The organism is Nesterenkonia salmonea, from assembly GCF_005771525.1.
Classification (GTDB): Bacteria; Actinomycetota; Actinomycetes; order Actinomycetales; family Micrococcaceae; genus Nesterenkonia; species Nesterenkonia salmonea.
In genome coordinates this window covers 1-56,267 of sequence record NZ_VAVZ01000018.1, presented here as the reverse complement: position 1 = coordinate 56,267, position 56,267 = coordinate 1, and the positions used below count along the sequence as shown (strand labels likewise).

Below are 56,267 nucleotides of genomic sequence, written 5' to 3'. Positions count from 1 at the left end.
CAGGCCTCGTAGTGGCGGCGAGTCTTGCGTGGTGACTGGGTGAACCCAAGCGCTGCAGCTCCGACAATGTAGAGCTCGTCGACGAAGCGTCCGACGGTATCGTTCTCAGCGGCGTATTCCTTGTTGGCGACCTCCACCACCTCAGGTGTCTCTCCGAGACCATGTTCGAGGTATTCGAGCGTGCCCTCGATGATCCAAGCCAGCACCGCGGGGAGGTGCTCGCGGATGAGAGTGCTCTTCAGCTGGGGGACCTTCTTGCCATCGGGAATCTCCTCATCGAAGGGGAGGATGCGCATACGGCGGGTCATTCCGATGTCGGTGCCGTCGAAGGCGGGGCGGTCATTGCCGACCATGCACAGGGTGTGGGTCGGCAAAAAGGTCTGGTAGTCCTGACGCATATAACGGCCGGTGAGCTCCTCATTTCCGGTGAGCTCCTTGACCCGCTGCTCATTCAGGCGGGCGGAGGCCTTGACCTCGGAGGCGACGGCGAAACGCGCGCCCTTCAATGCCATGATTTCTGTGGGGTGGTCATCGTGGGTCTTGTCCATCAGGTAATTCGCCGGCGCCTTGACCGCGTAGCCGCCCAGTGCCGCCTTGACGGTCTCGATGAAAACTGTCTTTCCGCTTCCGCCGCGTCCCCAGAAGAAGACCAGGATTTCATTGAGGACCTCTCCGATGGCGGCCATGCCGATCAGGCGCTTGAGGTAGCGCTGCAGCTCCTGATCCGGGACGCTGATGTCGAGGAACTGCTGCCAGAGGCCGCGATCGGCCTCAGGGCCGGGTGTGGTTCCAGCGATGGTGGTGTGGAGCTTGTCGGGATCGTGAGGAAGAACCTCCCCAGTGCGGAGGTCGACGATCCCTCCAGGGGTGTTGAGCTCGTAGGCCTGCTGGTCCAGCTGATCCCCGGAGATGCGCAGCTCCGGCAGGATGCGTGCGACCTTCAGGGCCGCCTCCAGGGATGAGGCCGAGAGTGACCTCTTCTGCCAGCCGGCCAGGTCTTCGTCGAAAGCCCTTTCGTCAGGATCGACCATCGCCAGAATGGCATCTGACATCAGCTCCATAGCCATGCCCCCGGTCTTGTCCTGGACGGACCAGTGAGTCCCGGTGAAATACATCCACTTGCCGGATTCGACGTAGTAGCGCAGCTTATCGCGGTGGTGCTCAGCCAGCAGGAGCGCGTTGCCACGGTCGGTCATGGCCAGAGGCCCCTCGAGTTCTCCGCCCTTGTTGGACTGTTTGGATGAGACCTTGCGGCCGTAGCCGCGCTTGCTCAGCGCCTTGGCTGCTGCGGCCCAGTCGATCGCACCCTCGACGGAGTGGTTCAGGGTCGCGTAGGCGCCGAACTTCGAGTAGGCCACCTCGGGTTCGAAGTCGGTGGAGGTGGAGAAAACGTAGAGCTTGTCTCCGTCGGCGTAGTTCAACGTAGCGTCGTGCTTGCGCTGGTCGCGCGACTGAGCACCGGGGCGGCGCAGGTAGAGTTCATCGCCCTCAGTCTTGACCACCTCCCAGCCGGCGGGCTCGAGGACATCGGTCATCCAGTCGGCACGCGCGTTGAAATCATCACCGGGGCGAAGCTCCCCCTCCGACGATGAAGTGCGCGCCGGCGCCCCGGCCGTCACAGGTGCCGGAGACGGACGTTCATCGAGCGTACGGAAGAGATCATGGAGCGTCTCGCGCTCAGTCATGGTGATGATGGCGATCTCCGCAGGACCGCCGTGGAGGCGGACGTAGGGTTTGCCGGTGGGGTGGGTCGGCCCATAGGAGGGCGCCATGACACAGAATCCACCGCGCCCGCGGGTCTCAGCGATGACCTTCAAGTCGTGAGTGCGAGCGAGGGTCGTGTTGCTGGGCATCTGCTCGCCGTCGAGGTCCAGGCGGTAGAGGATGTGGATGCCGCCGGAGGGGCTGCGCTCAGAGAATCCGTGGCGAACCTGCTCCAGGAGATGGCCGACTCCGCGCTCCTCTGCGAGCTCTTCGACCTGGGTGAGCTTATCGACGTGGTCACCCTCGATTTCAAGGAGTTCGACATCTCCGGAGGACTCGCCAGTGATGATTCCCATGCCGACGCGGGAGCGCTTGCCCCCATACCATTTCTCGATGTCCGCGGCCGAGGTCTGGTAGTTGGGCCAGCCAGTACCGACCGCGGGGCGCTTGGTCCCGTCCTTCTTCACAGGAAGGACCTGGAACCCGCAGTCGAAGAGCTCCTCAGCAGTCTCGAGGATGGAGAGGGGCTGGTGGTTTTCAGTGTTATGGATCATGCTGCTCCCAGTGTCCGGCTGCTTCCCGGGGACTCTGGCGAGCCCCTGGGAGTGCCCTTGCCGGACGGGTCGTTCGGGCATTCGGGCGAGGCTGTTGAGCGCCTCGGGGGCCGCAGTGTCCGGCTGCCGTATCTCGACCCTTCCTGGAGTCGGTCTGGGCGTGCCTGTGAGCTCCTCGGATCCGCTTATTCACGGGGATCTAGGCGGGAACACCTGTGAGAGCAGGTAGGAGTTCAGGGCCGTGATGTGCCTAGGCGGCAGAAGTCATCTGGGAGGACAGGATGCACGTCAGCGCGGCTGATGATATGGCCCGCGTTGTTAGAACCCGGGTTGCCAGCATCCTCCGAAGTCAGGCCCGAGCTTGTAGTCCAGGAAGGGGCCGCCTCGTTTCCGTAGGGAAGCCTCGAAGCCCTGGGCGGCAGACTCGATCATCCCGAGCTCGAGTTCAGAGAGGCGAAGGGCCAAGTAAGTCAGAGCACCTCCACCGATTCCGATCCGCAGCAGGACCGGCATGCGAGCCCCTGGCAAGCGCGCTCCGGGGCCTGGCGGAAGATCCTCGGGGATGTGTATCTCATCTGATTGGTCCTCGTTGAGGATGTATTCCAGCACCGCCCCGTCAGGGAGCCGTGCGGCCTCAACCTCACGGATGAGCCAGTCTAAGAACACGCGCTCGGCCGGTAGAAGATTGAACTCAGCCCAGGCGTATCGCATTTTCCTGCCCTGGCTGGCACCGATGGTGACCAGCACAGTCTGCAGTTCTGGCTCCACCCTGATCACTCTCCTTTCGTGCTCAGGGTTCCACGAACCACTGACACGCAACGGTGACGTCATGGCGGCACGAAGTTCGCGAATTCCGGACACTCTCTGGTCATGACAAACGACCGACGGCTGCACCTCAATCGGCATGTGCGAGCCCAACTTCTGAGCGCGACCACCGCTGGGCTCTATGACGTGGACGATGAAACGGCGCATATGTACCTCGATACGGCCAACGCTCTGCTCTTGGAGACATTGGCTGATGCTGACCCTTGGCGAGACCTGTATGGGCCAGAGGACCGAACCTTAGATGGTGACCGCTTCGGACATCCTGAGGCGTTCCATGACGTTCTCCATCCAGGACCGGTATTGCGGGCCGCACGGGACTTCGGGGAAGTCAGGCGGGACCCGATCACTCTCGATGAGAAGAACCGCCTCTTCGCCTGGCTGGCGCTGCGACACCGGGTCATCGCCACCTGGTGCGGACGTTTCCACGAGGTGTATGCGATCGCTGATCAGGCCGCCCGCATTGCCTCCGGGATGAACTCGGACTTCACGCGAAAACGCATGATCGCGGTGCACCGCATCGAGGATGACGAGTACTTTCACGCCAGAAATCTCGTGCACGCTCCGTGAACACCAAGAGTGCGCAGTCAGACCCTCCATCTGTGCATAGGTCGTATGCTGAGAGCGTGAACGAAGAGCTTATGCGACTGAACCCCGAGGAGCTAGGCCTCGACGTCGAGAACCCGACGTGGGAGCAGCAGCTCGTGGCAGCAGTCAGAACCTCCTTGCGCCAAGGACAGCAAGTCTCCTTGGTTCAGGAGGAGGGTCAGTTCAGCCCTCAGCAGGTGGCCGAACTGTTGGGGGTCCACCGGGCTACGATCAGCCGGAAGATCGCGGCAGGAGAGATCCGTGCAACGAAGGCGGGCGCCCACCATCGCATTCCGGTCTCCGAGGTGCACCGCCTCCAGCAAAAAGCAGCCCCAGCAAAGGCCTATCTCGAGGACAGGGGCAGAGGCCCCGCACAGCCGACCGTCCTCAAAGAACATAGCTCCGCGCAGAGCCGCGGTCGGCACATTACCTACTGCGGTGACAACGCCGAGATCATGCCGCGCCTGACCCCCGGCTTCGACGCCGCCTTCTTCGATCCGCCGTACAACACGAAACGCGGGTCTGAGAGGCACTCCTATCGGAACAGGTTCACCGCCGATGAATGGACCGCTCAGACCAAGCACCGCCTGGAGCTCACCTGGAGCCTATTGGCCGAAGACGCGGTGCTCATCGTCACCATTGATGAGCGGTCACTGGGTCAGATGCTGGCCATCGTCGCAGAAGTCACCAACATCCCGCCGCAGATCGTCTCGGTACGCACCCTGCGTTCAGGGACCTACCGGCCCGGTTTCCGTCGTACCGGTGAGTTCTACCTGTTCATCCACAAGGGCGCGATGAGCCCAACCCCACAGCCGCTCGGGCCGGAATGGGGGCTGACCGGAAGAACCCCCACCGGACTGGCCTCCACTGCAGGTGCGGTGCGCTGGAACCCGCTGTTCCGTTCAGGGGCTGACAACGCCCCAGAGTCGGCACCCGGCTGCGTCTATCCCGTTTGGATAGCCCAGGGTCGCATTGTTCAGGTCGACGGTCCTCGACCCCATCCGGAGGCGGAGGGGATCTGGCCGACCAATGGGCAGGGCCGGCCGGGCCGGTGGCGCCTTCGCCCCGAGAAAGCAACAGCCCTGCATGCCCGGGGTCTGATGAAGCTGGGCAGAACTTCTCCCCGGGGACGCACGCCGATCTATTATCTGCCTGCCGGGCAGGTGGCCGCTTTCGATGCTGGGTTCATCGTCTCTGAGGGTCTCGATGACCAAGGCGCTCACCAGTTGCGGCTGACCAAAGACCGGGCCGTGCTGCCCGGCACGGTCTGGGATGTCTGGACCCATGACTACGGCATCTTCGGCTCACAGCTGTTGCGAAAACTCGTCCCCGATACTGGCTTCACTCACGCAAAGTCGGTCTATGCCGTTGCTGATGTCCTCCGGATGGTCCCGGCGCGAAGAGTCCTTGACGTCTATGCCGGTTCTGGCACCACTGCACATGCGGTGATGATGCTGAATCAGGCTGATGGTGGCAGCCGCGAATCTGTCTCCATCTCACTGGATGAGGGAGGCGAATATCACCGGACTCTGGTGCCGCGTCTGAAGGCAGCGACGACAGTGCCGTTGGCCTATCGAGGCATCCTCGAAGGCTACACCGGAGTCCTGCCCGGAACTGTGGTCCCGGACCCACCGCTGTAAGAGCCCAGAGGCTGAATATCGGGGCAGGTTCCTGCGGCGAATTACAGGGGCCACGCCGCCCTGCGCCGGCAGGCGCGCCACCCCGCGACAGCGGGGATACACCGGCAACCCCCAGGGGGAGTGTGAGGGGACGAAGCCCCTCACAAAAGAAACCAACGAGGACCATTGTGCCCGCGCTCAAAAAGCAGCCACTCGCCGTGATCTCTCAGCGGCGTTGTGACCTCCGGGTCTCTTCACGCAGCCACAGGATGCTGATGACGCAGTGCCCCAGCAGCGCGGCAACGGTGAGGCCGGTCAGCAGCAGCACTCCGAAGGTGCTGGCCGGGGTGTAGTCGCTGCCGTACAGGTCGCCCAGCACGGTGAACAGCGCCGCATTCAGGAACCCGCCGGCAAAGATGATCAGCAGGAACCCCACCAGTGCGCCGGCGGTGCCCAGGCTCACTCCCCACCGGCGACGCATGTTCAGCCCAATGGCCACCACGCCGTAGGCCAAGGCAGCGGCTGCACCGAGGATCACTCCGTAGACCGTCACGATCGCTGCTGCCAGACCTGCACCTTCACCATGGTGAGTGATCTGCGGGTCTGCGTGATACATCTCATCCAGGGCACCGATGCCGGCATGCATTCCGATAAGACCCAGCACGATCGCACCCAGAAAGCACAGCAGACTGAGCCCCAGCAGCTTTCCGTACCGGCCGTAGTCAATCGCCCCGTCGGTCATGTCCCCACTGTAGCGACGCACACTATGACCGACCTGAGGCCGGTTCTGCGCGCGCGAATCCGACTCAACTTCCAGCCGACGCGCACCGTCAGGCACTCACAAACCTGGCCACGGATCTTCCTCGGTGAGCGACAAGAACCCCTGCCCCATGGCACCTCCCCATGTACACGAGGTAAGCGATCAGATCAGCCCGCAATGTAAGGCAGGAGTTCCCCTGGAGAAGGAGCCCGTCGAGGAGGCATGACGGGCACGAATCGCTCCGTAAAGGTGGCAGTCTGAAGCACCTTGCCCGGACGGCCGCAGTGAACCTCGCCGTGGAGACCGGAGCGCTTCAATATTTGGTTCTTAAGTGGAGCTGGGGGAAGTCGTGGTCTGGAGGTTTTATGCCATGGAGGCTCTGCGGGGTACTTCTGCCGGGATTGGGGGTCTATACGGGCACCTCGAGACGCCGTCAGATGAACCGTAGCTGACACGCGGCCGGCGGGGACTTCTCTCGAGGGGCGAGGGTCCCGGCTCGTGGTCGCGTCGAGGGGTCTCGGCTGAGAGTGTGATCGCAAGTGGCAAGCTGTGGAAGTAGGGGGTTAGGAGGCTATAGGAGATGGGGGTCTGGCAGGGTACTTCTGCGGGGAAATAAGGGGCAGGTACGGCACTCGAGCCGCCCGGGGATCAGTCATCCAACGTTGAGAGCACACAACCGATCGTGACGCACCCTGTGAGCGACTGCAAACGCAGGATCGTGGGCACATAAGTGGGGCGAATAATCTGGCCTTCAGGTCACAGGGTAGCGCGGTGGCGCAGTAGTTTCTGCAGCTGAATCTTGCCCTGTTCGTAGAGCCAGGAGCGGTCGGCTCACTGGTCTTCGGTCTGGTCGAATCGTTGGTGAAGTCGTGTGCGAATCCTGCGCCGCTCTTGGCGGTTCTCCCGCTTCTTGTACTGGCGTCTCTTGCCCGGGCGTTCCATGCCCGCGATCCACTTTCGTTCGGAGGTGAACGCGACGTCGTCACCGAGGGCTTTGCGTCGATATAACCCTGCGAAAGATGGAAGGTTCTCTGGTTCGTTCTGAGCCATCGGGGGAGCCTCCTCCTCATCGAATGTGGTCGATGTTCGGTCCGCCTCAACATCAGTGCTGAGGCGGACCGAACAGCCGAATCAGACGAAGACGACGTCTGCGTCAGTGAGGTTGTTCAATGTCTGTCCGCTGGCGAATCGCACCGTGTAATAGTCGGTGCCCAAGCCCTCGTCGAAGCCGACCACAGTGCCCAATGTTCCGGCCTTGATCTCTTGTGGTGACAGCGGATGCAGCTCGCGGCGAGCAGCGACCCGTTGCCCCAGTTTGGTGGAACCCGGGCCGGGCTCTGCACCGGCACCGACGGTGGGGGATGGTTCGTGGGTGACGATGTCGAAGAACCCTGCTTTGGTGAGCACCTTGTCGAAGAGGTTATAGCCCTTGAGTATCAGCAGCAGAAGTCCGACGAATATCAGCAGTGCCACCACGACGATGACCAGAGCTGCCGAGGCAAGGAAGGGACTGAGGATGAGCTCGAAGATGTACTCCGGCCACCCTCCCATGGACCGGTTCTCCATCCTGTCGGGAGTCAGACCGAAGAGCAGCATCAGCACCCATCCGGCCGCATAGACGACCGCGATGAATATGAGCAGGAAACGGAAGAACTTCCGTGCGTTGAAGCGACGAGTTCGGGCCATCATCAACCCCCGACTGTGATGCTGCTGATAGGGACGAATACCGGTGCGGTGTGGTGATCAGGCATCCTCGAACTCCTGCTCCACTTCGTCGCGGATTTCCTCCCATTCGTCGCGGTCAACCCAGATCTCTCCCCAGCCTCCGACGAAGCGAATACTATGGGCACCTTCCTCGTCTTCGTAGCTGGCATCCAACGAGACTCCGTTATCGACAGTGCATGAGGTAGTTTCGCCCTCCTGGTGACTGAGACCGTCTTCACAGTTGACGTCGTCGGTGTGGAGACCCTCTTCCCAGGCGAGCATCATCTCCAGGTCTTCCCGGGGGACGTCGTCGCCTCCGCAGGCGGTCAGCAGCAGTGCCGCCGCAGGGATAACGGTCGCAGCTTTCACGCGCTGATTCATGGTCGTTGTTCCTCTCTGTACGTAGTGGCAGTGGAAGGGGGGTCGATGACTGGTTTTACCAGCCGGTGTTCTCGTCCTCATCGAGGGGGCCGTCTTCATCGACCTCACCCTCGCCTTCGCCCTCGGAGTCATGGGTTTCGTCGAAGGGCAGTTCGGCGCCTTCGTGCTCGACGGTGACCGGCTGTTCATCCCAATGGCTGGTGATCTCTGCATCCAGGGAGATGGTCTCGAAGTCAGCCGGAATAGCGATCACGCTGACCTCTCCGAAGCTGTTGCCGCCGTTGCGTCCTGCGTCGGTGGATTCGTAGCGCTCCTCGATGGTGGTGTCATCGACGGTGATGCTCCAGTCCACGACGCTGGGCTGGTCATCGTTGGCCCGGTAGTAGCCGGCACGGGCATCACCGTCACGGCTGACCGAGGCTTCCCAGTTCAGTTCCAGCCAGGCCTCGCCCTCGCTCGCCCAGCCCATCATCGGGTTCCAGGCAGTGATGGTGTAGGACTCGACGACTGCTTCGGTGGAGATGGTCAGGTCTCCGGCCTGGCTGGGAGAGCCGACTTCTTCTTCGGTGATGGTGTCTTCGAAGTCCGGGAAGTCCAGAGTGATGTCCGCCTCGGGCTGGTGGCGGTTCTCGACATAGAACCCGTCGGTGATGGGGTCGCTGTCGCGCTGGCCGGTGAGAAGGTCATAGCGCTGCTCGGTGTCCTCCCCGGTGGTCACCACCAGCTCAGCACCACTATCAGGCACCGAGACCAAGGCGCCGCCCTCGAGGGAGCTGAGCTCGATCTGCTCATCTCCCAGGTCCAGATAGGCGTTGTTCTCCGGGGCTTCGGGGAGCTCGTTGGCTGCAAACGATGCCCAGAGATAGCGGAAGGTTTCGCCTTCAGCCGGGGCGTGGGGGACTGCGGACTGATCATCATCGACGCCGCGCTGGCCAGGGACGCCCTCGACGGTGACCGTCTCTGCAGCCCCGAGTTCCTCGATCGTGACGATCCCGGCGGGGGTGACGATCTCAGAATCCTGTGGGTCTGTCTCCTCGCTGACGGTATAAGCACCACCGGAGACCTCCTCGCCCTCGACGAGACTGCCACCAGAGGTATCGACAGCGTCATCCTCCTGGTCCTGTGGGCTGGGAGCCACGATCAGACCCGAGTCAGCTTCGGGGCGAGGCGGAGCTTCGATTTCATCCAATGCCTCCGGGGCATCGTCACCGCCAGCGTCGACCACGTCTCCTTCAGGGCGGGAGATTTCCATCTCCGCCTCGGCGAGGATGGACTCGTCGAACTCGGTGGTTATCTCGCCGTCGGAGTCCTCGGAGTAGTCAAAGGTTGTGAGGTCCCAAACTTCACCGTCGTCGGCGAACAGGGTCCGGGCGCCGCCGCAGGCCAGCTCACCTGTGACCTCGCCCTCGCCGTCGACGAGGAAGAAGCACCCGGCATCCTCGTGGACCGCGACGTTGTCGCTGGGCAGCGAATCCAGCCATGCATTGGTGGCCTCTTCGAGAAACTCTTCGGCGTTGTCGAGGCCGACGTCGCTGCCTCCGCAGCTGGTCAACAATAGGGCGGCAGCGCCCATCACAGATACCTCGTAGAGCCTTCGTTGTCCTTGGTTACGCATGTTTCTCCCGTCGTTGAGGTCTGAGTCCCGATCATTGTTGCACTGTTATAACTCTGTCGCTTTTGTGTGACACTCCGCGCAAGCTGGAATGTTGTGGCGATTGGCGAACTTCATCGGCGGGTTGGTGCGAACCTGCGGCGGCTCCGCAAGCAGCGTGGGGTCTCTCAGGCGCGGTTTGCCGAAGAAGAACTCGAGGGACTACACCGGGTCTACTACGGCGGCATCGAGCGCGGGGAACAAAACTTGAGTCTCTCCGCGATCGAGGACTATGCGAGCCGACTCGGCATTGACCCCCTGGAGCTGTTCCGCGATCCCGAGGGCGCAGAATAAGCACCGTCTGCCGCGGATAGGGGCGGCTTACTCGCCTTGGCAGCGGGTGATACTCAGCAGATCCTCCAGCGCCTGGTGCACTCGTTTGGCGCTTTCCAGTGATAGGTCCATGCCCCGGCCATCGACTCCGAGGCCGACCCATACATCTGGCTCCCCCAGTTGCTGGTGGATCACCAAAAAGACTTCTGCTGAGTCCGGTCGTCTATGCGCCGCGCCATCGCCAGCTCGCGCGGATGTCCGCGCGTTTTCCGCCACTGGCACCACCACGATCTCGCTCTCGTGGCGGCGGTCATCAGGATGAATCTCGTCACCATGCTGGGCACGGCACCACTGGGGGCAATCTGGGCCCGCCAGTCCGTTGCTCTGGTCACTCATGAGGGGTCCTTCCGAGGTTGTCGCTTCGCTGGTGACCAGTGAGTGTCCGGAAGCGACACCTGCCTGCGCAGCCCTCCCCTCAGCACCCAGAGATCCTGGTCTGCTGCGTGCCCCTTGCCGGGCTCCGGACACTCAGGGGCTGTAACCATGCAGCCAATGTGGAGGATGAGTCCGTCCTCGTGCCGTGGCTCAGCAGCCTGAGATATACGCAATTACTGCTGATAGACACACCATAGGAAAATGTGGACAAGCGCCGGTCGCAATGACAGCTATGACAGACATGACATCTCTGCGCTCAAAACGAGCCAGCACAAAAACTTTATGCAGGGCTAGCTGCTCCAGTGGCCATTAGTTGCCTACTTTTTCTCAGAACGTGTCATAGGTGTCATCGAGCATTTGGAACCCGCTTCCTTGACTGATTTTTCGGGGCTCCATAGCATGACACCGAGACATGACACGTCCGGAGGAAGGTGTCATGACAAAGTCGTGCCACCTGATGCAATGGCCAGATGGTGCGCTGGTCTACTATTGGCCCAACCAGCGGAACCGACCTCCGTAAAATCGGCACTGTGGAACGGCGCTATCAAGTCTTTATCAGCTCAACGTTCGTTGATCTCATCGACGAACGTCGTGAGGTCATGCAGGCGCTACTTGAAATGGACTGCTTGCCTGCTGGGATGGAGCTCTTCCCCGCCGGGAACTCCGATCAGTGGACATTAATCAAGGGGGTAATCGAGCAAAGTGACTACTATCTGGTGATCCTCGGTGGCCGCTACGGCTCGGTAACGGAAGAGGGCGTCAGCTACACCGAGAAGGAGTACGACTACGCGGTAGAGCTCGGGATACCGGTGATGGGCTTCGTCCCCGCAGAGCCCGACGAGATCCCAGTCGGCAAGACGGACAAAGACGAAGCCGCCGCGAAGAAGCTCGCCGAGTTCCGTAAGAAAGTCCAGCAGAAAATGACAAGGGACTGGAAGAACGCCGAAGACCTCGGCTCGAAGGTGACGCGCGGGCTCATGCACCTCATCAAGAACAATGCCCGACCAGGTTGGGTACGCGGCGACCAGGCGATGACGCCTGAAACTCGCACAGAGATCGCCGAACTCAAAGCCAAACTCGCAGAGCTCGAGAAAGAAGAGATCGAAAGCGCCGCTTCAACCACGGGATCGATTGACGCGAGCTTCGCCCACGGCACTGAAACAGTCAAACTCGAGGTCACACACACCGGCTGGGAGACGTACAGGCAACTCGCCGAGGACGGAATTTTCGAGTACAGCTGGGACAAGGTTATTCAAGTGTTAGGCCCGTTCATGATTGACGAAGCACCGGAGCCGAAACTCCGATCGACACTCGAGAGTCACATGCTCCGCGACCTCTTCGAGAATGAACCCGAAGGGTGGGCGCTCAACTGGTCCAGAGACGCCATCGAAATCTCCGATGCTTCCTGGGGCTCGATCATCGTGCAACTTCGCGCGCTCGGCATGATCACTACTGGTATGAAGAAGCGGGCTGTCAGCGACAAGGCCGTCTACTGGAAGCTGACCCCGGCGGGCGATGACTACCTCGTGAAGCTGCGCGCAGTGCCCAGCGCCTCAACGCACTAGCTGCACGAGGCAGCCGTTTCCCTTCACCTTGGAGGTCCACTTCCAGTACTGCGAACCTTCCCTTGCCTCTTTGGTGGCACCCTGCGGCGCGTCGCCCTGCGCCTCTGAGGTGGCGTGGCCTTGGCCTTTCGATCAGATTCGCTGGTGCGTGCGGAGCCTTGAGGGGAGGCCTTCTCCTCACTGTAGCCAAGGGACTCGTTATGCTTCTCGGACCGGGCTTCTCGTTCCTTCTGGGTCAGCATGCGCACACCACCGTACTGGCGGCCATGCATGCTGCGCGGGGCCTTGTTGCCGACCTTGATCCCGTGACGCTGCAGGGCATCGGCTATGCGCTTGTCTCCCATCGGGGGCAGCCCTCGAGCTTGACACCATTGGACATAGCACCCCCTGAATTCCGAGACGAGGATCGTCTCGTGTTCAGCAATGAGGCACTGTTCATCGAGGAACTGGCCAACCGGATCGGACTCTTCGGCGTAGTCAGAGGTTGTGGCCTTTACCAGGGGTGGCACCTCACCAAGGCCATACTGGTGATACTCGACAGCGCCTTCTGCCGCCCATGCCAGCACTGCCCCAAGATGCTCGTTGATGAGCCTGGCCTGCAGGCCGGGGAGCTTCTTATCCTCAGGGATATCTTCATCGAAGGGGATGACCCGCAGCCTTCTACGCATGGCGTCATCGCTGCCGTCAAAATTGGGCTGGTGATTACCCACCAAGAAGTGAGTGTGAGAAGGCGTGAAGTTGTGGTGGTCCTGATACCTGCGTCGACCGTTTAGCGTCACACCGCCACTGAGCTTCTTGAAGCGCTTCTCGTCGAATCGATCGTTCACTTTGACCTCGTCGATGAGGGCGAAGCGTGCGCCTTCAAGCATGACGACTTCTGTCTCATCCTCTTTCGCCCCCTTTACTTCCAAGAGGAGCCCGTCGGGGACTACAACGGCATAGTCACCCAGAGCGGTTCTGAGCGATTCGACGAAGGTGGATTTTCCACGGCCCGAGCGCCCCCAGATGAACACCACGACGTGCTCCAGAACCTCGCCGATGAGGGCCAACCCTGTCAGGCGCTTCAGATAGCGTCGCACTTCGGGGTCTGGGACAGATACCTTCAGGAAGTCCTCCCAGAGACCACGGTCTGCATCGAACTGCGGAGTGGCTTTTGTCAGTTTTGTATGCAGCTTCTCGGGGTCGTGTGGCTGCAGCGTGCCTGTCCGCAGGTTGAGGATGCCGCCAGGCGTGTTCAGTTCCCATGGATGGCCGTCGAAAGCGTCGGCTTCGGTGACAAGTTCCGGTAGGGAAGCAGCCATGGTGAGCATGTTGCTGATGCCCTGCCGGGACAAGGAGTACTTCTTGTGCTTCTGCATGGCGTTGGTCGCACTCTTGTCAGGTTCTCCCTGATCGTCGAATTCCATGGTCGGGAGCTCCCGGGCCGTTTTCTTGGCCAGCTCTCGCTCTGCTCCACCCTTTGAAGGCTGAGCAACCCAACGCGTGCCGTTCCATAGCATCCAGACTCCGCTGGTGGAGGAGAAGCGGATCACCTCGCAATGGTGAGAGGCGAAGAGGTTGGCGTTGGCGTCGTCAGTGTGTTCCTGTTCCAAAGTCCCACTCAGTACGTCGGCGGACGACTCGGCTGACTTTTCTGCACGCTTCGTATCAAGGTCAACGAGCACACCGTCAGTTCCAGTAGCTGCTTGCCCTCGTTCAATGGCAGCTGGCGACAGGGAATTCTGTTTTTTCGTCGGTCTCTGCCCGTAACCGGCTTTGGAGGCAGCTTTGATCGCTGCGGTTTTGTCGTCCTTGTGCTCCAGGTGCATGAAGAGGCCGAACGCGGTCAGCGACTCTTCAATTGGAAGGTCCCCAGCGAAAGCGTAGAAGAACTGCTCGCCTGGCCGCTCATCGTGATCCTCATCGTAGATGGTGAGGATAGCCTCGTGATCGCGAGGGTTCGATGAGCCTGGCCGCGACCAGTACTGGACTGTCCGGTCTTCGAGTTCCTGCTCACGAACGAAAGTCCAATGAAGCTCTTCGATCATCTGGCTCAGATCGTGCTTCGCGTTGAAGTCATCCCATGGAGTGGATCGGGCACCGGGCGGGCGATTGTGCTGTCGGCGCGGCTGTGCGCTCTTACGAGTTGCAGGCGCTGCTCCCTCGTTGAGCGATCGAAAGGCGTCAAGCACCAGTTCGAACTCATCCTGAAACAACACAGGAATGGTGTCTGGTCCACCGAGTTGTCTTTCATACGGCTTGCCGCTGGCGTGCGTTTTTCCGTAGGAGGGTGCCAACGCTGCAGCATGGCGGGCGCCGTTGGCCTCAGCGATGACCCCACCATCTTCGTCCAGGGCAAGCCGCTCCTTCCTGAAGAGAGGTTCACCCTCGGCGAGCTGGAGCCGGATGAACCAGTGAACACCCCCAGAAGGACTGATCTCCATCCACCCTGTTCGCACTTGCTGCCAGAGTTTCTCCGCCCTGGACCCCAGGCTGCGGAACTGCTCGTGCAGCTTCGGAAGCTTGTCCTCGTGTGCACCTTCGATCTCGAGAAGTACGAGATTCCCGCTGGGCGCCCCACATACCGCAGCGATGCCTTCTGCCTTGCGGAAATGGGGCTTGCGATTCTCACCCCACCATTCCTCAAAGTGTTCCTCAGTCGGCTGTATGTCAGGCCACCCCTCGATCAGAGGCATCTTGCGGATCCCCTTGTTGTACCCAATGGGGAAGCAGCAGATACCCGCAGCCAGGAGCTCACGCGCTGTCTCACGAAGGCCCTGCGGGGAGAACTGGTTGTCCTCACTCATGGGAGCCCTCTGTCTCCTCCCGGACGCGAGTGATCTCTTCGCTAGAGGCTCCGGTCAGGAGGCTGATCTTCTTATCGTCATGGCCCTTGGTGATCAGCTCGACGATTTCGGCCCTCATGCTGTGGGAGCCTTGGAGCGCAGTGGCGCCCCCGGAGGCCGGCGCGTGAGGGCTGAGCGCACCAGGTTTGTAGCCGGATTCGTCGAGACGGCTGACAGCCTCGAGGAGAGGTTCGTGCTCCGAGAGCTGGTATGCATCGAAGTGGTCCGAACCGCAGGCGATTTCATGGAAATGGTCGAGAATCCACCCGTAGAACCCGTCGAGCTTCTCCACACCAGCCATGGCCCACTCGCTCATCGCCTCGGGGCCCGTGGAGTCAAGCGGTGGGGGATTTCCGGCAGCGTAATCCACAGCGTCGGAGGCGAGCATGCGGATGGCGTGGTCCTGAGTCGGGTAATCGACCCCTCGGTCCTGCCAGTCGTTGATCCCAGCCATCTCGGTGTAATGCTGAGTGACCACCCCGTAGGTCGAGCACTGGTTGTCGGTCACGACCAGGAGAATTTCCCACAAGAGGATCTCCACCTCAGGGTTGTCGATTCCTGCCGCAGCAAGACAGTTTTCGAGTGCCTCTGCGCCTGAGAGGATGTAGCGAGTGTCACCGGGGTCGAACCTATGCATCAGTCCAGGCCCCGTTTCCTGCGAAGCGACGTGACTGAATGAAGCTCTCCAGGTCGGTGGGATGGATGCGCATCACCGGGCGTGAGCCGCGACCGAGGTAGACCACGGGAAGGTCGCCGTCCCGGATCGCAGAGTAGACGTAGTCCCGTTTCATCCCGAGCGCGTTGGCAGCCTCGGTCACGGTGAGAAGCTGCGTAGAGGGTGCAGCGGAAGTCTGAGTCATGAACAGATCCTTCTTCGCGTTTCTCTCCAGTGGCACAACCACAAGAGACGGTCGCGGGGATCGAAGATTAGGATCCGTTCACAGTTAGTATCCGGGCTCAGTGCACCGGCTTGGCGGTGCGTGATGGGCTGATCCCCGAAGCTTCCCATCGGCAGTGGTCGTCTAACGCCGCCCACCGACTTTCAGCTTGTATCTCACAATACGAGATGCCTCATTTGGCGTCAAAAGACACGCCGAGACTGCTCTCAGTACCTCTCAACTTCCCTGTGAGTGTCCGGTGTGGTGGAAGGAAGCGGGGGTTCAGCGTGCTGCCAAATGGCTGCAGAGCCCGCTACAGTGAAACTATGAGTCGTAGGCCCGCAGCCCATCCAGGTCCTCTTGCTCGCGCGGTCTCAGAAGCCGTACGCAAAGAGATCGATGCCCAAGGCATCACACAAGGGACCCTTGCGGGACGTCTCGGAAAATCACGCACTTATGTGTCGGAGCGCCTAAACGACGTAGTCACCTGGAACGTCAATGACCTCGAGGACGTCAGCAGCGCCCTTGAACTTGATACGCATGAATTGTTTCTGCGCGCATACCTGATCTGCGAGTCAGAGAAGCACCTCCGCTTCGCCTCAGACTTCGTGGTCCAGTTCCTTCGTGACATGACTCCTCCGTCCGAAGAGTCTCCCGATGAAGCAGAAATCCGGGAGATCTACCGCCAGTGGGTCCGACAGCGAGGTGAATAATGGGACGTCGAGCAAACGGGGAGGGCTCTAAGCCTTACCAAGTCAGCAAAGGACGCTGGAGGGCCGATGTCACCGTCGGGACTGACCCGATCAGCGGAAAGCGCATCCGCAAGCCGGTCTATGGCCGATCCCAGGCTCTCTGTGCGGCTGCCCGCCGCGACCTCATTCGTCAGGTGGAAGATGGCACCGTCACCATCGGTTCCGCTCCTACCCTTCAGGAGTGGCTGGATCACTGGCTGTACACCATTAAACAGGGATCCCTGAAAGACAGCACCCTGGAGGGCTACGAGGCCAAGATCGCCTGGCTGAACGACACAAGACTGGCCCGAACCAAGCTAGACAAGCTCAAACCCGAGCACATCGAGACGTTCTACGCACGTAAGCGAGCTGAGGGCAAGGCCGTTGCTTCGGTGCTCCAACTTCACCGCATCCTCAACGGCGCATTCAAAGCAGCGGTGAAGCGAGGAAAACTGGGCTCCAATCCACTGCTGAAGGTTGATGCGCCATCGGGACGCAGCGACGAGGCCTTTGAGCCGCCGACCTTCACTCCTGAGGACGCTCGGAAGATCATCGCTCACGCAGAGACGCTGCCGTCAGCCGAGGCCACACGCTGGATGATGGCGCTCACCTATGGGCCGCGGCAAGGCGAGATCCTCGGACTGGGGTGGGACACTGTCGACCTCGGTAACGGTCAGATCGACCTGCGGCGCACTCTCTACCCCAAGAAATGGCGGCACGGATGCGATGACATCACCCACTGCCCCGCCAAACGACCACATCTCTGCCCATCCAGGTACGGAGGCGGACTCTTCTTCGGAACCCCAAAATCACTAGCTGGACGACGGAGCCTCCCTGCCCCCAAGCAGGTGCTGAAGCACCTGAAGAAACTTCACGCGGAGCACCTCGCGCTGAACAAGGCTGAAGGCAAACGGCGCAAGCCCTATACAGACCCGAACGGCATCACCGTTGACCTCGTCTTTTGCCAGCTCAACGGCCGCCCCCACCGGCCCGAAAGCGATTGGAAGCGCTGGAAGGCACTCCTGGAGGAGTGCGGGGTCGATCATGTCCGGCTTCATGATGCCCGGCACGTCTCGGCCACGATGATGCTGATGCTCGGCATTGACGCCCGTGTCGTGATGGACCTCATGGGCTGGAGTCAGCGCACCATGGTGGACCGATACCAGCATGTGCTCGACGACATGAAGCGTGACGTCGCCGCACAGGTCGGCGACGCGCTCTGGGCTGGGCCGAAGCCTCCAGAAGACCCTGATCCACAGCCAGTAAAGGACATCGAAGAGGAAGCCGCCGGCGATGCGATAGTTGTCGACTTCGACGAGTGGAAACAGCGCCGCGTTGGCTAACCTCCTAGGATTAAGGCCACTTACCTGAGGCGTTTCACACTGTGGTTCTCTGCTCTAGCCGTAGCTGGGAGAATCGGGAGTGATGACTCAGCGCAAAAGTGAGCGGCCTCTGGATGAACGCGAACTCATGCAACGATGGGCGACAGTCTCCGACTTGGCTGACCTGTACTCGATGTCGCAAACAGCAGTCAGGGCTCGAATCACGAGCGGAGAGTGGCCCTGCCATCGCCTAGGCCGCACCATTCGCTTCTCGCCAGACGATCAGCAGGCCATTCGCGACATGTGGAAATCCAACCAGCCGGACTTACCCACCCGTAAGCAAAACGCGCTTCGACGGGAACGGATCAAGAAGCTCCTAAATGACGCCTTCTGAGAGAAGATCAGGCCACACCCGATCCCGTGTAGTGGAGTCGGCACGATGGGTCACAGCCCAGGAACTCGCTGCAAGGTACTCCCACCCGGTCAAGAAAGTCATCGCCAAAGCGAACCGTGGAGCATGGCCCTGTCATCGGCAAGGCAGTCTCATCCGGTTCTCCCCAGAAGACCAGGCAGCCATTGCGGAGAAGTGGGATCAGTTCCACGGGGATGATCCACCAGTGCAGCAACAGAGCTACATTCAGCTGCTGATGGAAGAAGCCATCGCTTCCCAAGAGGAGCGCAACAAGCGAACTAACCTCTGACTAGTTAGTCGCTCTCCGGTCCACCCTCGCCCGGTTTCTGCTTACGTTTCCTGTCTTCGTCGAATCCAAGCCCTATCGCGATCCCGATGGCGATACCGACGCCCATCCAGAGTGCCAGGTTGTCTGCCATGAGCCCGAAACCGGCCCCAAGGGCGATACCCGCACCGGCCCCCACCGCCATACCCGTGTTCGAATTTCTCGCGTTCTTGCTCATGAACTCAGACTACGTCGAGTTCAAAAGCGGATTAACCTCTGGGCGGCGCTGACTGCCTACGCAGGGTTGCGCAGTTGCCCGATGCTCACCGGGTTAGGGGCTTCGCGGCGGCAGGGCTCCGCGACCCGAGCCTCCGCCGCCGTTGAGCTGGGGTTCCCCGCGCCTTCTTCCTCCGCTTGGACATGGCTCCATCTTCCCAGAGGTGTGCGTTTCGGCTGAGAGTAGACAGTCTGGCGGCCTCAGCTTTCGTCAGCATATGCTGACCCTATGAAGACTGCAGTAGGGGCCGATGACGGCGACAACGTGCTGCAGGAGCTTGTCGCGGTGGCCGAGGCGAAGAAGGAGCTTGCCCGCCGTGAAGAGATCGCGGTTCGCAAGGCCAGGAACTCTGGGCTCAAATGGGGTGAGATCGGAACTCTGCTGGGCGTCACCAAGCAGACCATCCACCGCAAGTACCGCAAAGCCGGGTGAGGAGGCCCTCGGGCGGGCCTATCCCCGTGTGCGACGCCGGGCCGCGATGAGCAGCAGGCCCAGGCTGAGCCCCAGTAGCAGCACCAGCAGGGCCATCCCGCTCGGATAGCCCCACGGTGTCTCCGCCAGCCATCCCACTGCTGCTGGTCCGGCGGCACGGCCTAAGGCGATCCCGACCGCTTGGATGCCCATCAGCGTGCCGAAGGTGGCACCGGAGTACCAGTCGCTCATAATCACCGCCCGCAGGGGGATGAACGCTCCGAACAGCAGGCCGAAGAGGATGAAGTGCCCATACATCTCCCAGGCCTCAGTCCCTCGCACCGCAAGCAAGACGGCTGGGATGATCAGTACTGTCAGGCCCATGTAGAGCTTTGCGGAGTCGAGCCGGTTGGCCAGCACCGGCAGCAGGAACCGAGCGGGCAGACTCAGCAGTCCCACTGCGGCCGCCCACCATGCCACCACGGACGGGTCGAAACCGGCAGCCTCGAACCGCGCAATGCGGTGCACGTTGAAAGCCTCCAGCACGGCCATGGTCAGGGCCACCGCGATGCTCAGTAGCAGGAACCCTGCCGGCAGGCCCCGCTTCACCCCCTGCGCCTCCGCGCCACCCAGGGACGCAGATTCCGGTTCTTCCAGCCGCTGCGGGACCGGTGCTGCGCGCAGCGCCCACCCAGCCGTCAGCCCCGAGACGACCAGTACGGACGCCCCCAGCAGTACCGCCGTGGTCCGCCAGCCGAAGGCCTCCACCAGATAGGAGACCGAAGGGATGAACACCGGCCCGGCTAGCCCGGTGATCAGGGTCAATGTGCCTGCGGCGCGGTTGCGCTGCTCCCGGGTGAACCACTGCTGCATGGCGATGAAGGCTGGTTCGAACAGCACCATCGTGCTCCCGGGACCGATCAGCAGCCACCATGCCGCGAGAACCTGCCAGCCGGAGCTGCTGACGGCGAAGCCCAGGAACCCCATGAACACCAGCAGGCCCCCGAGAGCCACTACTGCTCGGATCCCGTGCCTATCGGCGTACCGGCCCACCGGGACTGCAGCGGCGGCACCGGTGAGCACCGAGCCGGAGAAGGCCAGGGAGAGCAGTGACAGGGAGAACTGCGCACCGGCTGCACTGGAGGTGATCAGCACCGAGGTGCCGTAGAGAATGGCGCCGAAGCCTACACCGACGCTGAGTGCCAAAGGGTAGACCAGACGGCGGAAACCTGGGTCAGGTGAGGGAGCGGTGGGAGAGGACACGGGGAACCTTTCAGGCTGAGGACGGCATGGCAACATGCCGACTCCACTCCTGAAGGCTTCTATCCCGTAAGATCCATGCCGCCTCTGCGGCATACTGCGGCGCTCGAACCAGGCCCGGCTGATGCCGGCGGAACCCTAGCCGCCCGTGCTGGTCGGTGCTTTCAGCTTACGACTGGCCCCTTCGGGGCGCAAAACTAAAACATAAGCACTTCGATGTTGTGCTTGTCTGTGGCTCCACAACCAGCAGGGCCGGTCTCCTTGATGGCCTCCATCAGCAGCTATCCGACTTAGAACGCGGTGGAATTCAGGTTCGCGCTTTAACATCTGACGTCCGATTCTCCGCCTCCGTGCAATCGGCGGCCGGAAGGCAACGCTTGCGACCGCGCCACGGGACATGTTCGGACCTCGCGTCACTTCTCGTTCCGCGCGCTTGTGCCTGCGTGCACTCACGCACAGCAGGACAGTAGCGAGATGTCGGTGGTGAAGGACTTGGCGGCGATCCGGATGCCCTCGGCCATGGTCAGGTAGGGGGCCCACTCGTCGGCGACCTCGGCGACGGTCTTGCCCAGGACGTGGACGCCGGCGGCGGCCAGTTCGCCGGCGTCCTTGGTGACGGCGGTCAGGCCGAGGATCTCGCTCGTGTCGGCGTTCACGACGATCTTGATGAACCCGCGGGTGTCCCGGTTCACCAGCGCCCGGGCCACGTGGTGCAGGGGCAACACGCGGCAATCACAGCGGATCCCGGCGGCGAGGACCTGCTTCTCGGTCATCCCGACCGCGCCGATGGCGGGGCCGGTGAACGTCACCCGCGGCAGCCGCGCGTAGTCGATGGACCTCTCGGCGTCGGCGAAGGCGTTCTCGGCGACCAGCGTGCCGTGGTGGGCGGCCACGTAGACGAACTCGGGGTGCCCGGTGACGTCGCCCGCCGCCCAGACCCGCGGGTTGGACGACCGCAGCCGATCCGTGACCACGACCTCCCCGGCATCGCCGGTCTTGACCCCGACGGCGTCAAGGTCCAGTCCGTCGGTGACGGGACGGCGGCCGAGAGCGACCAGGACCTGGTCGGCGCTGAACTCCTGCGATCCGCCAGACACATCGGCAGTCACGACGACCTCGCCGCCAACATCGCGGGACACCCGGGTCGGCACCGCGCGGCGCACCACTCGGATGCCCTCGTCGGCGAACACCTCCTGGAGCGCCTTGGAGACCTCCGGCTCTTCCTTCGACGCCAGCCGGGAGCGCACCAGCAGGGTGACTTTCGACCCGAGCCGGGCGAACAACTGCGCCTGCTCCAGGGCGACATAGCCGCCGCCGAGCACGAGCAGCGACTCCGGAACCTCGGTCAGTTCCATGGCCGTGGTCGAGGTCAGGTATCCGGCCTCGTCCAGGCCGTCGATCGGCGGTGCCCAGGGCCGGGATCCGGTGGCGACCAGGTAGTGGTCGGCCTCGATGGTCGCGACGGCCCCGTCGATCGCGGTGACCTCCAGCACCGGGGCATCCGGGCCCCCCGCGAACGCGGCGTCGCCACGGCGGATGGCCCAGCCGTAGGACTCGGCGACGTCGGCGTACTTCTCGCCGCGCAGCGACTCGACCAGGGCTTGCTTGCCGCCGATCAGCGCCGGCATGTCGACGGGGTCCGTCGTCGTCGCGATTCCCGGGAACCGGTCCGAGGCGTCGGCGGCGGCGTGTCGCGCATCGGCGGCGGCGATGAGGGCCTTCGACGGCACGCAGCCGGTGTTCACGCAGGTCCCGCCGAGCGTGCCGCGCTCGATCATCACCACCGACTTTCCGAGGGTGGTCGCACGGATGGCCGCGGCGAACGCTCCGCCGCCGGACCCGATGATGGCGAGGTCGTACTTGGTCGGCATTGCTGCTCCTGTCAACGCTTGGATGTCTGGTCTGTCTCAGCCATACTGGACCTTCCAGTGCAGGGGAAGGTCAAGTGTGCTCCTGCTGATCGATCGGAGTCCGTAGTGCGCATCGGGGAACTCGCCGAGAAGGCGGGCACGACGGCCAAGGCGCTGAGGTTCTACGAAGAGCAGGGGCTGCTGCCCCCGGCCGACCGCACGCCCTCCGGATACCGCGACTACGCACCCGAGGCCGTCGCCCGGATCGACTTCGTCCACCGCGGCCAGGCGGCGGGCCTCACCCTCGCGCAGATCCGCCAGATCGTGGACATTCGCGACAGCGGGACTGCGCCCTGCGAGCACGTGCGCGACCTGCTCGACACCCGCCTGGCCGAGATCGCGCAACAGATCGCCCAGCTCACCGCACTGCGTGACACCATTGCCGACCTCCGGGAGGACGCGACGCACATGGAGCCAGACCGGTGTGATCCGGACCAGGTCTGCCGGTACGTGTAGGCCACCGGGCATCGGAGCCGACATGCGCAGACGTTTCCAGCCGTGGCGACGTGGTGGAATTTAGATTCAATGTTTAAGAACCGACTCTGACCAGCAAATTTACTCTTCTGTCATCCCGTGATTGGGAGCTCTGGTATTCCCGTCTAATGTCTGGGTCTGCCAAGGTTCTCAGTACTTCAGCCGAAAAGGCATACTTCAATCATGGCAACGAAATTTCCCCGGAATGTCGACAAGGACATGGTCAGGTGGGCTCACGCGTGGGCGGCTGCAGCTTTACAGACCTACGAGACCATAGAGTCCATTTCGATCCCGGAGTCGCCGGCAACGGAGGCAGGCCGTCGGGACGCGATGACCATGGTGCTCGTGGACGCTGTGCGCAACGTTGCCAGGGGAGCCGAATCGTCCTTGGGGCAAGGTAGCGAGCTGGTCCGTCGCTTTAATGAAGCGCACCCCCAACTCAAGGACCTTCGCGACAGGTTCGAGCATTATGAGGACTACGTCAGAGGCACCGGTGTTGCACAGCGTGAAGGCCGGAAACGGGGTGGAACGCCTCTAGAGCTGGACACGGTAGGAATTGAGATATCGGCATCCAGCGGCGGTGGTCTGGAGGGCCATCTGGTGTGCATCGCCGTGATCGAGCGAGACAGCAATGGACAACCGACGAAAGTGACGTACGAAGCACCATCCAAAACGATCACTGCAGCAGCACGTCAGCTTGCTCGTGACCTAGTCGAGGCAGCAGGCATGCTCGACGAGCACCACCTCAACAGGTGCGAGATTTGCGCCGACCCGCGCAATCTCTGAAGCGACCCGGCAGGCTCGCTACCCTGCCAGCTGCTTGGAGTCATGACGTTTGGAGCCGTGTCTTCGCTTCTATCAGCGCTGTGGGCGCGTGTCGACGTAGTGCCGTTTCCGTGGCATGAATACCAGCTACCAGAGCCGACCTGGGCGTTCGTGTCAGATTCGGCTTCCCATGACTCGTTGACAGCCTCTCGCGCCGGACGGGCCTTCGCGAGTGGTTGGAGCAGGAGTCAGCTGAAAATAGCGAGGTAGTCGAGGACGAGAGCTGGCCCACTGACGAACTGATCTTTCTCGCTTTCATCGTTCGGGCCGTTTCGCTCCAACCGGCGTCGTTCGTCCCGATTTACGAGATTCATGCCGGGAAGTGAAACCATTGGATACCAACGATCGGCGGCGATCTTCTTCTTAACTTTTCCGATCACGCGCACTCGTCCATCAAAAGATGCTTCGCCTGCTATCCATCGCTTGTCGAGAGAACCGACGAGCTTCCAGTCTGTGTCACTGTCGTCGCCGACGACAACCAGCGCAACATCAAGTTGATCTAGGAAGGATGCCATTGCGTCCATCTCCTGAATGGTGGGTACTCCCTCCATGTCGAGGCCGAGGGCTTCTGCTGACGGTTGCAACCCCTTCATAGCTTGTAGTGCGCTACTCAGGCCCTCGTGGTTCGCCATGGCTGCAATTGACTCGGGAACGAAGACATCACATTCCCATTCGATAATCGCACCGGTTCCAATCTCGGCGAAGTCAGCGTCTGGTTGAAGGACCTCGAACCATCCCGTTTGCTCGGGGTTCTTGTGCCCAGCTTCAATGAGGCGTCTTAGCCTAGAAGCCTTGTGGTCGACTAAGTTCAGGGTGCTTTCGGTCTCAGCGTCCTTCGACCCCTCGAATTTGGTCGAGTTCCAGCCGATTGAACCTCCGAACCCCTGGCTACCTGTAGTTCGCGATGTGCCGGTGTCGCGTAGCCCGCCTTCAAGGGTGGCGATGTAGTTCGCGAGGGCATCTTCGTCCAGGTACTGTGCGCTGTACAACATTTACACAGTATGCCAGTTGTCTCAGGTTGTCTCAGGGGCACGCTCCTCTTGCTTATGATCCGTTGAGGTAGTCATCCCGCGCCGGATCTCGCTGACGTCGTCCCTCAGCGGAGTCGACCAAAGGCTATTCGGCTACGGAACGTGGTCGAGTTCAGATCTAACGTGTGAGGGCTCAGCTTCTACTAGCGCGCAGGAAAATGGCCACCAAAATGGCCACCAAACGGCCATTGGGCACTTGCCGAACAAGCTGGCGAAGGGTCTGGGATCGTTGATATGACGGGGATCTAGCGGATCATTGAGAGGCTGGGCGATCACCTTGGCAAGCGGATTAAAAGTCCGATGCTCTACCAACTGAGCTAAAGGCCCTGGTCACTCTTTTACGGCGGCCGAACGGCCGCACACAATACTAGCGCACAGGCCCCGGGCACAGTCCAACTGCACGTTCGCCACCAGAAACCTCCTCACCGTCGGCTCAGGTCAGGTTCCCCGAATTCGATCCCCAAAAACTCCTCAAGCTCACCCACGTCACCAGGTGCCATATCGACCACCAGCCACTGCCCCGCGGCGTCGTCGAAGCTGAAAATTAAATTGGAAAGCTCTCCCTGGAGCCCCTCATCGACGGCGACAGTCGCACCGCTGGCATCACTGATCACCCAACCACCCTCATCCAACAGCCCATGAACCACTGCCAGATTGTCATCACTGTCGGCAATGTCCATGTACACCTCGATGTCCTCCAGTGAAGATTCGGCGAGAAGGCTGACATCACCGCCCTCGGCATGGGCCTCTAGGAAACCTTCAAAAATGCTTCCCAGCACGCTACCTTCGGAATGCTCAAAGGAATTCAGAGCTGACTCATCCCCAGTGGCCGCCGTGTAATCCAGCACCTCAAGCCAATACTCCGAGGCAGCGAGCGCACCCTCAGGGCTCTCCTCACTCAAAAGCTCCGGCGGTTCCGGCAGGCTTGGGTCCTCCAAGGTCTCCGGTGCGTCCTCGCCCTCCTGTTGACCGTCCAACCGGTCTAGGGCCTCATCACCCATCGATGCGTCCAGCACAGCGTCGACGCGCCAGTGCCCATCACCGTCGTCGTAGGCGAAGTTCAATGCATAGGTAGAGGTCACCGCCTCCCCGGATCCAACTTCTCCCTGGTCATCAAAGTAGACATAGTCCGGCCATTCACTCTCCATGAAGGCGCTCCATACCTCTGGATCCTCAGCCGGCTGCCAGAAATGCACGACCCCGTAAGGCGGGTCAGCGAGAATCCACACCTCCTCATCGGCCATGCTTTGAATATTGGCCGCGAACTCATCACACGACTGGCACTGCTCGGTGTGCAGCGCCTGCATCGGGGCAAGATCGCGGGTCAGCTCACCGTAGAGTTCAAGTTCTAGGAAATAACTCAGAGCCGCCTCGACTCTTCTATGTCTGTCAAACCGTGTTCTTGGGGGCTGCCGAGGCGTTGAGCTCCCGGTAGACTCGGCGGCTCAGGTAGCGCTTGAGGCAGCGACGGATCTCGCGGTCGGTTTTGCCTTCTGTCCGGCGTTTCTCGACGTACGCTCGGGTCTCGGCATCGTGGGTCATCCTGGTGATCGCGACCATGTGCAGGGCGCTGTTCAGGGATCTGTCGCCGCCGCGGTTGAGCCGGTATCTGATGGTGTTCCCGGACGATGCAGGGATGGGATTTACTCCGGCTAGCGACGCGAATGCCGCCTCGTCGCGGACCCGGCCGTGGTGTGACCAGGCGGTGAGACATTTCGCGGTACTGATCACCCCAAACCCCTTCTCTTGAAGCAGAGGGGCGGCTTCGCTGGCTTTGATCAGCTCGTCAAGCTGCGTCTCGTTGGCAGTGAGCTGCTCGTCCAGGTCTAAGACGTGCTTGGCCAGCCGGACAGCCTCAGACCGGGCGACCGAGAGGGACAGCTCTTCCTCGCGGGACCGCCACCGGGACACCTCCGACATCTGGGCGCTGGTGAGTTTCTTACGGGCATCGACACCTAGCTCATTGGCCCGTACAAGAGCATTCAGCGCATTGACCGATCGAGTACGGTCGGCGCTCATCGACTCCCGAGCGGTGACCAGGATCCGCACGCTCTGACGGACCCCATCATTCAGACGAGGACGACGCAGTTGGTGCACCGGCAGTCCCAAGGTGGTCACCGCGATCTGGTGAGCATCCAAGACATCGGACTTGCCGACGCCGCGGCGGGTCTTGGCGTCCATCCGCGGAGCCTCAGCAACAGGGTAGCCGTGGGTGGCCACGGTGCCGGCCAGGACGGCGCCGTATGAGGCGGCACCTTCGATCACCCACAGCGTGTCGACGTCAGCCTCGGTGCGGCGGGCGACCCAGGCGATGGCCCGGTTGATCCCCGCCGCGGAGGTCGGAAATTCTCGCGTTTCCAGAAGGGTGCCGGTGGCTGGTGCGAGGATGGCGTAGACATGGTTTCGGGCGTGGGTGTCGACCCCGACGACAAACGGATGAGAATGCGCGACGATAGAGATAGCGGTCACGGCACCTTTCCAAACGTGATGGACATGGTTTCAGCGGCCGTTATTGGCCGGTACCAGTCCGGGTCGTGGTCACTTCGGAACAGCACTGTGACGAGTCACGCACCAAGGGGCGGACAATCTTCTAATCAAGCTACCGAGGTGGGCCGGACAGGTACCGGCCTCCACCCTGCGAGACGGACAAGTCGAGCCCAAGACACTTCAAGGTCAGCGTCCTTCAGAGTCACATCAAGCGGGCAGATCGGCCAGTACCTATCCTGCCAGCCAGTCCCAGACCGGCTACCTTCAAGACTCACAGCGTCCTTCCAAGCTGTCCTCACAGATGAGCCCTGGCACCTGAGGCTCGGGCACGTTTTCTGCTGGGCTCTGCTCTGTCGGCGGATCGAAGTCTGGATCATCCTCCAACTGCTCAAGGTAGGGCAACGGCACAGGGGCGGGATCCTCATCCGAAGGCAAGGTTGAAGCGCCTGCGAGGCGATCCTCGTCTCCATCAATTTCTGGCTCAGACTCGCAGAATGCGGCGATGGATTCAAAATCTGCGGAAGTCTCCTCTGCTTCGGTTTCGTCCGCGCCTTCATCAGCAGATTCTGACGGAGGCGCAACCTCCGGCATTTCATCGTCTGCCGCATTATCACCGCAGGCCGTCAGTACCAACGCGGTTGCCCCCACCACGGCCGCAATTGAACTGGAATCCACCTTTGCCGTCTGCATTGCGTATCCTCTCCCATGACACCATCACCGTTCGTGCACCTACCTAATGTCAGCAACCTAACCCTTCAGTAAGAGAAACCCGTGAGTTCGCTGGAAGGAGCCTCCATGGGGGATGCCCCGCGATACCGCCGCCCAGCGTACTCAGACCCTGCGTCCTTTGACCGACGCGAGGGCGGAGCTGACCCTGCTGACATTTCCCAGGCCGCCCACGACACTGCTCACGCCTTAGTGAACCAAGGGCGCGACGCCGCCGATCCAGAAGTCACCGAGCGCTTTGTCCGGCTCGCCGAGACTGAAGGCATCGAAGCCATTGCGGAGCTCTGGGCCCACTCCCCTGCCCGCTCCCTGGCAGGGGCACTGTGGAGGATTTACGCCCTGCGCGCCGCCATCCAGAAGTCCCCCGAGCGCATGAGCGAGTATTACCGCCTGGGCCGCAGTCACTCCGCCCCTTCGGCAATCGCCGGAGTCGCCGAACCACCCACTGCTGAAGAGATGAATCGGCTCACCGATCGGCTACTGGCGGGAATGTATGCCGGAGACATCGACGTCGCCTTTGATCGGGCCGGAGCCTTCTGCCGAGTCATTGCTCGAGGGCAGGCCCTGTGGGCTGACAAAACCCATGTGGAACAGCGCGACGCCAAAGTCCTGACTGACAAAGCGAACCGCCTAGTCAAGACCGCCGAAGAACTTGAATCCTCTGCTCGAGCCTTCCGCGATGGCTCACTGGATTGATGGCTGTAACATAGCCTCCACTGCGCCACAGTGGCGCTCGCACCACTCACACCGGAGGAGATCCCTGATGAGGTCTTTCACACCCAAAGCACTATTCAGTCTGGCTGCCGTCGGCGTACTCGCCCTGTCCGCCTGCGGCGAGGCACCCGAGGACGAGCCAGAAGAGGACGACGCCGCAGCAGAAGAGAACGGCGACACCCAGGCGGAGGACAACTCCGACTACACCGCATGCCTCGTCTCCGACGCCGGAGGCTGGGATGACCAGTCCTTCAACGAATCAGCATTCACCGGCCTCCAGAACGCGGTCGAGGACTTCGAAATTAGCGAATCCACCGCTGAATCATCGTCAGACTCGGACTTCGGACCCAATGTGGACGCCATGGTCCAGCAGGGCTGTGACCTCACCTTCGGTGTTGGCTTCCTCCTGGAAGACGCCATCGATGAAGCCGCGCAAGGGAACCCCGACCAGAGCTTCGGCATCATCGATGCCACACTGCCCAGCGAGCCTGAGAACGGCAAGCCCTTGGTGTTCAACACCTCTGAGGCCGCCTATCTGGCCGGTTACGTGGCAGCCTCCATGACAGAGACCGACACCGTGGCCACCTTCGGCGGCATACAGATCCCGTCGGTCACAGTCTTCATGGACGGCTTTGCCGACGGTGTTGAGCGCTACAACGATGACAACGACGCCGACGTCAGCCTGCTGGGCTGGGACAAAGAAGCCCAGGACGGCTCCTTCTCCGGTGACTTTGACGATCAGAGCGCCGGCCGAGCCCTGACCGAGCAGTTCCTGGCTCAGGACGCCGACATCATCATGCCCGTTGCAGGGCCAGTTGGTCTGGGTGCCGCAGGCGCGATCGAGGACGACGGCGACGCCAAACTGATCTGGGTCGACACCGATGGCTACGAGTCCACCGACTACGGCGACATCATCCTCACCTCAGTCCTGAAGCAGATCGCACAGGCCGTCTACGACACTGTAGAAGAAGGCGTCTCCGGCGAGTTCACCGCCGAGCCATACGTTGGCGACCTGGAGAATGACGGCGTCGGCCTAGCTCCGTTCCACGACTTCGAGGACGAGGTCCCTGACGAGGTCAAGGACAAGATCGAGGAGCTCACGGCAGAGATCATCAGTGGTGACACTGTGGTCGAGTCAGAGAACGCACCTCAGTAGCACCGTTGACCGCAGCGCGATACGTCTGAGGAGAACACGTGGCATGAAGCTGCAACTCAAGGGTGTCACCAAACGGTTCGGCACCTTCACCGCTAACGATCGGATCGATCTGACGGTGCAGCCTGGTGAGATACACGCCCTGCTCGGTGAAAATGGGGCGGGCAAATCCACCCTGATGAACACCATCTACGGACTGTACTCACCTGAAGAGGGCGAAATCCTCCTCGACGACAAACGCGTGACCTTCAACGGTCCTGGCGACGCCGTGGAGGCCGGGATCGGCATGGTGCACCAGCACTTTATGCTGATCCCGGTCTTCAGCGTCACCGAATCGGTGATGCTCGGCTACGAACCGACCAAAACAGCCGGGATCATCGACTTCGCTGAAGCCCGACGCAGGGTCCAAGAGATCTCCGCCCGTTTCGGGTTCGACGTGGACCCAGACGCCATGATCGAAGACCTCCCCGTAGGCGCCCAGCAGCGGGTGGAGATCATCAAGGCTCTCTCCCGTGATGCGAGGGTACTTATCTTGGATGAGCCCACAGCGGTCCTCACCCCACAGGAGACCGACGAGTTGATCGCCATTATGCGACAGCTCAAAGAGTCCGGGACCTCGATCGTCTTCATCACGCACAAGCTGCGTGAAGTGCGCGCAATCGCAGATAAGATCACCGTCATCCGGCGCGGCAAGATCGTCGGTGAGGCTCTCCCAGATTCCACCGAGACCGAACTGGCCAGCCTGATGGTCGGCCGCGAAGTCAACCTGACCACCCAGAAGGACCCCGCCGAGCCAGGCGACGTCGGCTTCTCCGTGCAAGACCTCACCGTGGTCTCCCGCGCCGGAAAAGTGGTCCTCGACAATGTCAGCCTAGACATCGCCCGCGGCGAGATCCTCTGCGTTGCCGGAGTCGACGGCAACGGCCAAACCGAACTCGCCGAAGCCATCCTGGGCTTGCGCGAGGCTGTCGACGGAACCATCACGCTGGACGGCACCAACCTGCGCCGGATGAGTGTCAAAGACCGCCTCAACGCGGGAATCGGGTTCGTCCCTGAAGACCGCTCCACCGATGGAGTCATCCCCGCTTTCTCCATCACCGAAAACTTCGTTCTGGATCAGTACGACCAGCAGCCCTACTCCAACGGCGTCGCCATGAAGCCCAGTGTGATGCGCGAGGCCGCAGTCGAACAGACCTCCCGGTTCGATGTCCGCCTCGGCACCGTCGATGACCCCATCTCAACGCTCTCCGGCGGCAACCAGCAGAAAGTTGTGCTCGCCCGCGAGATGAGCCGAGACATCAGGTTCTTCCTCGCCAGCCAACCCACCCGCGGACTCGACGTCGGCTCCATCGAATTCGTCCACCGCACCATCATCGAAGAGCGCGACAAAGGCACCCCGTGCCTGATCGTCTCCACCGAACTCGACGAGGTGAGCAACCTGGCCGACCGGATCGCGGTGATGTACCGCGGCGTCGTCGTCGGAATTGTCCCCGGTGACACCGACCGTGACGTGCTTGGCCTCATGATGGCTGGCGTCCCGGTGGAGGAAGCCTACGCCCAAGCCAAGGACCACCACACCATCCTCGGTGGGGCAGACGAGGGGGCCCAAGCATGAGCACAGAGAAGAAAAACAACGACCCCGCGGAGCCCGGCGGTGCCCTGAAAGAGGCCGAATCACGGCTGCACTACGCAGTGCGGGAACTCTCCCAATCCTCCTGGGTCATTACCCTTCTATCGGTGGTGGTCGCACTAGTGGTCGGGGCTCTGCTGATCCTGGCCACCAACCCACAGGTGCAGAGCACCATGGGGTACTTCTTCGCTCAGCCCGGAGACTTCTTCCTCACCAGCTTTGAGGTCATCCGAGACGCCTACTCCGCACTGTTCCGCGGCGCGGTCTACGACTGGCAGGCCGCGACCCCCGAACGGTCCATCCGGCCCATCACCGAAACACTGGTCAACGCGGTCCCACTGATCCTGGCCGGGTTGGGCATTGCCATCGGGTTCCGCTCCGGGATGCTCAACATCGGCGGCCAGGGCCAAATCATCCTCGGTGCCACGTGTGCGGCCTTCATCGGCTACGCCTACCAGCTCCCCCTGGGTGCGCACCTGCTGCTCGCACTGGTCGGTGGCGCGCTCGGCGGCGCGATCTGGGGCGGGATCGCCGGTGTTCTCAAAGCAAAGACCGGCGCCAATGAGGTGATCGTCACGATCATGCTCAACAACATCGCCCTGTACCTCCTCGCCTGGCTGCTGCGCCAGCAGTGGTTCGTCCAGACCGGGTCCAACCAACCGATCTCCGCGCCGGTGGAAGACTCCGCCCGGCTCTTCGGCCTACTGGGCGGCGGATTCCGTCTCCACGCCGGAATCCTGCTGGCCATCGCTGCCACCGTGTTCGTCTGGTGGCTGCTGGAGCGTTCCACGCTCGGCTTCGAATTCCGCGCGATAGGCGAGAACCCAGAAGCCGCACGCACCGCCGGCGTCAATGTTCCCAAGGCCACCGCCTTAGTCCTGATCATCGGTGGCGGACTCTGCGGTCTCGGCGGTGCCGCCCACCTTCTCGGGACGGAATACAGGCTGGGGGCCGGCATTGCCGGAACGCTCGGCTTCGACGCCATTACCGTGGCGTTGCTGGGCCGGTCCAAACCCCTGGGTACATTCCTCGCCGGCGTCCTCTTCGGAGGGTTACGCGCCGGTGGCGTACTCATGCAGGCCCAGACCGGCACTCCCATCGATATTGTGCTCGTCCTGCAGTCGGTGATCGTACTGCTGATCGCCGCCCCTCCCCTGGTGCGCGCCATCTTCTTCCTGCCCAACCCTGACGGCAAACCCCGCTCAACAGGGCGACGCCGCCTCCGGAATCAACAGGCCGCAGAAGCTGCCGAACAGCCCACGCCTACTCAGGAGGTGAGCAAATGAGCGACCAACACACCCCCGAGCAGGCCACTGAGGTGGAGACCACCGCCGTCCAGGCCCAGCCACTCCAGGAAGCTGAATCCCGCCTGCAACCGATCAAGTGGAAATTTCCCATCACCTACGCGCTGTTGGCGCTGCTTTCGCTGAGCGCTTTCACATTCCTGAGCCCCACCGGGGCGGTCACCCAGTTCCGTCTCGCGACGGCAAGCGACTTTGTGACCCTGCCGGCGGTGAACATCCCGTCCTTCGCCGGCGCACTGGTGCTCAGCCTGCTGCAATTGGGGCTAGCCGCACTAGCCATCTACTGCGCTGCACGCCGCATCAAACTCGGCGTCTGGCTGCCCATGCTGTTCGGGCTGTTCTTTGTTCTGGCGTTCCTGATCTACGCCGGTGCAGGCCGTGGTGCCTTCATTCCGGTCGTGACCCTACTGGCCGGCGCACTGATGCTCTCAGTGCCCCTGATATTCGGCGCCATGTGCGGCCTGGTGGGTGAGCGCTCAGGCATTATCAACATCGCCATCGAAGGGCAGCTGCTCGCGGGTGCGTTCCTTGCTGCAGTGGCGGCGTCGTTCTTCACCTCCGCGTATGTCGGTCTGCTGGCTGCCCCCTTCGCCGGGGCGGCTGTCGGTGGGCTCCTGGTGTGGTTCGCGGTGAAGTACCACGTGAATCAGATCATCGTCGGTGTGGTGCTCAACGTGCTGGTGATCGGCCTGACCAGCTTCCTGTACTCCACAGTCCTGACGCAGAACTCTGAGATGTGGAATGCCCGGCAGCAACTGCCGCGGCTGCCGATCCCAGGACTGAGCCAGATTCCCATCATCGGACCGGTGCTGTTCAACCAGACCATCCTGGTGTACCTGATGTACGTCATTGTGTTCGCCCTGCACATCCTGGTGTTCAAGTCCCGCTGGGGGCTGCGGATGCGCGCGGTCGGTGAGCACCCCAAAGCTGCGGACACTGTGGGCATCAACGTCGCACGCACCCGGATCTTCAACACTGTCCTCGCCGGTGGCATCGCCGGCCTGGGCGGCGCCTACTTCACCGTCGGTCAGGGCTTGGCGTTCGGGCAGGAGATGTCGGCAGGCCAGGGATTCATCGCTCTGGCGGCCATGATCCTCGGGCGATGGAACCCGAAGGGCGCGCTGCTGGCCGCGCTGCTCTTCGGGTTCTCCAGCTCCGTGGGGCAGGTGCTGTCCACCATCGGCACGCCCGTACCCTCGGAGATGTTGCTGATGTTGCCGTACGTGATCACCATCTTCGCAGTAGCCGGATTCGTCGGCAGGGTCCGCCCACCTGCTGCTGAAGGCGTTCCCTACATCAAGTGACGTTCACCTCGCCCAGGTTTTACCCAGCGTTGCTGGATTTACACTGCGCTATCGCGGCAGGTAAAGAAGAAAACGCAGGGTAAAGCGGAGTGCGGGGCCGGGTTCTCGACAAAGCGCGGGACCTTGACGCCTACCATCGCGGTCACAGTTTGACCCAGTCCGGGGTGCAACGGCAGACTGTTCTACAGGTGTCGGGCTGCAGGTAACCCCCGGGCTCCAACCTTTAGCCGCTACGAGCGGCCACGCGCCGTGAGGCGTTCCCAGCCCGACACCGCCCCACCTCTCTCCCCACCGGGCAGAGGCTCCGCGTTCATAGCCTCAACGCCGGAGTCCGGCGCCCGCTGGAACGGTTGATACCCGGTTCAGGGGTGCTCTGCGATAATCTATCCCGCGGCTATTCACTCAATGGCTATACACTCACCACTTGTAGGACACCTGTCGTTCATCTCAACCGGCAGGAATCACCGCACGCACCAGGGGCCCGCACAGCATGAAAGCTCTGAACCGTCAGCGCAAGCATCAGTCAGCGACACTTCTGATCGACATCACGGGGGAAGTGCGCTCTGGCCTAGGCCTGCTGGCCCAGCTCCTGGGCACTCCCGCAGGAGAACTCGCCTCTCACCGCGAAGAGCTGTTGGGCCTTGAAGGTCGGGCCATGGACCTTCACTTCAACCTGATGACGCATATTCGCAGCGTGTTCCTAACTCCTCTACCGCGTCAAGACATCTTCGCCATCTCCCAGCAGCTCAACCGCACCATGGAACATGTGGTCGCCGCCGGAGACCTCATCCTGCGGCGCAAAAGCCTGGAACTGCCCAAAGAAGCCGCCGAAATGCTGGAGTCACTCACCCGCCAGGCTGAGCTGACCGGCGAGGCAATGGGGAGGCTGGACGACTTCGACCACCTGGAGATCTATTGGGTGCAGGTGCAACGGCTAAGCAAGCAAGCCAACCGACGCCACCGTGACTGGGTCACCTCCACAGACTCGGCTTTCCAACCCAACATCGCCCAACAGCAGGCCCAGCTGGCTGACCAGATCCTGGCCGCGGTCCACTCCATGAGGCAGGTCGCCGCTATCTGTGGATCGATCATCGTCCGGGAATCATAGAAGGTGGAGCTGCTGCTGCTGAGCCTTGTCGGCGTCATTATGGCGCCGACGCTTTATGTCGCCGGCCTCCATGACGTTCCCAACTCAATCGCCATCCCGGTACGCACCCGTGCGCTCACCCCGCGCATTGCAGTGCGGGTCGCGGCAGCATTCAACGCCCTCGGTGTGCTCCTGGCACTGCCTATGGGCCTCTACCTCTACTCATGGTTCGAGTTTCCCTCCATGGAGCCGGAGTTGGCCCTGAGCGTGGTGGTCGCCTCGCTGAGCGCCATACTCGCGTGGAACGTTTTCACCTACTTCCGCGGGATGCCAACCTCCATCACGCACGGGTTGCTTGCAGCGCTGCTGGGCGGCACCCTGGCCGCTGTCACCGTTGGTGATGTCCGCACCGAAGATATCTTGTCCCTCCCCTGGATGACGCCGCTGCTCACTCTGCTGGTTTCACCCTTGGTGGCGTTCGGGTTTGCCTACGTCTTAGTGTTCGTTGCAGTGCGGATCGCACGCGGTGAAGATCCCCACGACGTGAACCGGGTCGCAAGGGGGCTGCAGTCCGTCTCCGTTGGGGTCACCTCGCTGGGCACCGGTCTTCAGCAGGGCCAACGTTTCGCGTTCGTCCTATTGGTCGCGCTCGGGGCAGCAGGAATCGCCGATCCCGTGGGGTGGATGGGCCCGGCCTATGTGGTGTTCGCTGTGCTGATCGGGGCAGGTGCCTGGCACGGGGGTTGGCGGATCGGCCATGTGCTGGCCCACCGCCTGGTAGCGATTGACCCACTGCGTGGCATGGTAGCGACGACGGCGACCTCGGGACTTCTCTTTATGGGATCACTGGGACTTGCCCTACCGCTGTCGACCTCACTTACGGCCGCCAGTGCCATCATCGGAGCAGGGTCCAACCAGCGCTTCGCGACAGTGAATTGGCGGCAGTTCCGCCGAATCGCCGTGTACTGGGTCGCCACTCCAGTAGTGACGGCTACCGGAGCTGCGGTCCTGACCCTGGCGTTGAGCGCCGTGGTCTGATCACACCGGTCTGATCACGCCTGACCTGAACATGCCTATGCGGGGTTGGCGTCCAAGTCCAGTATCATCCGAGTATTGCCCAACGTATTGGGTTTAACCCTGGCAAGGTCCAAGAACTCCGCGACACCTTCATCGGGTGAGCGCAGCAGCTCCACGTAAACTTCCGGATCCACGGGAGCTTGGTCGGCCATGATGCGGAAGTTCTGACGGATGAAGAAGTCAACCTCGAAGGTCAGACAGAACACTCTCGAGACCCCGAGTACACGGGCCCTGGCCAACAGCTGTTGAAGCAGGGCGGATCCGACGCCAAGCCCTCGCCATGAATCCAAGGTCGCCAGGGTGCGGACTTCAGCCAGGTCCTCCCACATCACATGCAGCGCGCCGAACCCTATGAGATCCCCGCCGCGGTCCTCGGCGATCAGAAACTCTTGGATGGACTCGTAGTATGTGACACGTTCCTTGGGCACCAGCACGCGCTTCTCCACCAGCGGCTGGGCCATATTCACAATGCGCGCCACATCTGAGGTTTTGGCCGGACGAATGGTGAAGTCTCCGTGATCGACACTCATTCTGGGATCTAGACTCATTCCGACCTCCCGGTCATTTCGAACGTGTACGGCTGACTGGTGATCCCAGAGACTGCGGCGGTGAGCTCATAATCACCGGTCGCGAGATCGGCCGGCTCAGAGCAGTCCACTGCAGAATCTGAGCGGGGCCACAGCATATTAGCGCGTTCGGTCTGTCCCGGTTCAAATTCCACCTCCAGCGATTCTCCTTCAAGATCACACTGAGCAGTTGTGAAGACCTCCCGACCACCCGTGGACACTCTGAACTCCTGCTCGGTGGTGCCCACGTCAAGGGTGCACTCCTGACCACCGGTGTTCTCTATCTCCATGATCAAAAGGGGTGCGGTGGAGGCGTCGTATGCTTCATGACTGGTTCGAGCGCGGACCTCAATATCGGCCGGAGCGCAGTGGCCCTCCTCCACTGTCTCCTCAGATGCTTCGGCACCGTCGTCATCGGTTTCAGCATCACCCTCATCGGGCTCATCGGTGGGTTCGTCCGCTGGCGCGGGGGCGGCGTCGTTGTCATCTTCAGGTTCGGTCTGCGCCGAGGACTCGGTCTGCTCATCGCCAGTGGCGAAGGCCTCGTAGGCGACTCGTGCGCCCCAAATCGCGAGCGCGAGGAAGAAAACCGCCAGCAGGGCCGCCACCAAACGCCGGCGGCGATACACGGCAGGGGAAGGGCGTCGGCGCTGGGTCATAGTCCTCAAGGGTAACGAGGGCGTGAACCAGAACAGTGCACCGGCGCGGGGTCAGAGAACCAGCCAGCCCAGCACTCCTGCTGCGAGCACCACCGCCCAGGCGGGCACTTTCCAACTGTTCAGCGCCACGAAAGACCCGACGGCGAGCACCAATGCTCCCAGCCCAACATCCAATACCCCAGCGGTGAATACCGGGTCGTAGAGGGCAGCTGCAAGGATCCCCACCACACCAGCGTTGACCCCCATAAGGGCTCGCCGGGCGTGGGCGTTGCTGCGCAGCGCCTCCCAAAACGGTAGGGCCGCCAGGACCAGGAGGGCCGCGGGCAGGAAGATGGCCAGCGTGGCGATCACCGCACCCGTGACCCCGCCGGGACCTTCCATGGTGGATGCTCCGAGGAAACCCGCAAAGGTGAACAGGGGCCCAGGAACCGCTTGAGCTGCGCCATAGCCGGCGAGGAAGGTGTCGGCCTCAACCAGGCCAGCATTGACAGTCTCCGCCTGCAGCAGAGGCAGCACCACATGCCCTCCGCCGAAGACCAGGGATCCGGCGCGGTAGAACAGATCAGCCAGAGAGGCGTAGGCATTTCCGGTCGCTGCCACCAGCAGTGGCAGTCCAGCCAGGAGCACCGCAAACAGGCCGAGGCAAACGGCAGCGAACTTCTTGGAGACTCGGACTGTGAAAGCGTCGCTTGCTGCGAATTCGTCTGTAGGAGGCCGCAGCCACAGAAGACCACTCAGTCCTGCAGCAACGATGGCCGCGACAAGGATGAACGGGCTGGGCAGTAGCAGCACAATGATCATGGCCACGGCCGCGATGGTGGCTCGCGGGGCGTCGGGCGTAAGATTCTTGGCCATGCCGAGAACTGCGTGGGCCACCACGGCGACGGCAGCTGCCTTGAGTCCGTGAACCCACCCGGCCTCGGACAGGTCACCGGCACCCGCGACCCCGTAGGCGAACGCCACCAGCAGTACTACTGAAGGCAGGGTAAAGGCGAACCATGCGGCGAACATGCCCAGATAGCCAGCACGCTGCAGACCCAGGGCCATTCCGACCTGGCTGGAGGCAGGTCCGGGTAGGAACTGACACAGTGCCACGAGGTCGGCATAGGCCTTCTCACTGACCCACCGCCGACGTTCCACGAGTGCTTCGCGGAAGTAGGCCAGGTGAGCCACCGGCCCTCCGAAACTGGTCAGCCCCAGACGGAGGAATACGAGAAAGACTTCAGTGACGCTGCCCGGATGAGTGTTCCGCGGGCTGGGCGCGGGTGGGGATGAGCTCACACCCGCTATCTTGACCCGGGATACCCACTCGGTCAAGATTAGGTCAATGAACGTTGAGGCAATTTCTGGCTCGGGCGCCCCGCAGCGTGATGTGCACTCGCGGGCTGCTCAGCACGCTGCTCTGGCAGAGCCGCTGCGCCTGCGGATTGCGGATCTGTTGACACTGTCGGATCTTTCATCCTCTGAATTGCGGACGCAGCTGGGCATCCGGTCGAATCTGCTCGCGCACCACCTGAGTGTTCTGGAAGAAGCAGGTCTGGTTCAGCGCAGGCAATCTGAGGGGGACCGACGCCGCAGCTATGCAACACTCACCTCGGCACACCACAGCGCGGCGGTATCGGGCCCTTCGCCTTCACATGCCACGCAAGGAGACAGGCCCAGGCGGGTAGCGTTCATCTGCACCGGGAACTCCGCTCGGTCCCCATTTGCCGCGGCCCGGTGGAACGCTGGATGGGGCGATGAGTTTGGGGTCAGGGCAGTTTCAGCGGGCACGCACCCCGCACCGGCGCCCTCGCCCCGGTCCGTCAAGGCTGCTGCAGCCCTGGGCGTGGACCTTTCGGCGCATACACCGCGCCTCATCGGCACCCTCAACGCGAAGGACTTGGTCGTCGTCGTCTGTGACCGGGCGTATGAGGAGCTGAGCAAGGGTTTTCGTCAGCACCAGCCGAGGATCCGCCACTGGTCGGTGCCGAACCCCGGACCTGCGGGGTCTACGGCAGCCTATGAAAACTGTTTCGAAGATCTCTCACGCCGCGTCGAGGCACTGGGATCTAGTCGGCGGTGCTGATCCGCAAATCTGCGGAGGAGACAAGTCTTTTGCGCGACTAGCGTGGGCGGAACTGAGAGACCACTGGGCAGTCCATAGGATCTGAGTAGCCCAGGCCAACCCGGTTGAGGTACCGCACCACAATGACCCAGGATTCGACCAGTCCCGCCTCGGTGTAGGTAATCCCGCGCTCTTCGCAGAACTCACGGACCAGCGGCTGGACTTTGCGCAGGTTGGGGCTGGCCATCCTTGGGAAGAGATGGTGTTCGATCTGGTAGTTCAGCCCGCCCATGGCGGTATTCATAATGCGACCACCGCGGACATTGCGGGAAGTCAGGATCTGCCGCTGCATGAAGTCGACTTTTGCGTCCTTGGGGATCAACGGCATGCCCTTGTGGTTCGGCGCGAAGGTAGAACCCATGTAGACACCAAAGACCGCCACCTGCACGGCGACGAACGCAGCTCCCAGACCGGGGCCGAGCAGAAGAATGATCGCTGCGGGATATCCGATGAGCCGGATGGCGAGGAAAGTACCTTCGGTCCAACGGTGCTTGAGGTTCTTGGTGGTGATGACGGTGTGGACCGCGTGGTAGTGCAGAACGAACCCGAACAGGGTGAGGATAGGGAAGAAGAACCAGCCCTGACGCTTGCCGAACCAGGCTGCGATGCCTGTTCGTCCGGCTGCGTCTTCTGGGACGAAGGCCAATGTGCCGGGGGCGATGTCTCCGTCTTTGCCAATCACGTTGGGGTGGGCGTGGTGTTTGCCGTGCTTCTTAGCCCACCAGCCGTATGACATGCCGACAACGAGGTTACCGACGATCCGGGAGAGTCGGTCATTCTTCCGACCGCTGTCAAAGACCTGCTGATGCGCGGCATCATGGGCGAGGAATGCGACCTGGGTGAAGAGCACACCGAACAAGACTGCTACAGCGAGCTGCCACCATGAATCACCGACGAGCACCAGCAGAGTGCCTGCACCGATGAAGCTGAGCGACAGGGCGACGACGCGGCCGATATAGCTTTGGGCCCCACGTTCCATGAGCCCTGCATCCTTCACGCGCTGGGCGAGCTCAAAGAAGTCATTAGTCTGCCTATTGGGGGCGGACTTGCGCTCAGACCGAGTGGCGGAAGCTGTGTCTTGGGTGATCGTCATTATCCGCTCAAATCCCTCTCTCACACGTGGCGACGAACCAGGCACGGTCCGCTCTTAATTCAACGGTATGCGAGTAGAGCTTCGCGCGCGTCACCCGTAGGAGCCAACATGACCCCCTACCGGGGTAGTGTCACAGAGGCAAGACAGCCCTCACCACGAACCCTCCGTCAGGGGTGCTTCCGGTACTCACGCTGCCGCCCACTGCGCTGGCGCGTTCACGGATTCCGCTCAGTCCCAGCCCCGCGCCGGGCGCTGGATCCACGATTTCCTTTGGGGAGGGTCCGTTCATGACCGAGATCCGCAGTTGTCTGCCGGTGCTGTGCGTCTCGGGCGCGACGTCGACCTTCACCGTCGCTGAGGGCGCATGCCTGAGGGCGTTGCTCAACGCCTCCTGGACGATTCTGTAGGCGGCAAGCCCAGTCGCGGCAGGAGCGTGGGCGTCCTCGGTAAGGTTCAAGCCGCTGTAGGTGATCGTGGTCCCGGAGGCGCGCGTCGCGTCGATCAGCCCATCGATATCCTCCAAGCCCGGCTCAGGCGCAGTGGGCACTTCATCCTCACCGCGCAGGATGCTGAGCAACATGCGCATCTCACCCAGCGCTTGCCGTGATGAGCCAGCAATCTCATCGAATTCCCGCAGAGCCGTGGAACTCATCCCAGGAATGCGGTACTGGGCCGTGGCGGCCTGGACGCTAATGACCGACATCGAGTGGGCCACCACATCATGGAGCTCCCGGGCGATCCTATTGCGCTCTTGAAGCTCTTTGCGCCGCCGGTCCTGCTCGGCGCTGGTTCGTTCGGCTGCTTCCAGCCGACCCGCGTTGAGAATCCAGATCCTGACCAGGACGCCGATCACGACGACCCCGGCGGTGACCGAGGCGTAGACGATGCTGTTTGCCATCGCCCCATCGGGCATCTCAGCCACGCCCAGAAGTGCCACCAAAGTGAGCACCGCACCGGCGCACCATGCCGAGACTGCCAGGTACCACGGCCGGGCCAGAGCTGCGACTGTGAGAACCGCTGATTGGGTGATCAGTGAGGTGACGGGCCAAGGCCATGGAGCCGCACCGGAGTCCACAGCTGCCACCATGATGCCGCCGGCAGCACCCAGGGAGAGCGCGAGGCCGATCCATGGCCGGTGCAGGGTGAGTACGACCGCACCACAGTGGACCATCACCAAAATGAGGGCGAAGACCACATTGACCGAATGGATGGCGGCAGTGACGGGCCATCCTACGAAGAAGAGCACCACTGCCGCGAAGCCGGTACCGATCCAGGACCACGCAGCGGGGCTGAACGATGCCGTGCGGTAGCTCCCGTACGCCCTTGAGGTGAGGTCCGTGGTAGCCGCATCACGTCTCCCTGAAGCCAGCAGCGCCGTACTGAGGGAAACATCTGCTGCGGCGAGGGCGTGGATTACCGCCGGCAGGGTGGCCAGCACAGCCAACCCCAGGAGGAAGAATACTCCGGCATCCAATGCGTACTGAGTTACTGCAGTAGGTGGTGCCAGCGCCGGATTAACCGCGTTCAGCGCGCGAATGAAGACACCCTGGTCAGGAAGGAACAGTGACCAGAAGAAGTACGTCACCGCGGCCGGGCCGGCCAGCGACCACACCACGGCTACAGTGAAGGTGATCAGCCGCAATGGCATGGTGATGAGCATCTCGAAAACCAGATCCAGCCAGCGTCGAGGATCGGCTAGGACTCGCAGCCGGTCCTTCACACCTGAACCCAAAGGCTGATAGGCCACCGGTGGCGCTGCCGCCCCCCAGCTGCGCAGACGAGTTCTGTCCAGTTCGGCGAAACCGGAGGCGACCACCAAGGTCAAAGGCATCAGGAGTGCGCCGACCCACACAATCGCGGTCGCCGCCGAGACAACCGTCATCACCAGCAACAGGCTGAAGCTGAACAGGGCAATCGGGAACCCAGGCAGTACATAGGTGTAGTCCCGGGCAAGCCGGCGGGCGATCCCCCGCGTTCGCTCAGCGTGCTGCCATGTGGACGTCATAGAGTACACAGTACGAAACAATCGGTGTTCTCCGCGTCCTGCTCAGGGCTGAGTCTCACCGCTCTGGGAGTGATACTTCAGAGGGACCCCGCTGGAGGTCCGGACAGCCGCGATCCTCCTGTACCGTAAACCCGTGGTTACCTCCCCTGACGCTCCCGATGTGCGCGTGCTCATCGTGGACGACCAGCACATGATCCGCGCTGGCTTCGCCGCGCTGCTTGACGCCCAGGAGGGAATCGATGTGGTCGGCACCGCGGAGGATGGGGCCGGCATCGCAGATATTGTCGAGACCACTCAGCCCGATGTTGTCCTGATGGACATCCGCATGCCTGAGGTCAACGGCCTCGAGGCCACGCGCACGGTCCTCGGCATGCCTGGCGATCCCCCGCGAATGCTCATGCTGACAACTTTCGACGCCGATGAATACGTCTTCGCCGCCCTGCGTGCGGGAGCCAGTGGTTTCCTGCTGAAAGATGCGACCCCGGAGGAGCTGGTTCACGCTGTTCGGGTGGTGGCCCAGGGTGAGGCGCTGCTGTCACCGCGGATCACCCGCACGCTGATCGCTGATTACGCGGAAAGGCCGCCCTCCCCCGCTCAGAACATGGCTCTGTTGGCAGGTTTGACTGAGCGTGAACTGGACGTGATGCGTCTAATATCCCGCGGCCTTCCCAACGCCGATATTGCTGCCAACCTGTTCCTCGCCGAGCAGACCGTAAAAACGCACGTGTCGCGAATTCTCAGCAAGCTCCAGTTGCGTGATCGGACCCAGATTGTGGTCACCGCTTACGAATCAGGTTTGGTCCGCCCCGGGGAGTAGGAGCCCCATCAGAGGGTTCCGTGCCCTCTGATTGAATAGGACCATGACGACGCCTGTACCTCCCATTGCCAAGAAAATTCCCACCCACCGCACCCGCCACGGCGACACCTTCACTGATCCCTATGAGTGGATGCGGGATAAGGACAGCCCGGAGGTTCTTGAACATTTGAGGGCTGAGAATGCTTTCACGGAAGCTATCAGCGCTGATCAGGAGCCGCTGCGCGGGGCGATATTCAATGAAATCAAGCGCCGCACTGTGGAAACGGATCTCTCCGTGCCCACCCGGCGCGGCTCCTGGTGGCACTTCGTCAGGACTATCGAAGGGGAGCAGCACCCGGTGTTCTGCCGGGTCCCAGCCTCGGAGGAAGCGTCGTCCTTGTCCGCGTGGACCCCGCCGGAGGTGTCCCCGGAGGCCACTCTGGAAGGTGAGGAAACCTACTTCGACACCAACGCAGAGGCGGCCAAGCATCCGTTCTACTCCCTGGGCGGTATGGCTGTCAGCGAGGACGGCACACTCCTTGCCTACTCGGAAGACACCTCGGGCGACGAGCACTTTACGCTGAGGCTGCGGAACCTCAGCACGGGCGAGGCCCTCCCAGAGTCTGTGGAGAATGTCCACTATGGGGTCCATCTCTCCCCCGATGGTCAACGCGCCTACTATTTCACCGCCGATTCTGCATGGCGGCCCTACCGGTTGTGGCAGCACACGGTGGGCACGCCTGCTGATCAGGACCGTCTCCTGTTGGAAGTCGAAGACATTACGCAGTGGTCCGGCGCAGGCCTCTCGGCTGACCGGCGTGAGCTGGTGATCGAGTCTGGTAACTCCGAATGGAATGCCACCCGGCTTTTGGACGTCACTGACCCTGAAGCCGAACCGCAGGTGGTTGTCCCGGCCGAGCGGAAGCTGCTGAACTCTGTGGCGCCCTGCGATCTGGACGGTCAGCGGATGCTGCTTATCACGCATAATCAGCACGGCCCGAACAATGCGGTATCGCTGACCACAGCTGAGGCTCTGCTGGACCAGGACCAGGCCGAGACGTTGGATCTGGGCCGCACTGTGATCCAGCACGACGACGCGGTGAAGATTGATGACAGCCTCACCGTGACCTCAGCCCAGGTGCTGGTAGAGGCGCGCATCAATGCGAACCCTTCAGTTCGTCTGCTGTCCTGGGATACTGTCCGCCAGGTGCGCGACGGTGGGGAAAGTGTGTCGGCGGCGTCATTATCTGGTCCTGTCTTTGAGGACCCGATGCACTCGGTCAATGTGGTGCAGGCACGCTACGACGCGCCCCTGTTCCGCGTTCTGTATTCGTCCTGGCTGGTTCCGGACCGCATCTACGATATTCCGCATCAGGACCCGGTGCCCCTGTTGCGCCGCGAAACCCCGGTCAACGACTATGACCCTGAAGACTACCGGGCCATCCGGGAGTGGGCAGTGGCTGAGGATGGCACTGAGGTTCCCGTGACCGTTCTGCATCATAAGAGCGTCACGCCGGATGGAACGAACCCTGCGGTGATCTACGGCTACGGTTCCTACGAGATCTCCAATGATCCGGGTTTCGGTGTTCCTCGGCTCAGCCTGCTGGACCGCGGGATCGTGTTCGCGATCGCCCATATCCGCGGCGGCGGGGAACTCGGCCGGCTCTGGTACCAGCACGGTAAGAAGCTGCAGAAGAAGAGCACCTTCACAGACTTCCTTGCCGCTACCGAGCATTTGGTGGCTTCCGGCTGGGCCGATGCTGGCCGTATCGGTGCGATCGGCGGGTCAGCCGGTGGGCTGCTAATGGGTGCGGTGGCCAATCTGGCTCCGCAGAAGTACCAGGCGATCCTGGCGCAGGTGCCGTTTGTGGACAACCTGACGACCATCCTGGACCCGGACATGCCGCTTTCAGCCGGTGAGTGGGAGGAGTGGGGTAATCCGATTGAGGACCCTGAGGTGTACCACTACATGAAGTCCTACTCCCCCTATGAGAACGTCCATCACGCTCACTACCCAGCGATCGCTGCTGTGACCTCTTTGCATGACACCCGGGTGATGTATGTGGAGCCCGCCAAGTGGGTGCCTGCGCTGCGTGAGCACCAGCAGGGGGAAGCTCCTATTGTGCTGAAGATCGAGATGGACGGCGGCCATGGAGGAGCCTCAGGCCGCTATGAGAAGTGGAAGGACCGAGCCTGGGACTACGCCTGGGTGGCGAGTTTCCTGGGCGCCGCAGGCTCCTGAGGTGGTGTGTGCGGGAGACCTAATAGGACGGTCAGACCAGTCAGCCCATGTTTCCCATCGGCCCTCCCGCTGCGGCCAGAAAACTCAGCAGAAACACAGCATCCGGTGGGACACCTCAAACGTTAACGCTGGTGTCCCATCGGATGTTGTCTGTTGCGAAGGGTGGGGCTAGCTGGTGAACCGCTCAATGGAGCGAGTCAGTTCGGCCTCGGCCTCTTCGCGGCCCTGCCAGCCTTCAATCTTGACCCATTTGCCTGGTTCAAGGTCCTTGTACCGGGTGAAGAAGTGCTCAATCTCTTGGAGGATGTGTTCGCCCAGGTCACCGATTTCCTGGATGTGGTCGAACCGCTTGTCGTCTGGGACGCAGACCAGTTTGGCGTCGCCGCCGCCGTCGTCGGTCATGTTCAGCACGCCGACTGGCCGGGCCTCCACCACGACACCGGGAATGAGGTCCACGCCGGGAATGTAAACCAGCGCGTCCAGAGGATCGCCATCCTCACCCAGCGTGTCATCGAAATACCCGTAGTGCGTGGGGTACTGCATAGGGGTGAACAGCACCCGGTCCAGCCGTAGGCGGTGCGTTTCGTGGTCGATCTCGTACTTCACGCGAGAGCCGGTGGGGATTTCGATGGTGACGTCGCGGACAATTGCCACAGTTCCTCCTTGATGTTCAGGTCAGGTTCTCACTGCTCAGCGTATAACGACGACGCCTACGCTCGCTGGACGGTGGCAGTCCAGCCCATGCCACGTGCCGCCTTGACTCAGAACCTAGCGGTTAGGGTACTGAGCATGACTGAGGATCTGGGTCCCACACTGCTGACGGCTCGCTTACGGCTTCGGGTTCCGAACGAGACGGATACGGTGTTTGCTCAGAGTATGTACTCCGTGCCGCAGGTGGTGCGGTACATCGGCAGCGGTGAACCGGAGCGCAGCAGGCAGCAGGCCGCTGCGCGTATTGAACGGTACCGGGAGCGGTTCGGCTCACTGACCGGGGTCTGGCTGGTCGAGGACCGTGCGAACCGAACACCCCTAGGGTTCGTGCTGCTGAAACCAATCCCGTTCTCCTCGGGTGTGGAGGCCGAGCAGGAGGACATTGAGATCGGGTGGCATCTGCATCCGGATGCCTGGGGAAATAGCTTTGCCGCCGAAGCTGCCGGAGCGCTCGTCACACACGCTGAGTCTCAGGGCCTGCGGCGCCTGGTCGCGGTGACACACCCCGACAATGGGGCATCGAAGGCGGTCGCTCTCAAGCTGGACATGACAGCCCGGGGGCTCACGCCCCGCTACTACAACACCACCTGCGAGTTATTCACCCTGGACCTGTGAGTTCAGGCGCTGAGCCCTAGCCGGCTGTTGAGGTTGACCTTCACAGCGGGCCACTCTACAGCGACGATGGAGAAGACCACCGTGTCGCGCACAGTGCCGTTGGGCAACACTTCATGCTGCCTCAACACACCGTCTTGTTTGGCACCTAGCTTCGCAATGGCAGCCCGAGACTGCTGGTTGAACCAATGGGTGCGGAACTCCACGCGGAGACAGTCTAACTCTTCGAAGGCCCGCTGCAGCATGAGCAATTTCATGGCAGGGTTGATGGAAGTAACTTGAACGCTGCGAGACAACCATGTGGAACCAATCTCTAGCCTTCGGTTCTCCTGGCTGATGGCCATGTATGTAGTCATGCCAACTGCTCGCCCAGTGGTCGGTTCGATCACGGCGAAGGGCACCATGGAACCGTCCTGGTGCAAGTCCAACCGACGTTGGATCTCGTCGCCCATAGCTTCCGGGGAGGGCACACGGGTGTACCAGGTCTTCCAGAGTTCACCGACGCTCACCGCCTCTGACAGTTCGGAGGAGTGGCCGTGCCGCAGCGGCTCAAGCCGGACAAATTCATTGCTCAGCACCGGTGTCTCAAGATACTCCATTGGGCCATCGTAGCTGGGTGCCAAGTTGCCGGGACAGTGTCTGAGAGGCGGCTTTCGCACGGGCGACGACGCTGCGGGCTGGGACACCAGCCTCGGGGTAGGTGCGGTTGACGATGAGTTCGTTCGCGCTACGCCAGAGATCGACCCGTCCGATGAGTTCGGTACCGGAGAGCACACCCATCACGTAATGCCCGTAGATGCGTTTGTCTTTGGGCACATACGCTTCAAACGTGTAGTCGAACCCGTAAATCCGTTGAGCTCTGCGGCGGTCGCGCAGCAAGGGGTCGAAGGGACCTATCAACCGGGCTTCCTTGATGGGCCCATACCCGGGGTGGCGCTCCCCGCTGTCCAGCAGCTCGGGCAGCACGTAGGCGGTTTCTTTCCATCCCGGGACCGCGAGTGGTTCAAGTCTGGCCAGTTCAGTCCCGGAGGCGGCGTCGCTTTTACTCAGGTGGTAGTGGTGGGCGAAGTCGCTGACGGTCATCACCGCAAGGCTGCCTGCCGCCCGGCGGGCAAGGGCTGCACGAAGCTGATCAGGGGGTAGGTTCTCTGCCTCACGGACCTCAGCGGGCAGGGCGCGTTCGGGGAGGTCAAAGAGCCGGATGACGCCGTCGCGCGCGGTGATGACCAACTCTCCGGTGCGGACCATAAGCTCTGCAGCACTCTTGATGGCTGACCAGTTCCAACCAGTCGTCCGTGCTGAACCTAGGGCTTTCTCAATGGTGCCTATCTGCACTCCGCGAGGGGATGCCGCGACTACTTCGCGAATCTGCTGGCGGAGCTGGTCGGAAAGAGTCGCTCCGTATTTTTCGCGGACGCTGTGTCGGCGCAGCTCCAGCAACCCCCAGTCTTCCAGAGGGAAGACGCAGGCGACTTTGGTGAAGGATTCAAAAGCGACGGGAGAATGCCCCGGCCACAGTGCAGCATCAACGTGCTCCGCCCTGTGTTTTCGCGGAAGGCGGGTCAGACAGGTCAGTCGCTGAGCGGTAGAGACCCGGGTGAGGGGATCCAATTGGATCAGCCCGATTCCGCGCAGCACATCAGCGGCGTCACCGTAGTCACCGGCCCCTGCCGGTGTGGGAATTCTTTGCGCATCCACCACTACCTGACGGACCCACTCGGTGCTTACAGTCGTGGGCTCTTTAGGCATGGTCCAATCCTGCCATGAGCCTCCGACCCGGGGCTCACCGTGGGTTCAGCTGGGACGTTGCGACATTGTGAGGCTATATAAGCCCCTCAACAAAGGTGAGGGTCAAGTATCAGCTGGTGGTGGCGGCGTCGTGCTCTGAGAGGTTTTCGTCGCTGAGCAGCATGAAGTCGCGCAGCAGCTCATTGCCCAAAACCTTGACAGTCCACGTGGGGCGCAGGAAATCGTTCTTGGACATCCGGTACTGGATTTCCCATTCAGCTTGTTTGCCGTGCGCATCAGTCACACGGTGGGTTCCGCACTGGAAGTAGCCCAGCGTCTCAGAGACTCGCTTGGACGGCTCGTTCCAATCGAAAGCTCCCGATTCGGCGAACTCTGCCCCGAAGTGGTCGAAGGCCCACATGAGCATCGCAGCACGCTGCTCCTTGCCGTAGCCCTTCCCCTGCGCATCGGCGCGCAGCCAGCTTCCCGAGTTAACGGTCCGGAGCACTTGGTACTTCTCAGCCCAGACATCCTGCATACCGATCAGCTGGCCTTCACTGCCGTCCTCATTGCGAACGAAGACGGCAAGCATGAGGTACCAGGAGTTCGGCCCAATGGCGGGGCGTTTGGACCACAGCCAGGTGAGTGAGTTCTTTGCGATGTCTTCGGGTGAGTTCTCATCCCACGGTGAGGCGAAGGAATTCCGCCCGGTGGTCATAATCCCGGATGACGCCGCAGCAATGTATGCGGGGAAGTCCGTTTCCCTGACCTGGCGTAGCACCAGTCTCTGGGATTCGATGCGCAGCCCGAATGGGGGCCACACATCTTCCAGCGTATGCGTGGGGTCGTCTCGGTTGACGCGGAACTCAGTCATGAACTGAGCCTAGCGTTCAACGCTGCGAGAGGTGGAACTTCAAGGAGAAGTTGTTCAGCAGCGCTGGTAGGCGCCCCGGCTCCAGATCGTGACTCAACAAGTCGATAGAGCGCTGTCCAACAATCTGGGCAATGAAGTTTGAGGTCAGCAGCAGCACCAAATGCCGGCCCGGGCACAGGCCGGGGCCCGCACTGAAGGGCACGAGTGGCCACTCGTCCCGGGTCCGCTCGTGATCCCACACCTCAGGCGAGAACCGGTGTGCGAAGTCGAGGTTCTTCTCATCGCGGTGGAAGAACGGTGCGAAGATTAACACCGTGGTGCCTTCCGGCATGACGCCGTGTTCAAACTCGACCTCACGGGTGGTCTCGCGGAGAATCATTGGGGTCGTGGCCCACAGCCGCAGCGACTCCAACACCGTAGCCCGCAAGAGCGGAAGCATGGGCGTATCCGCCTGTGCCTCTTCGTCAACCTGGAATCGGGCGGCGTCGAGCCTATCCTGGTGCGAAGCCAGCAGGGCAAGGCCGCGGTAGCTGGCCATACCGGCCGGGTCGAAGGCGAATAGCCACTGCGGTATCTGCTGGACGTCTTCTTCGCGGGAGGTTTCTGAGTTTGCGCTGGTGCCCATCTCATTCATGAAAGCTGCGATGCTGCCCGGTTCAGCCCGAGACACGGCCTGGTCAATCCGTGCGTGGATCTCATCGCGGGCATCGGTGTCCACCGGGCGGAAGAAGGCCCAGTTGCCCCGTGCGCGCTGTGTTTCCATGAGCTCGATGAGCTGCTCATCATCACGGTAGGAATCCCCCAACACGACCCTGTTGACCAGCCGGAACCAGGCCTTGAAATAGGTGCTGTAGTCCAGGCTGCCGCCAGCAGTGTCGACCTGCTCAAGCAACGCTTGGGCTTCTTCCCGCACCGCTGGCATGAACTGTTGGGCCATCCTATGGATGGGGTGATTGTGGTCCAGCAACTGCTCATTGACCTCCCGTCGGCGGGCACGTTCCGGCCCATGAGAGATCAAGGCCACTTGAGGCTCAAAGTGCTTCAGTGCGTGGCGCTTGAGAGTCTCGGCGGTGGCGAAGGGCTCGGGAGATTCCTCCAAAATGCGGTGTACATGGTCGGGGTCCAGCACCATTGACATCTTCCGACCAGGAAGAGCGAGCATGATCGGGCCCCTGCCGTACTTTTCCGCGATCGTCTGCATCCGGGTGACCGCCCTGGCCTCAAGACCCAAGTTCTCTACCGCCGCGACCATACGTGGGCGGCGAATAATCGGTCCCTTAGAAATAGTGGGCAGTTCCACCTCAGCGAGGATTTTCGCTGTTTCGACAGGAGACGCCGTCGGAAGTGGGTTCTGCACCGAAGTGGGTCCCGAGTCGTAGACAGACCCGACTGGGCCTGTACGTCCAGTGTGTGAATGCGTCATGGGTGCCACTCTCGTTCAGCTGGTAGTGTACCGGTGCTTCAACCCGAACATGGTGACCTGAATACTGGCTGGCACTACCGTGGACGCTTCCCAACACGGAGGATTGTGTCACCAGTCACATGTTAGTCATATACTGACACTCTGAGGCCTCACATCGAGGTGGGTCACAGCCTGCCGTCGTGTGACCGAGGTCGCTACACATCGCACCCTGAGGAGTCACCATGGACGCACCGAATTCGCTGGTGCTGGCCATCATCGGCGTCATGATGATGCTGGCCGGCTATTTCCTTTATTCACAGTTCTTGGCGAAGAAGGTCTATAAGGTCAACGCTGAGTTCAAGACCCCGTCGCATGAGTTCAACGACGGCGTGGACTTCCTCCCCACCAACCGCTACATCCTCTGGGGCCACCACTTCACCTCTGTGGCCGGTGCTGCACCCATTGTGGGCCCAGCCGTTGCAGTCATCTGGGGCTGGTTGCCGGCATTCCTGTGGGTCACTATAGGCACAGTCTTCATGGCCGGAATGCACGACTTCGGCGCACTCTGGGCTTCCACCCGGAACAAGGGCCGCTCCATGGGGGCACTGTCCGGGACCTATATAGGTGCTCGAGGGCGCAACCTGTTCCTGGTGGTCATCCTCCTCCTGCTGCTGATGGTGCTGGCAGCATTCGCCGTGGTGATTTCGGGGCTGCTGGTCGCGCAGCCAGGTGCGGTGATCCCCACCTGGGGCGCACTCATCGTCGCTGTTCTGGTTGGTCAGGCCATCTACCGGTTCAAGTGGAACCTAATCGCGGTCACCGCCGTGGGCGTGATCCTGCTCTACGCGCTCATCCTGCTGGGCAACGCCTACCCGGTATCGCTGCCCGAAGAAGGAATGTTCGGTCTCACCGCGGAGGGCATCTGGATCATCCTGCTGTTCCTCTACTCCGGTATCGCCTCCATGCTGCCGGTGTGGGTACTGCTGCAGCCACGTGACTTCATCAACGGCATCCAGCTCTTCATCGGATTGGGCATCATCTACGGCGCAGTCCTCATGGCCACCCCCACAGTGGTGGCGCCGGCGATCAACAACAATCTCCCGGACGATACGCCTCCCCTGGTGCCGCTGCTGTTCGTCACCATCGCCTGCGGCGCCATCTCCGGATTCCACGGGATCGTCTCCTCCGGAACGTCCTCCAAACAGCTGGACCGTGAGACCGACGCCCGGTTCGTCGGATACTTCGGCGCAGTCGGTGAAGGCCTGCTGGCCCTGGGCGCGATCATCGCCACCACGGCCGGCTTCCAAACGGCGACGCAGTGGCGCGAGTTCTACGATTCCTTCTCCTCCGGTGGAGTTCCGGTCTTCGTGGAAGGCGGCGCCTCGATCATCAACGCAGGCCTGAATATCCCGGCTGGGCTCTCCGCCACCATCCTGGCGACCATGGCGGTCCTCTTCGCAGCGACCACCCTGGACACAGGAACCAGGCTCATGCGGTTCGTGGTGCAGGAGATCGGCCAAATCGCTGGAGTGAAGATCACCACCGGGATCGCCACCCTGATCGTGGTGGTCATGGCCTTCGCCCTGACCTTCTCACAGGGCGCAGACGGCGCCGGCGGTATGGCCCTGTGGCCACTGTTCGGCACCACCAACCAGCTGTTGGCAGGCCTGACGCTGACCATCCTCACCGTCATGCTCATCAGGAAGGGACGCCCGTTCCTCCCTATCCTCATTCCTGCGGTGTTCCTGCTCTTCATGACGATCTACGCCGCGTTCGTCCAGCTGGTGAACCTCTACAACGCCGGCGACTGGCTGCTGCTGGTCATCGACATCATCATCATCGTTGCAGCGGCCTGGGTTCTGGTCGAGGCGGTCATTGCGATGCTCGCCGCCCGCAAAGGCCCCAAGGATCCTGAGGACGACGTCGCGCTGACCGAAGATCAGAAACTCCCCCGGTCCGCGTGAGAACCCGCCATACGAGGCGACCTGTAGTCTCGTGGCCATGAGCTGGTTCGACCGTGCTGAGAGGGGGCTGCGTGAGTTCTACGTAGCCCCCTACCGGCGCGTATTCGCCAGGGCCAAACGTGATGAGGAGGACCTGTTCATGATGCTTGTTCTCTCCGAAGCTCTCGGGGTCCCCAACCCGGCTTCTGGGGCCACTTTGGAGCTGCTACCAGAAATGCTGGACCGGATGCATGACTGGCATATCCGCCAGGGTCTCGACCAGTCGCCTCTCGATGGCATGCAATGCTGCTAGACCTCGCCGCCAACCGGCAGGTGCTGTTCATCGGCGGCAAGGGCGGTGTGGGAAAGACCTCCGTCTCCTCAGCCGTGGGGCTGCATCAGGCTCGCGCCGGGCGCCGGGTCCTGCTGGTCTCTACGGACCCTGCACATAATCTGGGGCATCTGTGGGACCGCCCCGTAGGCGATGAGCCAGTCCTGCTCGCCGACGATGGCGGATCCGGTGTGCTGGCCGGTGTGGAGATCGACCCCAGTGCAACAATCGAACGCCACCTGAAGCAGGTCGGTGAAACGCTTCGCGATTTCATGCCCGAGCACCTGCACAAACAGGTGGACGCGCACCTCCAGCTGGCCCGCCAATCCCCCGGCACCCACGAGGCCGCCATCCTGGAGCGTATCGCCGAAGTAGTGGACCTTGCGGAGCGGGACTACGACCTGATCGTGTTCGACACCGCCCCTTCAGGCCATACGGCCCGGCTGCTGGCGCTCCCGGAGATCATGTCTGCCTGGACTGAAGGGCTGCTCAACCGCCGAACCAAGGCCGAGCGGTTCGGCGCGGCCATTAGGGCCCTGGATAACGACGACGACCCCAGCTCCTCCCGGGGGGCCAACCGTGACCGACGGATCAGACAGGTCCTTACCCAGCGCCGAGTGACGTTCGAGAAGCTGCGCGGCCTCGTCACAGACTCCTCGGCGTGCAGCTTCGTGATTGTCGCCACCGCTGAGCGTGTCCCCGTCTTGGAGTCCGCTGAGCTGTTTCACGAGCTGGAGCGGCTCGGAGTTGAGGTGGGCGGCGTCGTCGTCAACCGGCTCTCCCCCACTGATCACGGTGACTTCCTGGCCGCCAGGCGCGCTCAGGAGGAGGTTCATCTGGCCAAGCTCCGCGAGCTGCTTCCCCGTGTGGAGGTGGACACGCTTCCCATGCTGCCCGGAGACCTCGTCGGGGAACCGGCAGTGGACCAGCTGACGGCCTGCCTGAGCTAAGCCACGGCAGCACCGAGGTGCTCAGCATGATCTTCTACGTGTGGTTCGTGCCGACCGTCCTGTTTCCGGGCCGCTGAGCCTCACTTATGCCGGGAAGCTCTTCAGTCTTCGAGGATTCCGTAGAGCAGCGTCACCAGGCCGTCGTCGTCCACCGATCCGGTGACATCGCTCGCAGCCGCTTTGACTTCCTCAACGGCCTGCCCCATCGCCACGCCCAGATGAGCCCATTGGAGCATCTCGATGTCGTTGCGGCCGTCCCCGCAGGCCACAGTAGCCCGCATCGGAGCCCCAATCCTCTGCCGCAGCCTTTCCAGGGAGGACCCCTTGGTGACGCCCTCAGCGGCAATATCCAACCAGGCGGACCAGCCAACGGAGTAGGTGACCCCGTGGAGCCCGATGCCTTTGACTGCCCGGGCGAATTCCCGTGCGGTGGCGTCGTCAGAATTGACCACCAAACGGACTGCCTCAGCCTGCTTCAGCTCCTTGAGGCTCACCGGTTCAGGGCTCAGCCCAAAGGTCAGGTCTTCAAACCGCTCTGTGGCTAGGAAGTGCCCGGCAGACGTTTCGATCGCGTAGCGGGCAGTGGGGAGCTTCTCCTGGAGAGCGTCCAATGCGGGGGCGGGGTCAAACACCTGCTGGTCAAGGATTTCATAGCCGTTTTCCAGCGAGGTGTCGATCCTCAGTGTGACCCCGCCGTTGGAGCACACTGCGTAGCCCTGGGTGATACCGAATGTTTCGACCACGGGCAGTGTGGCCGGCAGTGAGCGCCCGGTGGAGATGACCACGGTATGACCGTCGCCGACCACGGCCCGGCCTGCTTCTTTCACCGCCTCAGTCATGTAGCCGTCATGGTTGACGATTGTCCCGTCCACGTCCAGGCACACCATCTTGGTGCCGGGCTGGTAGGTGAAGCTGCCCCCATCGCCGGCGGCTGGAATGGCGAAATCTTCCTGCCGCTGTTCCTTAGCGGTCTGCACTGGTGAGTTCATAGGTTGAACAGTGTACGACGGCGCGCAGGCACCCGTGTGGGCATTAGGGCGACAGTTTGGCTACTGTTGACCCAGAATTCACGTGAGGAGTACTACATGAACGCGTCGACACCGACCGTCACAATCACCGCAGGCGGGTACACCGCCAGCATTTCCCTGCGCGGGGGCCAGCTGTTGAGCTTGACCACCTTGGACCCGGTGCACAGGGCCCCGCAGAACCTCATTGTTCCCGCGGAGCAGGGCGAAGGCGCCTATCCCGGTGCAGTGTTGGCGCCGTGGCCCAATCGCATCGCCCAGGCCAGGTATACCCACGCGGGGACCTCCTATGAGCTTCCAGTCAATGAGGAAGCAACTGGGGCTGCTCTGCATGGGCTGCTCCATGATGTGGACCTCTCGATTCAGCTTCAACGTGAGTCGGAAGTTCACTTGACAGGCATTATAGAGCCCTCAGTCGGGTACCCGTTCCGTTTGGAGGTTGTGCTGGTCTACCGCGTCGCCGGGCACCTCGGCCTGACGGCGACCCTGAGCACGCGCTACATCCCGGAGACATCCCCGGGCGACGACACCGAGGCAGCGGGCCCTGCCACAGCACCCTATGGTGCGGGATTCCACCCGTATCTGACCGCGGCGGATGCTCCGTTGAAGTCCTGCCGACTCCGGCTGCCTGCCTCCACCGTGGCGAAGACGAAAGCCAGCGGCAAGGTGGTCGGTTCGAAGCAGGTCTCAGGTGATCTGGACCTGACAAATGGCCCTTTGTTGGCCGGGCTGACGATCGACCACGCCTATACCAACCTGCCTGAGCAGGGTTGGAGCGCTGAGCTGATCCACGGCCCCAGCGGTTTCGTGGTGCGGATGATCGCCGATACTCCGTGGGCCCAGGTCTACACCGGTGAGAGTCTCAACCGCGCTGGTGTGGCGGTTGAACCCATGACCTGCCCGCCTAATGCGTTTAACTCGGGCAAGGATCTGGTGGAGTTAGAACCGGGCGTCTGGCACCGGGTCGGGTACTCGCTGGAGGCATTTCACCTCTAAACCTCGATCCACCGACGCGGCCTCTGAAGTGCTGCTGAAATCCTGAACAGCAGGTGCGTGGAAGGTGG

At 61.9% G+C, this 56,267-nt stretch carries 55 protein-coding genes (1 of these 55 running past the window's edge); 26 read left to right on the top strand and 29 right to left on the bottom strand.

Annotated elements, in window-relative coordinates; genetic code table 11:
• Nucleotides 1-2,258: the 5' portion of a phage/plasmid primase, P4 family gene (locus FEF26_RS07920; protein ID WP_166432958.1), read on the bottom strand. 148 nt of this gene lie to the left of the window's left edge; only the first 2,258 of its 2,406 coding nucleotides appear in the window; the start codon lies at nucleotides 2,256-2,258; the stop codon falls past the left edge of the window.
• Nucleotides 2,259-2,576: 318 nt separating this feature from the next.
• Nucleotides 2,577-3,026: a hypothetical protein gene (locus FEF26_RS07915; protein ID WP_138252999.1), complete on the bottom strand. Its 450-nt coding sequence runs from the start codon at nucleotides 3,024-3,026 to the stop codon at nucleotides 2,577-2,579.
• A 102-nt stretch (nucleotides 3,027-3,128) separates the two neighbouring features.
• Here FEF26_RS07915 and FEF26_RS07910 point away from each other — a divergent pair, with 102 nt between their 5' ends.
• Both FEF26_RS07910 and FEF26_RS07905 read left to right on the top strand, forming a co-directional pair.
• Complete coding sequence (locus tag FEF26_RS07910) at nucleotides 3,129-3,650, top strand: hypothetical protein (protein ID WP_138252998.1); 522 nt, start codon at nucleotides 3,129-3,131, stop codon at nucleotides 3,648-3,650.
• A gap of 56 nt (nucleotides 3,651-3,706) precedes the next feature.
• Nucleotides 3,707-5,308: a helix-turn-helix domain-containing protein gene (locus FEF26_RS07905; protein WP_138252997.1), complete on the top strand. Its 1,602-nt coding sequence runs from the start codon at nucleotides 3,707-3,709 to the stop codon at nucleotides 5,306-5,308.
• 205 nt (nucleotides 5,309-5,513) lie between these two features.
• On the opposite strand, the gene FEF26_RS07900 is transcribed toward FEF26_RS07905, so the two are convergent.
• The 5 genes from FEF26_RS07900 to FEF26_RS07880 all read right to left on the bottom strand — a co-directional run bounded on the left by FEF26_RS07900 (nucleotide 5,514) and on the right by FEF26_RS07880 (nucleotide 9,747).
• Nucleotides 5,514-6,029, bottom strand: a complete 516-nt coding sequence (locus FEF26_RS07900; protein WP_138252996.1) for a hypothetical protein — start codon at nucleotides 6,027-6,029, stop codon at nucleotides 5,514-5,516.
• An 849-nt stretch (nucleotides 6,030-6,878) separates the two neighbouring features.
• Nucleotides 6,879-7,097 carry a hypothetical protein gene (locus FEF26_RS07895; RefSeq protein ID WP_138252995.1) on the bottom strand — a complete coding sequence of 73 codons (219 nt, stop codon included), beginning with the start codon at nucleotides 7,095-7,097 and terminating at the stop codon, nucleotides 6,879-6,881.
• Nucleotides 7,098-7,178: 81 nt separating this feature from the next.
• Nucleotides 7,179-7,736 carry a hypothetical protein gene (locus tag FEF26_RS07890; RefSeq protein ID WP_138252994.1) on the bottom strand — a complete coding sequence of 186 codons (558 nt, stop codon included), beginning with the start codon at nucleotides 7,734-7,736 and terminating at the stop codon, nucleotides 7,179-7,181.
• 54 nt (nucleotides 7,737-7,790) lie between these two features.
• Complete coding sequence (locus FEF26_RS07885; protein WP_138252993.1) at nucleotides 7,791-8,132, bottom strand: hypothetical protein; 342 nt, start codon at nucleotides 8,130-8,132, stop codon at nucleotides 7,791-7,793.
• Between the two features lie 55 nt (nucleotides 8,133-8,187).
• Entirely contained in the window at nucleotides 8,188-9,747 is a 1,560-nt protein-coding gene (locus FEF26_RS07880; RefSeq protein ID WP_138252992.1) for a hypothetical protein, read from the bottom strand.
• Nucleotides 9,748-9,813: 66 nt separating this feature from the next.
• On the opposite strand from FEF26_RS07880, the gene FEF26_RS07875 reads away from it, so the two are divergent.
• Nucleotides 9,814-10,077, top strand: a complete 264-nt coding sequence (locus tag FEF26_RS07875) for a helix-turn-helix domain-containing protein (protein ID WP_208012870.1) — start codon at nucleotides 9,814-9,816, stop codon at nucleotides 10,075-10,077.
• Nucleotides 10,078-10,104: 27 nt separating this feature from the next.
• Here FEF26_RS07875 and FEF26_RS07870 read toward each other — a convergent pair whose 3' ends face one another.
• Nucleotides 10,105-10,452 carry a DUF6907 domain-containing protein gene (locus tag FEF26_RS07870; RefSeq protein ID WP_138252991.1) on the bottom strand — a complete coding sequence of 116 codons (348 nt, stop codon included), beginning with the start codon at nucleotides 10,450-10,452 and terminating at the stop codon, nucleotides 10,105-10,107.
• Nucleotides 10,453-10,961: 509 nt separating this feature from the next.
• Here FEF26_RS07870 and FEF26_RS07865 point away from each other — a divergent pair.
• Nucleotides 10,962-12,056: a DUF4062 domain-containing protein gene (locus FEF26_RS07865; RefSeq protein ID WP_138252990.1), complete on the top strand. Its 1,095-nt coding sequence runs from the start codon at nucleotides 10,962-10,964 to the stop codon at nucleotides 12,054-12,056.
• 23 nt (nucleotides 12,057-12,079) lie between these two features.
• Here the strand turns inward: FEF26_RS07865 and FEF26_RS07860 are convergent, their stop codons facing one another.
• From FEF26_RS07860 to FEF26_RS07850, 3 genes are read right to left on the bottom strand one after another with little or no spacing between them, the layout of a single operon-like run.
• Nucleotides 12,080-14,842: a phage/plasmid primase, P4 family gene (locus FEF26_RS07860; RefSeq protein ID WP_138252989.1), complete on the bottom strand. Its 2,763-nt coding sequence runs from the start codon at nucleotides 14,840-14,842 to the stop codon at nucleotides 12,080-12,082.
• Nucleotides 14,835-15,518, bottom strand: coding sequence for a hypothetical protein (locus tag FEF26_RS07855; RefSeq protein WP_138252988.1), 684 nt, complete (start codon nucleotides 15,516-15,518; stop codon nucleotides 14,835-14,837). Before FEF26_RS07855 ends, FEF26_RS07860 begins: the two co-directional genes overlap by 8 nt.
• Nucleotides 15,511-15,741, bottom strand: coding sequence for a helix-turn-helix domain-containing protein (locus FEF26_RS07850; protein WP_138252987.1), 231 nt, complete (start codon nucleotides 15,739-15,741; stop codon nucleotides 15,511-15,513). Before FEF26_RS07850 ends, FEF26_RS07855 begins: the two co-directional genes overlap by 8 nt.
• A 344-nt stretch (nucleotides 15,742-16,085) precedes the next feature.
• Between FEF26_RS07850 and FEF26_RS07845 the strand changes: the two genes are divergently transcribed.
• The 4 genes from FEF26_RS07845 to FEF26_RS07835 all read left to right on the top strand — a co-directional run bounded on the left by FEF26_RS07845 (nucleotide 16,086) and on the right by FEF26_RS07835 (nucleotide 18,513).
• Entirely contained in the window at nucleotides 16,086-16,472 is a 387-nt protein-coding gene (locus FEF26_RS07845) for a helix-turn-helix domain-containing protein (RefSeq protein WP_138252986.1), read from the top strand.
• Complete coding sequence (locus FEF26_RS07840; RefSeq protein WP_138252985.1) at nucleotides 16,472-17,833, top strand: tyrosine-type recombinase/integrase; 1,362 nt, start codon at nucleotides 16,472-16,474, stop codon at nucleotides 17,831-17,833. The genes FEF26_RS07845 and FEF26_RS07840 overlap by 1 nt, the downstream gene beginning before the upstream one ends.
• An 82-nt stretch (nucleotides 17,834-17,915) precedes the next feature.
• A complete protein-coding gene (locus FEF26_RS15715; RefSeq protein WP_166432957.1) occupies nucleotides 17,916-18,206 on the top strand; it encodes a helix-turn-helix domain-containing protein in 291 nt (96 codons plus the stop codon).
• Nucleotides 18,193-18,513 (top strand): hypothetical protein, encoded by a 321-nt coding sequence (locus tag FEF26_RS07835; protein ID WP_138252984.1) that lies wholly within the window; start codon nucleotides 18,193-18,195, stop codon nucleotides 18,511-18,513. The genes FEF26_RS15715 and FEF26_RS07835 overlap by 14 nt, the downstream gene beginning before the upstream one ends.
• A 4-nt stretch (nucleotides 18,514-18,517) precedes the next feature.
• On the opposite strand, the gene FEF26_RS07830 is transcribed toward FEF26_RS07835, so the two are convergent.
• Complete coding sequence (locus tag FEF26_RS07830) at nucleotides 18,518-18,727, bottom strand: glycine zipper domain-containing protein (protein WP_138252983.1); 210 nt, start codon at nucleotides 18,725-18,727, stop codon at nucleotides 18,518-18,520.
• Nucleotides 18,728-18,994: 267 nt separating this feature from the next.
• Here FEF26_RS07830 and FEF26_RS07825 point away from each other — a divergent pair, with 267 nt between their 5' ends.
• Complete coding sequence (locus tag FEF26_RS07825) at nucleotides 18,995-19,198, top strand: hypothetical protein (RefSeq protein WP_138252982.1); 204 nt, start codon at nucleotides 18,995-18,997, stop codon at nucleotides 19,196-19,198.
• 18 nt (nucleotides 19,199-19,216) lie between these two features.
• On the opposite strand, the gene FEF26_RS07820 is transcribed toward FEF26_RS07825, so the two are convergent.
• Both FEF26_RS07820 and merA read right to left on the bottom strand, forming a co-directional pair.
• Complete coding sequence (locus FEF26_RS07820) at nucleotides 19,217-20,440, bottom strand: MFS transporter (protein ID WP_166432956.1); 1,224 nt, start codon at nucleotides 20,438-20,440, stop codon at nucleotides 19,217-19,219.
• A gap of 446 nt (nucleotides 20,441-20,886) precedes the next feature.
• Nucleotides 20,887-22,308, bottom strand: a complete 1,422-nt coding sequence (gene merA, locus FEF26_RS07815) for a mercury(II) reductase (protein ID WP_138252980.1) — start codon at nucleotides 22,306-22,308, stop codon at nucleotides 20,887-20,889.
• A 105-nt stretch (nucleotides 22,309-22,413) separates the two neighbouring features.
• On the opposite strand from merA, the gene FEF26_RS07810 reads away from it, so the two are divergent.
• Nucleotides 22,414-22,803, top strand: coding sequence for a heavy metal-responsive transcriptional regulator (locus tag FEF26_RS07810; RefSeq protein ID WP_138253008.1), 390 nt, complete (start codon nucleotides 22,414-22,416; stop codon nucleotides 22,801-22,803).
• A 201-nt stretch (nucleotides 22,804-23,004) separates the two neighbouring features.
• Nucleotides 23,005-23,607 (top strand): hypothetical protein, encoded by a 603-nt coding sequence (locus tag FEF26_RS07805; RefSeq protein WP_138252979.1) that lies wholly within the window; start codon nucleotides 23,005-23,007, stop codon nucleotides 23,605-23,607.
• Nucleotides 23,608-23,834: 227 nt separating this feature from the next.
• On the opposite strand, the gene FEF26_RS07800 is transcribed toward FEF26_RS07805, so the two are convergent.
• From FEF26_RS07800 to FEF26_RS07785, 4 genes are all read right to left on the bottom strand, one after another.
• Nucleotides 23,835-24,638 carry a DUF6414 family protein gene (locus FEF26_RS07800; RefSeq protein ID WP_138252978.1) on the bottom strand — a complete coding sequence of 268 codons (804 nt, stop codon included), beginning with the start codon at nucleotides 24,636-24,638 and terminating at the stop codon, nucleotides 23,835-23,837.
• Between the two features lie 461 nt (nucleotides 24,639-25,099).
• Nucleotides 25,100-26,041, bottom strand: coding sequence for a DUF6318 family protein (locus FEF26_RS07795; protein WP_243730480.1), 942 nt, complete (start codon nucleotides 26,039-26,041; stop codon nucleotides 25,100-25,102).
• Between the two features lie 25 nt (nucleotides 26,042-26,066).
• Complete coding sequence (locus tag FEF26_RS07790; protein ID WP_138252976.1) at nucleotides 26,067-27,146, bottom strand: IS110 family RNA-guided transposase; 1,080 nt, start codon at nucleotides 27,144-27,146, stop codon at nucleotides 26,067-26,069.
• Nucleotides 27,147-27,428: 282 nt separating this feature from the next.
• On the bottom strand, nucleotides 27,429-27,854 hold the full coding sequence (locus tag FEF26_RS07785; protein WP_138252975.1) for a hypothetical protein: 426 nt from the start codon (nucleotides 27,852-27,854) through the stop codon (nucleotides 27,429-27,431).
• An 81-nt stretch (nucleotides 27,855-27,935) separates the two neighbouring features.
• On the opposite strand from FEF26_RS07785, the gene FEF26_RS07780 reads away from it, so the two are divergent.
• The 7 genes from FEF26_RS07780 (at nucleotide 27,936) to FEF26_RS07750 (ending at nucleotide 36,120) form a co-directional block, all read left to right on the top strand.
• Complete coding sequence (locus tag FEF26_RS07780; RefSeq protein ID WP_243730478.1) at nucleotides 27,936-28,586, top strand: hypothetical protein; 651 nt, start codon at nucleotides 27,936-27,938, stop codon at nucleotides 28,584-28,586.
• 67 nt (nucleotides 28,587-28,653) lie between these two features.
• Nucleotides 28,654-29,760: a BMP family lipoprotein gene (locus tag FEF26_RS07775; RefSeq protein ID WP_138252974.1), complete on the top strand. Its 1,107-nt coding sequence runs from the start codon at nucleotides 28,654-28,656 to the stop codon at nucleotides 29,758-29,760.
• A 43-nt stretch (nucleotides 29,761-29,803) separates the two neighbouring features.
• The gene (locus FEF26_RS07770) at nucleotides 29,804-31,372 is read left to right on the top strand and encodes an ABC transporter ATP-binding protein (protein WP_138252973.1); all 1,569 of its coding nucleotides are present in this window, start codon (nucleotides 29,804-29,806) and stop codon (nucleotides 31,370-31,372) included.
• Complete coding sequence (locus FEF26_RS07765; RefSeq protein WP_138252972.1) at nucleotides 31,369-32,673, top strand: ABC transporter permease; 1,305 nt, start codon at nucleotides 31,369-31,371, stop codon at nucleotides 32,671-32,673. The genes FEF26_RS07770 and FEF26_RS07765 overlap by 4 nt, the downstream gene beginning before the upstream one ends.
• Nucleotides 32,670-33,995, top strand: a complete 1,326-nt coding sequence (locus tag FEF26_RS07760) for an ABC transporter permease (protein ID WP_138252971.1) — start codon at nucleotides 32,670-32,672, stop codon at nucleotides 33,993-33,995. The genes FEF26_RS07765 and FEF26_RS07760 overlap by 4 nt, the downstream gene beginning before the upstream one ends.
• Before the next feature lie 490 nt (nucleotides 33,996-34,485).
• Nucleotides 34,486-35,103, top strand: coding sequence for a DUF47 domain-containing protein (locus tag FEF26_RS07755; RefSeq protein ID WP_138252970.1), 618 nt, complete (start codon nucleotides 34,486-34,488; stop codon nucleotides 35,101-35,103).
• Between the two features lie 3 nt (nucleotides 35,104-35,106).
• A complete protein-coding gene (locus FEF26_RS07750) occupies nucleotides 35,107-36,120 on the top strand; it encodes an inorganic phosphate transporter (RefSeq protein WP_138252969.1) in 1,014 nt (337 codons plus the stop codon).
• 35 nt (nucleotides 36,121-36,155) lie between these two features.
• On the opposite strand, the gene FEF26_RS07745 is transcribed toward FEF26_RS07750, so the two are convergent.
• From FEF26_RS07745 to chrA, 3 genes are read right to left on the bottom strand one after another with little or no spacing between them, the layout of a single operon-like run.
• Nucleotides 36,156-36,689: an amino-acid N-acetyltransferase gene (locus tag FEF26_RS07745; RefSeq protein WP_138252968.1), complete on the bottom strand. Its 534-nt coding sequence runs from the start codon at nucleotides 36,687-36,689 to the stop codon at nucleotides 36,156-36,158.
• A gap of 14 nt (nucleotides 36,690-36,703) precedes the next feature.
• Nucleotides 36,704-37,384 (bottom strand): hypothetical protein, encoded by a 681-nt coding sequence (locus FEF26_RS07740; protein ID WP_138252967.1) that lies wholly within the window; start codon nucleotides 37,382-37,384, stop codon nucleotides 36,704-36,706.
• A 51-nt stretch (nucleotides 37,385-37,435) separates the two neighbouring features.
• Entirely contained in the window at nucleotides 37,436-38,665 is a 1,230-nt protein-coding gene (gene chrA / locus FEF26_RS07735) for a chromate efflux transporter (RefSeq protein ID WP_138252966.1), read from the bottom strand.
• A gap of 46 nt (nucleotides 38,666-38,711) precedes the next feature.
• On the opposite strand from chrA, the gene FEF26_RS07730 reads away from it, so the two are divergent.
• A complete protein-coding gene (locus tag FEF26_RS07730; protein ID WP_138252965.1) occupies nucleotides 38,712-39,452 on the top strand; it encodes an arsenate reductase/protein-tyrosine-phosphatase family protein in 741 nt (246 codons plus the stop codon).
• Between the two features lie 37 nt (nucleotides 39,453-39,489).
• Here the strand turns inward: FEF26_RS07730 and FEF26_RS07725 are convergent, their stop codons facing one another.
• Nucleotides 39,490-40,584, bottom strand: a complete 1,095-nt coding sequence (locus FEF26_RS07725; protein WP_138252964.1) for a fatty acid desaturase family protein — start codon at nucleotides 40,582-40,584, stop codon at nucleotides 39,490-39,492.
• A 130-nt stretch (nucleotides 40,585-40,714) separates the two neighbouring features.
• Nucleotides 40,715-42,589, bottom strand: a complete 1,875-nt coding sequence (locus FEF26_RS07720) for a sensor histidine kinase (protein ID WP_138252963.1) — start codon at nucleotides 42,587-42,589, stop codon at nucleotides 40,715-40,717.
• Nucleotides 42,590-42,722: 133 nt separating this feature from the next.
• Here FEF26_RS07720 and FEF26_RS07715 point away from each other — a divergent pair, with 133 nt between their 5' ends.
• Entirely contained in the window at nucleotides 42,723-43,406 is a 684-nt protein-coding gene (locus FEF26_RS07715) for a response regulator (protein WP_279536479.1), read from the top strand.
• A 43-nt stretch (nucleotides 43,407-43,449) separates the two neighbouring features.
• On the top strand, nucleotides 43,450-45,627 hold the full coding sequence (locus FEF26_RS07710; protein ID WP_138252962.1) for a S9 family peptidase: 2,178 nt from the start codon (nucleotides 43,450-43,452) through the stop codon (nucleotides 45,625-45,627).
• Between the two features lie 168 nt (nucleotides 45,628-45,795).
• Here FEF26_RS07710 and FEF26_RS07705 read toward each other — a convergent pair whose 3' ends face one another.
• Nucleotides 45,796-46,275: an inorganic diphosphatase gene (locus FEF26_RS07705; protein WP_138253005.1), complete on the bottom strand. Its 480-nt coding sequence runs from the start codon at nucleotides 46,273-46,275 to the stop codon at nucleotides 45,796-45,798.
• A gap of 141 nt (nucleotides 46,276-46,416) precedes the next feature.
• Between FEF26_RS07705 and FEF26_RS07700 the strand changes: the two genes are divergently transcribed.
• Nucleotides 46,417-46,953: a GNAT family N-acetyltransferase gene (locus FEF26_RS07700; protein ID WP_138252961.1), complete on the top strand. Its 537-nt coding sequence runs from the start codon at nucleotides 46,417-46,419 to the stop codon at nucleotides 46,951-46,953.
• 2 nt (nucleotides 46,954-46,955) lie between these two features.
• Here FEF26_RS07700 and FEF26_RS07695 read toward each other — a convergent pair whose 3' ends face one another.
• From FEF26_RS07695 to FEF26_RS07680, 4 genes are all read right to left on the bottom strand, one after another.
• Nucleotides 46,956-47,549, bottom strand: coding sequence for a GNAT family N-acetyltransferase (locus FEF26_RS07695; protein WP_138252960.1), 594 nt, complete (start codon nucleotides 47,547-47,549; stop codon nucleotides 46,956-46,958).
• Nucleotides 47,536-48,699, bottom strand: coding sequence for a DNA glycosylase AlkZ-like family protein (locus FEF26_RS07690; RefSeq protein WP_138252959.1), 1,164 nt, complete (start codon nucleotides 48,697-48,699; stop codon nucleotides 47,536-47,538). The genes FEF26_RS07695 and FEF26_RS07690 overlap by 14 nt, the downstream gene beginning before the upstream one ends.
• 109 nt (nucleotides 48,700-48,808) lie before the next feature.
• Nucleotides 48,809-49,552, bottom strand: a complete 744-nt coding sequence (locus FEF26_RS07685; protein WP_138252958.1) for a GNAT family N-acetyltransferase — start codon at nucleotides 49,550-49,552, stop codon at nucleotides 48,809-48,811.
• 16 nt (nucleotides 49,553-49,568) lie between these two features.
• A complete protein-coding gene (locus FEF26_RS07680; protein WP_138252957.1) occupies nucleotides 49,569-50,975 on the bottom strand; it encodes a cytochrome P450 in 1,407 nt (468 codons plus the stop codon).
• Nucleotides 50,976-51,196: 221 nt separating this feature from the next.
• On the opposite strand from FEF26_RS07680, the gene FEF26_RS07675 reads away from it, so the two are divergent.
• Genes FEF26_RS07675 through FEF26_RS07665 form a run of 3 tightly spaced genes read left to right on the top strand, consistent with a single transcriptional unit; the run spans nucleotide 51,197 to nucleotide 54,178 of the window.
• Entirely contained in the window at nucleotides 51,197-52,918 is a 1,722-nt protein-coding gene (locus tag FEF26_RS07675; RefSeq protein ID WP_138252956.1) for a carbon starvation CstA family protein, read from the top strand.
• 37 nt (nucleotides 52,919-52,955) lie between these two features.
• Nucleotides 52,956-53,210, top strand: coding sequence for a cory-CC-star protein (locus FEF26_RS07670; protein WP_138170523.1), 255 nt, complete (start codon nucleotides 52,956-52,958; stop codon nucleotides 53,208-53,210).
• Nucleotides 53,201-54,178, top strand: coding sequence for an ArsA family ATPase (locus FEF26_RS07665; protein ID WP_138252955.1), 978 nt, complete (start codon nucleotides 53,201-53,203; stop codon nucleotides 54,176-54,178). The genes FEF26_RS07670 and FEF26_RS07665 overlap by 10 nt, the downstream gene beginning before the upstream one ends.
• 101 nt (nucleotides 54,179-54,279) lie before the next feature.
• Here the strand turns inward: FEF26_RS07665 and FEF26_RS07660 are convergent, their stop codons facing one another.
• Complete coding sequence (locus tag FEF26_RS07660; protein WP_424991729.1) at nucleotides 54,280-55,167, bottom strand: HAD family hydrolase; 888 nt, start codon at nucleotides 55,165-55,167, stop codon at nucleotides 54,280-54,282.
• Between the two features lie 96 nt (nucleotides 55,168-55,263).
• Between FEF26_RS07660 and FEF26_RS07655 the strand changes: the two genes are divergently transcribed.
• Nucleotides 55,264-56,199 carry an aldose epimerase family protein gene (locus FEF26_RS07655; protein ID WP_138252954.1) on the top strand — a complete coding sequence of 312 codons (936 nt, stop codon included), beginning with the start codon at nucleotides 55,264-55,266 and terminating at the stop codon, nucleotides 56,197-56,199.
• The last annotated feature ends 68 nt before the right edge of the window (nucleotides 56,200-56,267 follow it).

Bases quoted from the DNA above. Each gene is read 5' to 3' on its own strand.
- FEF26_RS07910 (WP_138252998.1), top strand. From the start codon at position 3,129: ATGACAAACGACCGACGGCTGCACCTCAATCGGCATGTGCGAGCCCAA.
- FEF26_RS07900 (WP_138252996.1), bottom strand. From the start codon at position 6,029: ATGACCGACGGGGCGATTGACTACGGCCGGTACGGAAAGCTGCTGGGG.
- FEF26_RS07895 (WP_138252995.1), bottom strand. From the start codon at position 7,097: ATGGCTCAGAACGAACCAGAGAACCTTCCATCTTTCGCAGGGTTATAT.
- FEF26_RS07890 (WP_138252994.1), bottom strand. From the start codon at position 7,736: ATGATGGCCCGAACTCGTCGCTTCAACGCACGGAAGTTCTTCCGTTTC.
- FEF26_RS07885 (WP_138252993.1), bottom strand. From the start codon at position 8,132: ATGAATCAGCGCGTGAAAGCTGCGACCGTTATCCCTGCGGCGGCACTG.
- FEF26_RS07880 (WP_138252992.1), bottom strand. From the start codon at position 9,747: ATGCGTAACCAAGGACAACGAAGGCTCTACGAGGTATCTGTGATGGGC.
- FEF26_RS07870 (WP_138252991.1), bottom strand. From the start codon at position 10,452: ATGAGTGACCAGAGCAACGGACTGGCGGGCCCAGATTGCCCCCAGTGG.
- FEF26_RS07865 (WP_138252990.1), top strand. From the start codon at position 10,962: ATGGTGCGCTGGTCTACTATTGGCCCAACCAGCGGAACCGACCTCCGT.
- FEF26_RS07860 (WP_138252989.1), bottom strand. From the start codon at position 14,842: ATGAGTGAGGACAACCAGTTCTCCCCGCAGGGCCTTCGTGAGACAGCG.
- FEF26_RS07855 (WP_138252988.1), bottom strand. From the start codon at position 15,518: ATGCATAGGTTCGACCCCGGTGACACTCGCTACATCCTCTCAGGCGCA.
- FEF26_RS07850 (WP_138252987.1), bottom strand. From the start codon at position 15,741: ATGACTCAGACTTCCGCTGCACCCTCTACGCAGCTTCTCACCGTGACC.
- FEF26_RS07845 (WP_138252986.1), top strand. From the start codon at position 16,086: ATGAGTCGTAGGCCCGCAGCCCATCCAGGTCCTCTTGCTCGCGCGGTC.
- FEF26_RS07840 (WP_138252985.1), top strand. From the start codon at position 16,472: ATGGGACGTCGAGCAAACGGGGAGGGCTCTAAGCCTTACCAAGTCAGC.
- FEF26_RS15715 (WP_166432957.1), top strand. From the start codon at position 17,916: ATGACTCAGCGCAAAAGTGAGCGGCCTCTGGATGAACGCGAACTCATG.
- FEF26_RS07835 (WP_138252984.1), top strand. From the start codon at position 18,193: ATGACGCCTTCTGAGAGAAGATCAGGCCACACCCGATCCCGTGTAGTG.
- FEF26_RS07830 (WP_138252983.1), bottom strand. From the start codon at position 18,727: ATGAGCAAGAACGCGAGAAATTCGAACACGGGTATGGCGGTGGGGGCC.
- FEF26_RS07825 (WP_138252982.1), top strand. From the start codon at position 18,995: ATGAAGACTGCAGTAGGGGCCGATGACGGCGACAACGTGCTGCAGGAG.
- merA (WP_138252980.1), bottom strand. From the start codon at position 22,308: ATGCCGACCAAGTACGACCTCGCCATCATCGGGTCCGGCGGCGGAGCG.
- FEF26_RS07805 (WP_138252979.1), top strand. From the start codon at position 23,005: ATGGCAACGAAATTTCCCCGGAATGTCGACAAGGACATGGTCAGGTGG.
- FEF26_RS07800 (WP_138252978.1), bottom strand. From the start codon at position 24,638: ATGTTGTACAGCGCACAGTACCTGGACGAAGATGCCCTCGCGAACTAC.
- FEF26_RS07785 (WP_138252975.1), bottom strand. From the start codon at position 27,854: ATGCAGACGGCAAAGGTGGATTCCAGTTCAATTGCGGCCGTGGTGGGG.
- FEF26_RS07775 (WP_138252974.1), top strand. From the start codon at position 28,654: ATGAGGTCTTTCACACCCAAAGCACTATTCAGTCTGGCTGCCGTCGGC.
- FEF26_RS07770 (WP_138252973.1), top strand. From the start codon at position 29,804: ATGAAGCTGCAACTCAAGGGTGTCACCAAACGGTTCGGCACCTTCACC.
- FEF26_RS07765 (WP_138252972.1), top strand. From the start codon at position 31,369: ATGAGCACAGAGAAGAAAAACAACGACCCCGCGGAGCCCGGCGGTGCC.
- FEF26_RS07760 (WP_138252971.1), top strand. From the start codon at position 32,670: ATGAGCGACCAACACACCCCCGAGCAGGCCACTGAGGTGGAGACCACC.
- FEF26_RS07755 (WP_138252970.1), top strand. From the start codon at position 34,486: ATGAAAGCTCTGAACCGTCAGCGCAAGCATCAGTCAGCGACACTTCTG.
- FEF26_RS07745 (WP_138252968.1), bottom strand. From the start codon at position 36,689: ATGAGTGTCGATCACGGAGACTTCACCATTCGTCCGGCCAAAACCTCA.
- FEF26_RS07740 (WP_138252967.1), bottom strand. From the start codon at position 37,384: ATGACCCAGCGCCGACGCCCTTCCCCTGCCGTGTATCGCCGCCGGCGT.
- FEF26_RS07730 (WP_138252965.1), top strand. From the start codon at position 38,712: ATGAACGTTGAGGCAATTTCTGGCTCGGGCGCCCCGCAGCGTGATGTG.
- FEF26_RS07725 (WP_138252964.1), bottom strand. From the start codon at position 40,584: ATGACGATCACCCAAGACACAGCTTCCGCCACTCGGTCTGAGCGCAAG.
- FEF26_RS07720 (WP_138252963.1), bottom strand. From the start codon at position 42,589: ATGACGTCCACATGGCAGCACGCTGAGCGAACGCGGGGGATCGCCCGC.
- FEF26_RS07710 (WP_138252962.1), top strand. From the start codon at position 43,450: ATGACGACGCCTGTACCTCCCATTGCCAAGAAAATTCCCACCCACCGC.
- FEF26_RS07700 (WP_138252961.1), top strand. From the start codon at position 46,417: ATGACTGAGGATCTGGGTCCCACACTGCTGACGGCTCGCTTACGGCTT.
- FEF26_RS07695 (WP_138252960.1), bottom strand. From the start codon at position 47,549: ATGGAGTATCTTGAGACACCGGTGCTGAGCAATGAATTTGTCCGGCTT.
- FEF26_RS07690 (WP_138252959.1), bottom strand. From the start codon at position 48,699: ATGCCTAAAGAGCCCACGACTGTAAGCACCGAGTGGGTCCGTCAGGTA.
- FEF26_RS07685 (WP_138252958.1), bottom strand. From the start codon at position 49,552: ATGACTGAGTTCCGCGTCAACCGAGACGACCCCACGCATACGCTGGAA.
- FEF26_RS07680 (WP_138252957.1), bottom strand. From the start codon at position 50,975: ATGACGCATTCACACACTGGACGTACAGGCCCAGTCGGGTCTGTCTAC.
- FEF26_RS07675 (WP_138252956.1), top strand. From the start codon at position 51,197: ATGGACGCACCGAATTCGCTGGTGCTGGCCATCATCGGCGTCATGATG.
- FEF26_RS07670 (WP_138170523.1), top strand. From the start codon at position 52,956: ATGAGCTGGTTCGACCGTGCTGAGAGGGGGCTGCGTGAGTTCTACGTA.
- FEF26_RS07665 (WP_138252955.1), top strand. From the start codon at position 53,201: ATGCTGCTAGACCTCGCCGCCAACCGGCAGGTGCTGTTCATCGGCGGC.
- FEF26_RS07660 (WP_424991729.1), bottom strand. From the start codon at position 55,167: ATGAACTCACCAGTGCAGACCGCTAAGGAACAGCGGCAGGAAGATTTC.
- FEF26_RS07655 (WP_138252954.1), top strand. From the start codon at position 55,264: ATGAACGCGTCGACACCGACCGTCACAATCACCGCAGGCGGGTACACC.